Raw genomic sequence first — 56,221 nt, 5'->3', positions numbered from 1 at the left:
GAGGTCCGCCGGGACCAGGTCGAGGTAGCGGTCGGTGAGCGAGGCGTCGGCACGTACCACCTCCACCCGGTCCAGGCCGGCCGCCCGCGCCGCCGCCTCGGCGATGGCCGCGTTCCGCTCGTCCAGCTCCACCAGGCGCGCCCGGACGTCGTCCCGCCGGGGGTGGTCGGCGAGCACGCCCAGCAGGTCGCGCCCCTGGCCGGCGCACAGGCTGATCGCCCGCAGCGGTCCGGGCGGGCTGCCGTCCAGGGCCTCGCGGACCCGCGCCCGCACGGCCCTCAGCCGCAGCTCCAGCGGCGAGCCGGGGCGGTCGTAGTCGTCGTGCCACCCGTGCCAGTCCACGGCAGGTGACCCTACGGCGGCCTCGGACGCCGCGGCCACCGCTTTCTCACCGCCCGCCGTGGGGCACGTGCCGGTCGTACACGACGCTCCACGGGCGGGCCGCGGCCGGCGTCGGGACCGCCGGTTCCGGCGCCGGCTCCAGCGTCGCCGCGGCGACGGCCGCGAAGCGCTCCACGGCGGGGTGCGGCGACTGCGCCGGCCAGGCGGCGGAGGTGGTCAGGTGCAGCGGGTCGCCGGCGAGGGGCCGCCAGACCACGCGCACCTCGCGCCGCGCCGTGCTCTCCGGCTCGAACGCGACGCCGTGCCCGGCCAGCACCAGGCCCAGCAGGAACTCGGTGTTGCGGGCGTGGCGGATCCGCGCGGGCGTGAAGCCGTGCCGCCGGCAGACGTCCAGGACGTGGTCGTGCCGGCCCGGCGCGGTGGCGCGGGGCGGCAGGACGAGGTCGTGGCCCGCCAGGTCCGCCAGGGCCGGTTCGCCGCGCCGGGCCAGCGGCGACGTGCGCGGCAGGACCACGCCGAGCCGGGTCCGGCAGGTCGGGCCGAACCGCAGGTCGGGCGCGTCGACCGGGTGGTGGAGCAGGCCGACGTCGAGCCGGGCGTCGGCGAGCAGGCGCAGCTGCTCCCCCGTGGTCAGCTCCTGGAGGTCGACGTCGAGGCCGGGCAGCTCGTCGGCCAGGCGCCGCAGGAGGGCCTGGAGCACGACGGCCGGCGTCTCCGGCGGCACACCGGCCCGCAGGGCGCCCAGCGTGCCGTCGCGGACCATGCGCATGAGCGCCCGCACCCGCTGCTCGCCGGCGAGCAGGCCGCGCGCCTCGTCGAGCAGCAGCCGGCCGGCGTGGGTCAGCTCGACCCGGCGCCGGGAGCGGTCGAACAGCTCGACGCCCAGTTCCCGCTCCAGCCGCTGGATCGACTGGCTCAGCGGGGGCTGCGCGATGCCGAGCGCCTCGGCGGCGCGGCCGAAGTGCAGCTCTTCCGCGACCACCGCGAAGTACCGCAGGTGCCGGAAGAGGTCCATGCCGCGACGGTACGCGACCCGCGCCGGCTACCGTGGCGGCGTGCTCATGGCGGAGGTCTTCGACGAGGTCGGCGTGGACGCGCGGCTGCACGTGGTCGACGTGGACACCGGCCGCGAGGTCGGGCTGGGCGCGGACGAGCAGGTGGTGATCGCGTCCGTGTTCAAGGTCCTGCTGGTGCTGGAGTTCGCGCGGCAGGTGGTGGCCGGGCAGCTCGACCCCGCCGAACGGGTGCTGGTGCGCGCCGCGGACCGGCTGGGCGGCTGGGGCACGGCCGGGTGCGCGGACGACGTGGAGCTGTCGCTGCGCGACCTGGCGCACTTCGCCCTGTCGGTCAGCGACAACACGGCCGCCGACCTGCTGATGCGCCGGGTCGGCCCGGACGTGGTGCCGCTGCTGGCCGCGGAGCTGGGGCTGGGGCGCACCAGGGTGCTCGGCGGGCCGCGGCAGCTGCTGGAGTCGATGTTCGCCGACGTGGGCGCGCGGGACGCGGCCGAGTTCGCCCGGGTGTTCCCGACCCTGCCCGAGGAGCGGGTGCGGGCGCTGCGGGTCTTCGACCCCGACCACACCACCTCCAGCACCGCGCGGGAGGTCACCCGGCTGTTGAGCCTGGTCTGGCGCGACGAGGCCGGTCCGCCCGCCGCGTGCGCGATGGTGCGGGACCTGATGTCGCGGCAGGTGTTCCGGACCCGGCTGCCGTCCGGGTTCCCGCCCGACGTGCGGGTGACGGCCAAGACCGGCACCCTGCCGGGGCTGCACATCGAGGCGGGCGTGGCCGAGTACCCGGACGGCGGCCGGTACGCGATGGCGGTGTTCGCCCGCACCCGGCGGCTCGCCGCCCACCGGATCGACGTGGACCTCGCGATGGGCGCGGCGGCCCGCGCCGCGGTGGAGTCGCTGCGCGCGGGGTGAACCCCGCCTCGGCGGTGTGAACCACGACTCAGGCCCGCGCCCGGTCCGACCGCCGTGGGCAGGGCCGATACGCGGCCGGATATCGCGGCGGCGGCGCGGTGGTCTTGGACGCGCCGCGACGGGCGGTGCTTCGCTGCGCGCCATGACCGATCCCCGACTGGGCCGCCGCTGGTTCCTGGGCACCGCCGCCGGCGCGGCCGTGGCCACCGCCGCCGCGCTGCCGTCCGCCGCGTCCGCCGCACCCTCCGCACCCTCCGCACCCTCCGCGCCCGCCGCACCTCGCCGGCGCGGCCCCGGCGGGCCCGCCGCCACGTTCCGCTGGCTCGGCACCGCCGGCTGGCGCATCGACATGGGTGACGCGACCGTGCTGGTGGACCCGTACCTGAGCCGCTTCGAGACCGGCTTGTTCAAGCCGCCGTTCAGGCAGGACACGCCGCTGACCGTCGACGCCGGGCGCATCGCCGACCACCCCGGCACGCCGCGGGCGATCCTGGTCACCCACACCCACTGGGACCACTACGGCGACGTGCCGCACATCGCGGAGCGGTCCGGCGCGCGGGTGTTCGGCACGCTCACCGCCTACCACCTCGGGCTGGCCCACGGCCTGCCCACCTCCCAGCTCAGCCCCGTCAAGGGCGGCGAGGTGCTGGACCTCGGGGAGTGCGTGGTCGAGGTGGTGGCCGCGCTGCACAGCCGCAACAGCTCCTACTCGCTGGCCTTCCCCGGCGTCCGGACCGAGGTCCCGGCGAAGCCGGCGACGATCGCCGACCTGCCGGAGGGCGACACCCTCGCCTACCAGGTGACGCCGCGCGGCGGCCCGTCGGTGTTCTTCATGGGCGCCAGCGACTTCGTCGAGCGGAACCTCACCGGCCTGGCGCCCGACGTCGCCATGGTCGCGCTGCCGAGCGGCGACGCCACCCACGAGTACGTGCCGCGCCTGCTGTCCGCGCTGGACCGGCCCGCCACCGTGGTGCCGGTGCACTGGGACGCCTTCGAGACCCCGCTGACGAACCCGCCGCCGGTCGCGCCGAACGACCGGGACCGGCTGGACCGGTTCGTCGCCGAGGTCCGCCGCGTCGCGCCGCGCACCCGGGTCCTGGTGCCGGAGTACCTGACGCCTTACACGTTCGCGTAAGGCCCTGGGAGGATGGGGTCGTGCGCCGTTCCCTCCTCGCCGTCGTGGTGGCGCTCGTCGCCTGCGCCGGCGTCGGGATCGGGCTGCGCGGCGAGTACCTGGCCGCGAAGGACCGGCGCGACCTGCACGACCTGACCCGCTCCTCGCCGTGGCCGCGCGAGGAGCTGCTCGTGCCGGACGCCCTGCCCGCCGACCGGGCGACGGGGTGGCTGGACCGCACCGGGCTCGGCGCGGCGTTCGACCTCCCCGTGGGCGGCGGCCGGGTGGTGCCGGTGGTGTGGCAGCAGCACCACCCCCAACCGGACGGGCGGCTGGAGGACGGCGTCGACTGCGGGGCCGTGGTCGTCGTGACCTGCACGGAGCTGGGCGACGGCTACCTGTTCGCGGTCACCCACCAGACCCACAACAGCACGCCGTCCACGGCGCTCTACCGGTTCGCCGACGGCCGGGTGCTCAGCGTGACCGTGCAGGTGCCGGAGCACGTGGGGGCCGAGGAGCTGCGGCCGGCGCTGGCCCGCACCCACCGGCCCGCCGACGACGAGCTGCTCGACCTGCTGCGCCACTCCGGCTACCGGACGGACTGGAGCTGATCCACCGGCTCGTCGGCGAGGTACGGCGGCGCGGGCTCGTACTGCACGTAGCGGCGGACCCGGCGGGCGTGGTCGCGGCCGTGCAGGCGGCCCACCAGCCACAGGGCCATGTCGATCCCGGCGGACACGCCCTGGCTGGTGACCAGGTTGCCGTCCACGACGTAGCGGGCGTCGCGCACGACCGTGACGTCACCGAGGGCTTCGAGCCGGTCCTCGTACGAGAAGTGCGTGGCCACGCGGCGTCCGCGCGCGACGCCCGACGCGTGCAGGAGCGCGGCGCCGGTGCAGACGCTGGTCACCCAGGACGCCTCGGCGGCGGTCTTCGCGATCCAGCCGGTCACGACGGGGTTGTGGACCTGGGTCTCGCGGGCGCCGTTCCCGCCGGGCACCAGCAGGACGTCCAGCGGCGGGTGGTCGTCGAGGGTGTGGTCGGGCAGCACGCGCATCCCCTTGTTGCAGCGCACGGGATCGGTGCCCTCGGCGATCAGCACGGCGGTGTCGGCGCCGCCGCGCAGCATCGACGACGCGGTGAAGATCTCCCAGGGGCCGACGAAGTCGAGCTCCTCGACGCGGTCGAAGATCAGCAGTCCGTAAGTGGTCACGCGTACTCCCTCAGTGCTCGGAACCGTTCGCGGTAGTCGGACGGGGCGACGCCGACGTGCCGGTGGAACGCGCGGCGCAGCGTCTCGGCGGAGCCGAAGCCCAGGCGCCGGGCGATCGCCTCGACCGGGTCGTCGGCCTCGGCGAGCGCGCGGCGGGCGGCTTCGACGCGCACGCGCTCCACGTAGGCGGCGGGCGGCACGCCCAGCTCGGCGGTGAACCGGCGCTGGAGGTGCCTCGGGCTGAGCCCGGCGCGGGCGGCCAGGTCGGCGATGCCGTGCCGGGCGCCGGGTTCGGCGTTGACCGCGGCCACCGCCTCCCGGATCGGGTCGGTGGCGGGCCGCGCGCCCCACAGCGGCACGCTGAACTGCGACTGGCTGCCCGGCCGGCGCAGGAACAGCACCAGCTCCCGGGCGACCGCGTGCGCGACGTCGCGGCCGTGGTCGTCCTCCACCAGGGCCAGGGACAGGTCCATGCCCGCGGTGACGCCGGCGGACGTCCAGACCCGGCCGTCCCGGATGAAGATCGGGTCGCAGTCGACGGTCGCCTCGGGGTGCTCGCGCCGCAACTGGGCCTCGCGCGCCCAGTGCGTGGTGACCCGCCGCCCCCGCAGGAGCCCCGCGGCGGCCAGCAGGAACACCCCGCTGCACACGGAGGTGGCGCGGCGCGCCCCGGCGGCCGCGGCCGAGATCCACTCGACGAGCGCGGCGTCGTGCCGGGCCCGGTCCACGCCGCGCCCGCCCGCGACGACGAGCGTGTCCACGCCCTCCGGCGGGAGGTCGGCGATCGCGTGGTCGGCGTGCAGGGACAGGCCGCCGGAGGTCCGCACGGGGCCGGGCGCGGGTGCCACGACCTGGCAGTGGTAGCCGCCGCCGGTCAGGCCGCTAGCGTGCTCGAACACCTCGTGCGGCCCGACCAGGTCGAGCGGCTGGATGTCCTCGTAGATCACGAAAACGACGCGGCGCATGTGGTCAAGGCTGGTGGCGCGGGCTCGTGGCGTCAACGACGCGCACCCCACGGATCGCGCCATCACACGCCTGGTCACGCCCTCCGCGAGCCGCTGAGCTGCGCGGTCACCAGGAGGTGACCAGGTTTCGAAAAAGTGCGTTCTTCCACGTCAGCCCACACTCTCTTACGGTTCCCCAGTAACCACGAGAGAGCACAAGGAGACATGATGGCCATCACCCTGGTGAACCCCGACGGGCTGCCGGAGGTCGACGTCTACCGGCAGGTGTCGGTCGCGACCGGGTCGCGGCTGGTGTTCGTCGCGGGCCAGGTCGCCTGGGACGCCGACGGGGTCGCGGTCGGGGAGGGAGACCTCGCCGCCCAGGTCGAGCGGTGCTACCTCAACGTCGCCACCGCCCTGGCCGGCGTCGGGGCGACCTTCGCGGACGTGGCGAAGCTGAACGTCCACGTCGTGGACTGGACGCCCGACAAGATGCCCCTCCTCCTGGACGGGATCAGCCGGGCGGCGGCGAAGCTGGGGGTGACCCCGCTCCCGCCGGCCACGCTGCTGGGCGTGGCCGCGCTGGACGTGCCCGAGCACCTGGTGGAGGTCGAGGCCACCGCGGTCCTGGACTGAGACGTCAAGGCCCCGGCGACACCACGGCCCCGGCGCGGGAGGACCGCGCCGGGGCCGTGGGGTGCGGTTCGGTTTACCAGACCACCGGCTTGCCGCCGAAGGTGACGGCGAGGCGGCCGTCACCGGCGTAGGACCAGCCCAGCGCCCCGGTGTAGGAGGCGCAGCGGGAGCCGTTGGTCCCGGTCCAGAACTGGTTGGTGGCGTCGACGCTGCCGACGGTCTTGTCGTTCGTGCCGCTGCCGCTGCGGCAGGAGGTGTTGCCGCGGAAGACCGAGCTGCCGCCGTCGAAGTTGAAGTTGCGCTCGGCGTTGTCGATGCCGATGTTGTCCGACACGGTCATGGTGCCGAGGTTGCGGTTGTAGGTGAAGCCGTGCTTGCCGTTGTCGTAGGCGATGCTGCGGCGGATGACGTGGTTGACGCCGATGTCCTCGCCGCCGAGCTTGTAGCCGTTGCGGTCGCCGTTGCCGGCCTGGCCGCCGTTGCTGAGGGTGCCGTTCTCGTAGGCCAGGGAGTCCTCGATGGTCACCACGCCGATGGGACCGGTGTCGGTCTTGGTGTAGAGGTCCCAGCCGTCGTCGATGTTGTTGTGGGCGACGGCGTAGCGGAAGACGTTGCCGGGGCCGGAGGTGAGCTTGGCGGCGAAGCCGTCGGCGTCCTCGCCGTCGGAGTCGGCGTTGTCGTGCGACTCGGCGCTGAGGATGAGGTTGTTGGCCGGCCACTGGTCCTTGGGCGTGGTGGACAGCATCCGGGACAGCTGGAGGCCGGTGTCGCGGTTGAAGCGCGTCACGGTGCGCTCGAAGATGTTGTTGCTGCCGCCGATGAAGATGCCGTTGTCACCGGCGCGCTCGACGACGACGCCGCGCACGTGCCAGTGGTTGCCGTTCACGGCGAGGCCGCGGTTGGCCGGGTCCTCGGCCTGCGCCGAGAAGTTCAGCACCGGCGTCTCGCCCGGGTAGGCGAACAGCTCCGTGCGGTCGGAGGAGGTGCCGTTGTTGCCCTGCGGGATGGTCACGGTCTGCGAGAAGCGGTAGGTGCCGCCGCGCAGGTAGATCGTCCCGCCGGGGGCGACGCGGCCGATCGCGGAGGTGAGCGTCGTCGGGTCCGACTGCGTGCCGGACGCGCCGTCGCTGCCGTTCGGCGCGACGTAGAGGGCGGAACCCGGCGGCTGCTGCGTCGTGGTCGTGGTCGTCGTCGTGGTCGTGGTGGTCGTGGTGGTGGTCGTCGTCGTGGTGCCGGTGGACGTGGTGGTCGAGGTCGGCCCGCCGCCGGTCGGCGTCAGCGTCCACTGCTTGGTGGCGGCGTTGTCGCAGGAGTTGGTCTGCACGAGCGCGCCGGCCGCCGTCGAGTTGTCCTTGACGTTCGCGCACTTGCCGCCGTTGGCGTCGATGAGGCGGTAGTTGGCGCCGCTCGCGGTCAGGGTCCAGACCTGGCCCGCGCCGCCCGTGCACGCCTGCTGCTGGATCGCCTTGCCCGCGCTGGTCGACGCGCCCTGCACGCCGACGCACAGGCCGTTGGCGGCCGAGGTGATCCGGAACCCGCCGCTGACCGCGGTCAACGTCCACCGCTGGCCGTCCGCGCCGCCGCACGCCTGCTGCCGGAGCTGCGCGCCCGCGCTCGACCCCGGCGAGTCGAGGCACAGCCCGCTGCCCGCGTTCTTCACCGTGTAGGTCCCCGCGCCGACGGCGGCGCTCGCGGGCGGCGCGGCCGGCCAGGCGACGAGCGTGGTGGCCAGTGCCGCCGCGGCCGCCGCGGCGGTCAACCCGGCGCGTGTGCCGCGCGTCCGTGGGGCCCGGGTGCCGGCGGGCCACTTCATCGTGCTCATGCCAACTCCACTTCCGAAGGATTTGCGGCAGTACGGCCGTTCATTTCCGGCGCGTTTCCAGCCGGATGTTAAGAGGGGTCGCGACACGCGGTCAACGACGGATTCCGACAACACCCCTCGCAGTTCGATTCGAATTCATCGAACGCGCAGGTGGGAACCTGTTCCTTGTTCGCCTGGGCAGCGCACCGCGAATCACGGTTGTGAACGGGTCACGGTTGTGAACAATTCCGCGCCTCAGGAAGCCGCCCGGCGATTTGCCGCCATTTGCCGGCCGAGCACGCCGTGCCGCGGCGCGAAAAGGTGCGCCAACCCGAACACCGCGCCCTGCACCAGGACCACCGTGGCGCCCGGGGCGGTGTCCAGGTGGTAGCTCAGGTACAGCCCGAGCACGGCCGCGCCGACCGACAGCGCCGGCGCGAGCACGAGCATCCGGCCGAACCGGTCGGTGAGCAGGCGGGCGGTCGCGCCGGGGATGATCAGCATCGCCACCACCAGCACCACGCCGACCACCTGGAGCGCCACCACGCAGGTCAGCGCGAGCAGGCCGAGCAGGGCCGCGCCGAGCAGGCGCGGGTCGAGCCCGATGGCGTGGGCGTGCGCCGGGTCGAAGGCGTAGAGGGTGAAGTCGCGGCGCTTGAGCAGCAGCGCGACGAGCACGACCGCGCCGAGCACGGCGATCTGGGCGAGGTCGGCGCGGGCCACGCCGAGCAGGTTGCCGAACACGACGTGGTTCAGGTCGGTCTGGCTGGGCGTCACCGAGACGAGCACCAGCCCGAGGGCGAACAGCGTGGTGAACACGATGCCGATCGCCGCGTCCTCCTTGACCCGGCCGGAGTCGCGGACCACGCCGATGAGCGCGACCGCGAGGAACCCGAACACCACCGCGCCCAGCGCGAACGGCACGCCGAGGACGTAGGCCAGCACCACGCCCGGCAGCACGGCGTGCGACACCGCGTCACCCATCAGGGACCAGCCGATGAGCACCAGCCAGCACGACAGCACCGCGCACACGGCGGCGGCGGTCACCGTGGCTGCGAGCCCCCGGACCATGAACCCGTAGGCCAGGGGTTCCACGAACAGCTCGTAGGCGGTCACACCGGCTCCTCGCGGGCGGTCGCGTCGAGCCCGAACGCGCGCACGAGGTTGTCCGGCCGCAGCACCTCGTCGGACCGGCCGTGCACCAGGACCCGGCGCATCAGCAGCACCGCCTCGTCGGCGAGGTCGGGCAGCGCGCGCAGGTCGTGCGTCGAGACCAGCACCGCCGCGCCGTCGGCGGCCAGTTCCCGAAGCAGGCGGGTGATCGTGCCCTCCGACCGCTTGTCCACGCCCGCGAACGGCTCGTCCAGCAGCAGCACGCGGGCCTCCTGCGCGATGCCGCGGGCGACGAACGCCCGCTTGCGCTGCCCGCCCGACAGCGCGCCGATCCGCCGGTCCGCGAGGTCGGCGAGGCCGACCCGGTCCAGCGCCCGGTCCACCGCCTCGTGGTCGGCGCGGCGCGGGCGGCGGGTGAAGCCGAGCCCGCCGTGCCGCCCGGTCATGACCACGTCCCGCACCGACACCGGGAACGCCCAGTCCACCGCCTCGTCCTGCGGCACGTAGGCCAGCGCGCCGGAGCGCCGCGCCCGCAGCGGCGTGCCGCCCCGGACGCGCACCGCGCCGCGCTCCGGCCGCACCAGGCCGGTGATCGCCTTGAACAGCGTGGACTTGCCCGACCCGTTCACGCCCACCAGCCCGCACACCCGGCCGGTCGCCAGCGACAGGCTGACGCGGTCGAGGGCGAGCACGTCGCCGTAGCGGACGGTCACGTCCTCCACCTCGACCGCGTTCACCCGGCGCCCCTGGTCAACGCGGCGGCGATGGTCCGCGCGTCGTGGCGGACCAGGTCCAGGTAGGTCGGCACCGGACCGTCCGGTGTGGACAGCGAGTCGACGTAGAGCACGCCGCCGAAGGCCGCCCCGGTGGCCTCGGCGACCTGCCGCATCGGCGCGTCGGGCACGGTGGACTCGCAGAACACCGCGGGCACCTCGTTGGCGCGCACGAACTCGATCACCCCGGCGACCTGCCGCGGCGTCGCCTGCTGCTCGGCGTTGACCGCCCACAGGTAGCGCTCGGTCAGGCCGGCGTCGCGGGCCAGGTAGGAGAACGCGCCCTCGCACGTCACCAGCGCCCGCGCGCCCGCGGGCAGGACCGCGAGCGCCGCCACCAGCTCGTCGTGCACGCGCCGCAGCTCGTCCCGGTAGCGCCCGCCGTTGGCCCGGAAGTCCGCGGCGTGCTCCGGCGCCAGCCCGGAGAACGCCTCGACCAGGTTGTCCACGTAGGTCCGGACGTTGAGCGGCGACATCCACGCGTGCGGGTTCGGCTCGCCGGCGTGGGCGTCCTCGGCGATCGGGACGGGTTCCACGCCCTCGGCCGCCACCACGTGCGGCGCGTCGACCTCGGCGACGAAGCGGGCGAACCACGCCTCCAGGCCCAGCCCGTTGTCGACGACCAGGTCCGCCGCGGCGGCCGCCTTGACGTCGTCGGGGGTCGGCTCGTAGCCGTGGACCTCCGCGCCGGGCTTGGTGATCGACTCGACCCGCAGGTGCCCGCCCGCGACGACGGCGGCGATGTCGGCCAGCACGGTGAACGTGGTCAGCACCACCGGCCGGTCGTCCGACGCCGTGACGCCGGCCGCGCCGCAGCCGGCGGTCAGCAGCAGGGCGACCGCGCCGATGGCGTTGAGCGGCTTCGTCATGGGCGGACCGTAAGCCGGGGTCCGTTCGGCCGGCGCGGGCGTGCACCGAAGAGCGCAGCGCGACTACCTCGTCCGGCCCACCGCTGGCGGCGTGCCGCGAACGGTGCGCAGCCGATCGGCCGCCGGCTGGGCCGACCGGGGCGGCGGGGTGGGCCCCGTTCACCCCAGGTCGGCGATCTTGCCCTTCAGCACCGTCCGCTCCCGCTCGTTCCCGCACAGCTCCAGGGCCCGCTCCAGCTCGACCCGCGCCTCGTCGGGGCGCCGCAACCGCACCAGCAGCTCCCCCCGCACCCCCGGCAGCAGGTGCGAGCCGGCCAGCGCCCCGGCCGCCACCAGCTCGTCCACGATCGGCAGCGCCGCGGCCGGCCCGTGGGCCATGGACACCGCCACCGCCCGGTTGAGGTCGACCACCGGCGACGGCGCCAGCCTGCCCAGCGCCTCGTAGAGCAGCACGACGCGCTCCCAGTTCGTCGCCTCGACCGAGGGCGCCACCGCGTGGCACTCGGCGATGGCCGCCTGGAGGCCGTAGGCACCCAAGCCCCGCCCGGCCTTCTCCGCGTGGGCCAGCGCGGCCCGCCCCCGGCGGATCGCGGCGCGGTCCCAGCGGCGGCGGTCCTGGTGCTCCAGCAGCACGGGTTCGCCGTCCGGGCCGGTGCGGGCCGGGAAGCGGGCGGCGGTCAGCTCCAGCAGCGCCAGCAGGCCGTGGACCTCGGGCTCGTCCGGCACCAGGTGCGCCAGGACGCGGGCCAGGCGCTGCGCCTCGCCGGCGAGGTCGAACCTGATCAGGTCGTCGCCCGAGCTGGCCGAGGACCCCTCGGTGAAGATCAGGTAGATGACGCTGAGCACCGAACCGAGCCGCTCGGCGCGCTCGCCGGCGGCCGGCACGGCGAACGGCACCCGGGCCGCGCCGAGGGTCTTCTTGGCCCGGGTGATCCTGGCCTGCACGGTCGCGGTCGGGACGAGGAACGCCCTGGCGATCTCGTCGCTGGTCAGGCCGCCCACCACGCGCAGGGTCAGGGCGACCCTCGCCTCCCGCGACAGCACGGGGTGGCAGGCGGTGAACACCAGCGCGAGCACGTCGTCGTCGATCCGGTCCGGGTCCCACAGCACGTCGTCGACCTCCTCGGGCGGCGCGCCACCCGAGGAGGCGCCGCCCTCGCCCAGGTCGCGGGCGAGGACGGCGTACTTCTCGTCACGGGTGGCGCGCCTGCGGAACGCGTCGATCGCCCGCCGCCTGCCGACGGTGAGCAGCCACCCCGCCGGGTTGCGGGGCACGCCCTCGCGCGGCCACGTCACCAGCGCCTCGGCCAACGCCTCCTGGGCGAGGTCCTCGGCCAGCGCGAAATCGCCGGTGTAGCGCGCGAGCGCGCCGACGATCCGCGCCGACTCGATCCGCCAGACGGCGGCGACGGCCTTGCGACCGGTGGGGTCCGACATGCCCGCCGACCCGCTCAGAGCTGACCGGTGGCTTCCCGCCACGCCCGCTCCCTCTTGATCCACTCGTTGTCCTGCGGGAACTCGTCGATCGTGGGCACCCGGCGGACCTCGGTCTTGAAGCCCGGACCGGCGGCGGGCATCCGCTTGGCCCACTCGACGGCCTCCTCCTGCGAGGCCACGTTGAGGATGTAGAAGCCGCCGAACAGCTCCTTGGTCTCGCCGTACGGGCCGTCGGTGACCACGGGCGGCTCGGACGAGTAGTCCACGACCACGCCCTCGGCGGCGTCGGAGAGACCCTCGGCGGCGACCAGCACGCCGGCCCGGATCAGCTCGTCGTTGAACCTGCCCATGGTCTCCAGCATGGTGTCGAAGTCGACCTCCCCCATCCGCGCGTAGGCCTCGTCGGTGGCGCGCATGATGAGCATGTACTTCATGGTGTTCGTCTCCCTGGCTGTTCGGGCCGCTCCGGTGGACCCTCTCATCCCCTGGTCGAACGGGCGGGGCACTCGATCGACACGGTCGCCAAAATTTTTTCGACGGGTTCCCCGGTGCGACGCCGGCCGGGCCGGGCGGTTCGGGCGCGATCTTCGCCGCGCGCCCACGTCGCCGCGAACGAGCAGGTCAGCGCCGAAGTGCGGAAGAGCGCTCCGCCGGGTGCCGGAACGAACCTCGACCGCTACACAAAGTTTCGTTGAAGTTTCGCTCAGTGACCGATAGGCTCACAATCGATCTGGGAGCGTTCCCACATCACCCATCACCGCTCAACGGAGAGTGGAGGCTCACCCATGCGCATGCGCAGCACCTCCGGGGCCGTTACCAGACGGCGAGGCGCCATCGCGGTGGTCGTCGGCTTGCTGGCCACCATGTTCGTCTGGACCCCGACGGCTTCGGCGCACGGCACCATCGTCGGACCCGCGACCCGCGCTTACCAGTGTTGGAACAGCTGGGGCAGCCAGCACATGAACCCTGCCATGCAGCAGCAGGACCCCATGTGTTGGCAGGCCTGGCAGGCCAACACCGACACCATGTGGAACTGGATGAGCGCGCTGCGGGACGGCCTGCGCGCGAACTTCCAGGGAGCGACCCCCAACGGGCAGCTCTGCAGCAACGGGCTCGCGCGCAACAACGCCCTCAACACCCCCGGCAAGTGGCGGACCACCAGCGTCGGCAGCAACTTCCAGATGCACCTGTACGACCAGGCCAGCCACGGTGCCGACTACTTCCGCGTGTACGTCAGCAAGCAGGGGTTCGACCCGACCACGCAGTCCCTGGGCTGGGGCGACCTCGACCTCGTCACGACCACCGGCAGGTTCGCCCCGGCGAAGGACATCAAGTTCAACGTCCAGACCAACGGCTCCTACCGCGGTCACCACATCGTGTTCACGATCTGGCAGGCCTCGCACGCCGACCAGGCGTACATGTGGTGCAGTGACGTGAACTTCGGCTAGTCCTCCCGACCACCCCGGCCCCCCGGCCGGACCCGGGAACCGCCCTGCCCGGTGCCAGCGGTATTGGCACCGGGCAGGGCTTTTCCGCGCGTACTTGTCGGTGCGGCCGGCTACCGTCCGCGGCATGGCTCCCGGACCCTCCGCCACCTCGCCGCCCACGCCCGCGAACTCCGGGCCGGCGTCCACATGCCCCGCATCGGCTGCGGCCTGGCCGGTGGCCGGTGGGACCTCGTCGAACCGCTCGTCACCGGCGAACTCACCGACCACGGCATCCCCGTCACCGTCTACGACGTGCCGGGCGGTCCGGTGTGGACGGACGAGCCGGTGGCCGGACCGGGTCGTCGCGGTGGTCAGCTCACGTAGCGGCGCACGGTGTCCGGGTGGATGACGAGCCGGACCCAGTCCGCGGCCAGCATCCCGGCCAGCTCCTCGGCGCGGGCCGGGTCGTCGAGGTCCCAGTAGCGCGCGGCCAGGCGGGAGCACAGGTCGTGCGCGCCGTCGGTCTCCACGGTGGTGCGGCCGGCCGCCGAGAGCCAGCGCTCGCGCTCGCCCACCGGGGCGGCGACGACGATCGAGGCGCGGGGGTCGCGGCGCAGGCGCCGCACCTTGGCGGAGTCCGGGGCCGTGAAGACCTGGATCGTGCCCTCGTCGGTGGCCTCGAACCACACCGGGCGGGGTTGGGGCGGCAGCGGTCCCGCGGCGACGGAGAGGAAGCCGTGCAGGGGGCGGCGGAGGAACTCCAGGTCCTCGGCGGTCAGCGAACCGGTGTCGGTGCTCATGGCACCGATTGAACACCGGTCGGCCCCCGGAAGGCGTCCGGCGACCCCCCGGCGACCCCGTAGGGTGCTCACCGCACAGGACGGGTGAGGACGGAGGAGCCGGTGACGGACGAGGGGCGCCTGGTCGCCGGTCGCTACCGGGTCCGCGCGCGGCTCGGCGCGGGCGCGATGGGCGTGGTGTGGCGGGCGTTCGACGAGCGCCTGGGTCGCGAGGTCGCGCTCAAGCAACTGGTGGTGCCCGAGGGCGTCGACGCGGTCGAGGCCGCTGCCCGCGCGGCCCGGGAGGGGCGCATCGCGGCGCGGCTGCACCACCCGAACGCGATCACCGTCCACGACGTCGTCGAGGAGGGCGGCCGGCCCGTCCTGGTCATGGAGTACCTGCCGTCGCGGTCGTTGGCCGAGGTGGGCGTGCTGGGGCCCGAGGCGGCGGCGCGGGTGGGCGCCCAGGTCGCCTCCGCGCTGGCCGCCGCGCACGCGGCCGGGATCGTGCACCGCGACGTCAAGCCCGGGAACGTGCTCATCGCGGCCGACGGGACGGCCAAGATCAGCGACTTCGGGATCGCGCGGGCCGTCGGTGACGTCGCGGTGACCCGGACCGGGCTGCTCGCGGGCACGCCCGCGTTCCTGTCGCCCGAGGTCGCCCGCGGCGGGGAGCCGGGGCCCGCGTCGGACGTGTTCTCCCTGGGCGCGACGCTGTACGCGGCGGTCGAGGGCAGGCCGCCGTTCGGGGACGGGCTCAACGCCATCGCGCTGCTGCACACCGTGGCCTCGGGGCGGTTCGCGCCGCCCGCGCACGCCGGGCCGCTCACCGGGCTGCTGATGGACGTGCTGCGCACCGACCCGGACGCCCGGCCGACCATGGCGCAGGTGGCCGAGCGGCTGCGGGTCTGGCCGCCGCCCCAGACGGCACCGGCCCAGACTGCACCGGCCCAGATGCCACCGACCCGGACGGCGCTGCCCCAAGCCCTTCCGCCCCGGACACCACCGCACCAGACCCCACCGCACCAGACGCCACCGCACCAGGCCCCAGTGCCCCAGGCCCCGCTGCCCCAGACGCGGCTGGACCTCGCGCTCGCCCCGTCCGCCCCGCCCGCGCCACCGGGTCGGCGCGGGCGGGCGCTGCCGATCGCGCTGGTCGCGCTGACCGTCGTCGGCGCGGTGGTCGCGGTCGTGGTGGCGACCAGCGGTGACGACGGCGACCGGGTGGCCACCCCGACCAGTGGCACCCCGACCAGTGGCACCCCGACCAGTGTCACCACGACGGGCAGCACCACGGCGGGCAGCGCGCCCGCGACCACCACGACGGTTCCGGCGGCCGAGCTGGAGCAGGCCGTCGCCGACTACTACTCGCTGCTGCCCGAGCACCTCGACGAGGCGTGGGGGATGCTCGGGCCGGGGGCGCGGGCGCAGGGCAGGTCCGGGTTCGAGAAGGCGTGGCGCGACGTGGAGGACCTGACCGTCGTCGCGACGCCCGTGCTGAGCGGGCCGGGCGCCGTCACCCTCGCCATCGGCTACACCAAGGGCCACCACCGGGTCACCGAGACCCGCCGGCACCGGGTCGTCGTGCGCGACGGCACGCCGCTCATCGAGTCCGACGAGGTCCTGCGGTCCGAGCGGGAGGACCGGAAGAAGCGCGGCCGGGACGAGGACGACGAGAAGGGCGAGGACAAGGGCGACGGCTGAGGTCAGCCGGGCGGCCCCACGGTGATCTCCCCGTCCGCCGCGCGGGAGACGCACGAGATCAGCGACGCGCGCCGCTCGTCGTCGGTCAGCGCGAAGTCCCGGTGCTCGGCCTCGCCGTCCAGCAGCGCCAACCGGCAGGTGCCGCACGTGCCCGCCTCGCAGGACGAGTCGACGGCGACGCCCGACCGGCGCAGGGCGGACAGCAGCGAGCGGTCCGCGGGCACCTCGACCCGCTGCCCGGTGGGCGCCCAGACCGCGGTGAACGGCGCGGCGTACCCGTCGAGGGGCGCGGCGAACTCCTCGACGTGGACCCGGCTCGGCCGCCAGTGCGCGGTCATCGCCTGCACGGCGCGGATCAGCGGCAGCGGGCCGCAGCAGTAGACGCGGGTCTCGTCGTCGGGCACGGCCAGGTGGGGCCACAGGTCCAGTCGGCCGTGCTCGGCGCTGTGGTGGACGGTGTCGTCGCCGAACTCGTCGAGGAACGGCGTCCCGGCCGCCGTGCGGGTCAGGTACACGACCCGGACGTCCGGGTGCCCCTCGGCGCGCAGCCGCGCCACCATGGACCGGATCGGGGTGATGCCGATGCCGCCCGCGACGAACAGGTAGCGCTTGGCGGGGTGCAGGGGGAAGCGGTTGCGCGGCGCGCCGACGGTCAGCTCCGCGCCGACCCCGGCCTCGTCGTGCAGGCTCGCCGAACCGCCGCGGCCGGCGGGTTCCCGCAGCACGCAGATCACGTACTCGTCCGGGGCCTCGCCGCCCGGCTCGACCAGGCTGTAGCTGCGCTTGTGGCCGGCCGGGGTGGTGACGGTGACGTGGGCGCCCGGCTCGTAGCCGGGCAGGGGCCCGCCGTCGGGGCGGCGCAGCGCGAAGCGGCGGACCGAGGGCGTGAGGTCGGTGCGGTCGGCGACGACCAGGCGCAGGTCAGCCAACGGGACCACCTCCGGCGAACCCGCCGGCGGCACCATCGAGGTCAGCGCCGGCGAGGTCAGCCCCGTCGAGGTCAGCGCCGACGAGGTCAGCGCCGTCGAGGTCAGCGCCGACGAGGTCAGCGCCGTCGAACCCGCTGCCGATCTCCAGGACGCCGTCGGAGAGCACCTCGGCGTACACGCCCATCATCTCGTGCCCGAAGTGCTGCTTGAGCAGCCTCAGCACGGGCAGGTCGCGCCGCCCGCTGTCCGGGTCCACCTCGGTGGCCGCGCAGCGCACGGTCCGGCGCGTGCCGCGCAGGCGCACGCCGCCGAGGGTGAACTCCCGGTCGACCAGGTCCAGCTCGGACCACGCGGGCAGCCCGTCGAGCAGCACGTTGGCGCGGAACCGCCGCGGGTCGATCGCGGCCACGCCGGCGCGCTCGGCCAGGTCGCGCACCGAGGCGAGGTTGAGCAGCGAGATCCAGTTCATCGGCTCGTCGCCGCGCCGCGAGACGTCGGTGAAGCGCCTGCCCTCGTCCCGCGCGGGCACCGGCAGCACGCCGTCGGGCAGGTCGAGCACGCGCGCGAAGAACCGCAGCACCTCGTCCCGGTCCCGCTCCAGGTGCGCCGACAGCACCTCGTGCCCGGCCACCCGGACGGTGAGCACGTCGGAGGCCACGTCGAGGTGCGTCTCCAGGCCGGCCAGCCGGTGCTCGCCGACGAGCGTGTAGAACTCGCCCTTGGGCAGGCCCACGCGGCGACCGGGCTCGTACCGGCCGTCCGGTCGGGCCAGCGCGAACTCCCGGTCGTGCGGCACGCCGCCGCCCGACCGCAGCGCCGCGCTCGTCAGCGGCTGCGGGCTCAGCCCCTTGATCGGGTGGACGTAGAGCCCGACCACCCGGCCACCTCCGGTCACCGGACCTCCTCCTCCGTCGTCGAACCAGAACTCCACGGCACTGTGCCACGGGGACGGGCGCCCACCGCTCAGCGGCTCCCGCTCAGCTCGCCGCTGAGGGCGCGGTGGAGGGTCGCGCTCCGCTCGTCCAGGCCGGTGATCTCCACGGTCTTGCCCCGCCGGCGGTACCTCTCCTCGACCGCGTCCAGCGCGGCCACGGACGAGGCGTCCCAGACGCGGGCCGCGGACAGGTCCACCACCACCCGGTCCGGGTCGCCCGCGTAGTCGAACCGCGCGACCAGGTCGTCGGCGGAGGCGAAGAACAGCTCGCCGGTCACCGAGTAGACCACCGCACCGCCGTCGGGGTCGGCGACCGCCGTGACGTCGGCGACGCGCGCGACCCGCCGGGCGAACACGACCACCGCGGTGACCGCCCCGACCACCACGCCGACCGCGAGGTTGTGGGTGGCGACCACGCACACGACGGTGAGCACCATGACGGTGATCTCGCCGGCGGGCATCCGCTTGAGCGTCCTGGGCGCGACGGAGTGCCAGTCGAAGGTCGCCACGGACACCATGACCATCACCGCGACCAGGGCGGCCATCGGGATGTCGGACACCACCGGGCCGAACACCACGCACAGCACCATCAGGAACGCGCCCGCCAGGAACGTCGACAGCCTGGTGCGCGCGCCCGACACCTTCACGTTGATCATGGTCTGGCCGATCATGGCGCAACCGCCCATGCCGCCGAAGAAGCCGGTGACCACGTTGGCCACGCCCTGGCCGATCGACTCGCGCGTCTTGCTCGACGGGGTGTCGGTGATCTCGTCGACCAGCTTGGCGGTCATCAGCGACTCGATCAGCCCGACCAGGGCCACGGCCAGGGCGTAGGGCGCGATGGTCGCGAACGTGGCCGCGGTCAGCGGCACGTCCGGCAGGCCGGGCACGGGCAGCGACGAGGGCAGCTCGCCCCGGTCGCCCACGGTCGGCACCGCGATGCCAGCGCCGACCGTGATGGCCGTCAGCGCGACGATGGACACCAGCGGCGCGGGGACGGCGGTGGTCAGCCGCGGGAGCAGCACCAGCAGCGCCAGGCCGCCCAGCAGCAGCGGGTAGACCGCCCACGGCACGCCGCGCAACTCGGGCAGCTGCGCCAGGAAGATCAGGATCGCCAGCGAGTTGACGAACCCGACCATCACCGAGCGCGGGATGAACCGCATCAGCTTCGCCACGCCCAGCGCGCCGAGCGCGATCTGGAACACCCCGGCCAGCACGACGGTCGCCAGCAGGTGGTCCATGCCGTGGTCGCGGTAGACCGGTGCGATGACCAGCGCGACCGCCCCGGTGGCGGCGGAGATCATCGCCGGGCGCCCGCCCACGACCGAGATCACCACCGCCATGGTGAAGGAGGCGAACAGCCCGACCGCCGGGTCGACGCCCGCGATGATCGAGAACGAGATGGCCTCGGGGATCAGGGCGAGGGCGACCACCAGGCCGGCCAGCACCTCGGTGCGCAGGGTCTTCGGGGACATGCGGGGACCGCGCCGCGGCGCGGTCGGTGACGCGTGGGGCAAGGGGTGACCTGTCGTGCTCGGGCGCGCCGAGGTGATCGGCGACGTGCGGGGAGGGGTGGCTCGTCCGGGCCGGGAACGGCGGCGGGCCGGCCGGGGTCAGCCTACCGGCGGGCGGGTTCGCGTCGCGCGGGCCGGTCACGGGTACCCGGTCGGGCGGTGGTCGCCGATCGCGAGGGGGCGGAGTTGAGGTCGTGGTGGCAGCGGCAGGCCCGGTGGAAGCGCGTGGTCGTGCTGATGGTCGCGGCGTACGCGGTCGCCGTGCCGCTGAACCTGCTGATCCGCTGGGCGCTGAAGGGGTGGGAGTGGCACCCGGACCTGGTGATCAGCGCGCTGATCACGGGCGCGTCCTGGCCGATCGCCCTGCCGATCATCGTGGCGATCCAGCGGCGGGCGGCCGACCGCGAAGCGGGTTCGGGCGACCGGCGCGAGCCGGGCGCGACCGATCGGGACGACGCCCGCCGGTAGGCTGACCGGGTGAGCCTGTTCAGCGTGGCCGAGGCCCGGGAGGAGCTGGCGGGGCTCCGGCCGGTGCTGGCGGAGATCGTCGGGCTGCGCGCGGACGCCGCCGAGCTGGCCGCGTCGCTCCAGGAGGGCGGCCGGCCGACGGACCTGGGCGGGCTGCCCGAGTTCAAGGCCGCGCAGGCCCGGCTGGACGACCTGCTGGCCGCCGTGCAGGCGACGGGGGCCGAGCTGAAGGGGTTCGCCCCGCTGCTGGTGGACTTCCCGGCCGAGCTGGACGGCGTGCCCGTGCTGCTGTGCTGGCTGGAGGGCGACGACGGCCTGGACTGGTACCACCGGGCCGACCTGGGCTTCGCGGGACGCCGCCGCCTGCCCTGACCTCGGCGCCCGCGCCGGTCACCGCGCCGCCGCGCGGAGGGCCCGGACGGACCAGTCGAGCGCCGGTGCCGGGTCCTCCGGCGGCTGCCAGCCGTTGACCACCGCGAGCAGTTCCAGGTACCGCTGCCGGGAGGGGTCGCCGGCCGCTTCCAGCCGGGCGAGCAGCCGGTCGCGGGTCCCGGCGTCGTCGGGGCGGCCGGACTCGGCCGCGCAGTGGGCCGTCAGCGCCGCGACGGTCGGCGCCGCCTCGGGCGACGCCGGGGCCGTGCCCGCGGCCAGGGCCGGGCGGACGAGGTCGCGGACGGCCGCCACCACGTCGCGGCGCGGCACCCCCGCGACGCGCTCGACCACGTGCTCCTCCACCGTGCGCCGCAGGCGGGCGCGGAAGCCCGGGTCCCGGGACAGCTCGGCCAGCTCCACCCACGCCCGGACCTGCCCGGCCGTGGGGTTCCCGGGTGGTTCGGGCGTCAGGGAGCGCCTGATCCCGGCGACGCGCGGGTCGGCGTCCAGGCCGCCGAAGACGGCGTCGAGGAAGTCGCCGACCAGCCGCCGGCGGCCGTCCTCGGACAGGGTGGCGAGTTCGTGCACCAGGCTCATCTCCTCGGTAGTCGTGCCGCGCTCGGCCACCGCGGTCAGCACGGCTCGGCGCAGGCGCAGGGCGTCGATGCGCGCGGTCAGCGCCTCGGCGTGCACCGCCGCCACCTCGGCGAGCGAGCGCTCCCGGTCCACGACCTGCCGGATCGTGCCCAGGTCCAGGCCCAGGTCGCGCAGCGCGCGCACGAGGCCGAGGCGCGCCACGGCGGCGTCGTCGTAGAGGCGGTGGCCGGTCGGGCCGCGGTCGGTCGGCGCGACGACCCCCCGGTCCGAGTAGAACCGGACGGTCTTGACCGTGAGCCCGGTCAGCCGGGCCGCGTCGCCGATCGAGTGGGGCATGCCGCCGAGTCTGCCGCCTCCCCCGACGGGAGGTTCAAGCCCGGAGTCCCGCCTCCCAGCGCTCCCGGCGCTCCTCCGCGCTCTGCTCCCACCACGGCGTGCCGCGCTCGCCCAGCGCCACCTTCGCGGCGTGCACGCGCCCCCGCGCCCGCGCCTCGGCCTCCGCGTCACCCGCGCGCAGGGCGGCCCCGACGTCGCGGCGGGCCGCCATCAGGAGCCGCCGCAGCCGCGCCGCCACGTCCTCGGGGATGTCCGGGTCGGTGGCGCGCCAACGCCTGCCGTTGACCACCACGTGCCGGCCGTCCGGTGTCCGCTCCACCCCGTCAGCATCGCCCGGACCGGCCCCGCCCGCAGGCCGGGCCGCCGCCGACCACCGCTCAGCCCTTCGGCGGCGCGGTGCTCTGGCGCACGACCAGCTCGGTGGCCAGGTCGATCCGCTCGTTCGGCGGGCGCTCGCCGCGCGCCAGGGTGAAGACCATCTGCGCGGCCGTGGTGGCCATCTCCCGCAGCGGCTGGCGGACGGTGGTCAGCGGCGGGCCGATCCACTCGGTGACCTGGACGTCGTCGTAGCCGACGATCGACAGGTCCTCCGGGATGGACAGGCCCAGCTCGCGGGCCGCGCGCATCACGCCGAGCGCCTGGAAGTCCGACCCGGCGAAGATCGCCGTGGGCCGGTCGGGCCGGTCGAGCAGGGACAGGCCGTGGGAGTAGCCGCCGTTGACGTAGAAATCGCCGTAGCGCACGAAATCCGGTTCCACGGCGACGCCTTCGGACTCCAGCGCGCTGCGGAAACCGTCGATGCGGGCGCGGCTGCACAGCATGGTGGTGGGCCCGGAGATCACCGCGATGCGCTGGTGGCCCAGGGAGAGCAGGTGGCGGGTGGCGGCCAGGCCGCCCGCCCAGTTCGCCGAGCCCACGGTGGGCACGCCCGGCGGCTGCTCGCCCGCGGTGTCGACCACGACGAACGGGATGTTGCGGGTGGCCAGCTGGTGGCGCTGCCCGTCGTCCAGCTCGGCCAGCACCAGGATGACGCCGAGCGGGCGGCGGGTGAGCAGGTCGTCGAACCACTCCTGGCGCGGCCGGTGCGCGCCGCCCAGCTCGGACAGCACGACGGCCGCCCGCTCGGCGGCCGCGGCCAGCTCGACGCCCCGGATGATCTCGGTCGACCAGGCCGAGTGCATCTCGTGGAACACCAGGTCGATCAACGCGGGCCGGGACGACTGGCGGGCTCGCCGCCGCTGGTAGCGGTGGCGCTCGATGACGCTCTCGACGCGGGCCCTGGTGTCGGCGGCGACGTCCGGCCGCCCGTTGAGCACCTTGGACACCGTCGGGATGGACACGCCGGCCTCGGCGGCGATGGAGGAGATCGACGGCGTCCGGCCGTCGGTCGCACCGGCGGCGCCGGGCTCGATGGACGCGCTCATGCAGGCCCCTGTTCGCGACGTAACCCGAGCAGCAGCGGCGCCGGGGCTAAAGTTTCGATCTCAAAGCGTAAACGTTCTTACCAAGGTTGAACAGCGGCTGTTCACAAATACGAACTTGTTGACGCCCCAACGAGTAGCCCCTACGTTCTCCCCACCGGGTCGTATATGTCGGCATTCAAAGCGATACTTTCGGCCTTCACGAAGACGTGAACTGCGGAGGAACCTGGTCGATGGGGAACAGGACGACGGACGCCGCGCCTCCCGAAGCGCAGGCCTGGCGCGACACGCGCCTCCCGGCGGCAGAACGGGTCGAGGCGCTCGTCGCCGCCATGACGCTCCGCGAGAAGTTGGCCCAGCTGGTGGGCCTCTGGGTGGGCGCGGACCCCGAGGGCGGCGAGGTCGCGCCCCACCAGTCGGACATGACCGGCACTCCCCCGGTCTGGTCGGACGTCATCGCGCACGGCCTGGGTCAGCTCACCCGCCCGTTCGGCACCCGGCCGGTCGACCCGGTGGCCGGCGCCCGCTCGCTCGCGCTGTCCCAGCGGCAGGTCGTGGCCGCGAACCGCTTCGGCATCCCGGCGTTGGTGCACGAGGAGTGCCTGACCGGGTTCGCCGCCTGGCGGGCCACCGCGCACCCCGCGCCGCTGTCCTGGGGCGCGAGCTTCGACCCCGAACTGGTCGCCGGGATGTCCCGCCTGATCGGCGCGTCGATGCGGGCCGCAGGTGTGCACCAGGGCCTGGCCCCGGTCCTGGACGTCACCCGCGACTACCGGTGGGGCCGCACCGAGGAGACCATCGGCGAGGACCCCTACCTGGTCGGTACCGTCGGCACCGCCTACGTGCGCGGGCTGGAGGAGTCGGGCGTCGTCGCCACGCTCAAGCACTTCGCGGGCTACTCGGCCTCCCGCGCCGGCCGCAACCTGGCCCCGGTCGCCCTCGGCCCGCGCGAGTTCGCGGACGTGGTGCTGCCGCCGTTCGAGATGGCCGTGCGCGACGGCGGTGTCCGGTCGGTCATGCACTCCTACAGCGAGGTCGACGGCGTGCCGTCGGCGGCCGATCGCGGCCTGCTCACCGGGCTGCTGCGCGACACGTGGGGCTTCACCGGCACGCTGGTCGCCGACTACTTCGCGGTCAAGTTCCTGGAGTCCCTGCACGGCGTGGCGGCCGACGAGGAGCAGGCCGCGGCGCTGGCGCTCGCCGCGGGCGTGGACGTGGAGCTGCCGACCGTGCGCTGCTACGGGGACCCGCTGCTGGCCGCCGTGGAGCGCGGCGACGTGCCCGAGGAGCTGGTCGACCGCGCGCTGCGCCGCGTGCTGGCGCAGAAGGTGGAGCTGGGCCTGCTCGACCCCGACTGGTCGCCGCTGCCCCCGGACGTCGACGACCTGCGGCTGGACACCCCGGAGGCCCGGGACGTGGCGCTGCGGCTGGCGCGGGAATCCGTGGTGCTGCTGGACAACGACGGCGTGCTGCCCCTCGCACCGGGGCTGGAGGTCGCCGTGGTCGGCCCGCTGGCCGACGACCCGATGGCGATGCTGGGCTGCTACTCCTTCCCCGCGCACATCGGCGTGCACCACCCGGACGTGCCGCTGGGCCTGGAGATCCCGACCGTGCTCGACGCCCTGCGCGAGGCTTACGGCGAGGTCGCGCATGTGCGGGGTTGCGAAGTCCGCAGCGGCGAGGTGGACCCGGCGGCCGTCGAGGCGGCGGCGGCCGCGGACGTGTGCGTGGTCGTCGTCGGCGACCTGGCGGGCCTGTTCGGGCGCGGCACCTCCGGCGAGGGCTGCGACGCCACCGACCTGACCCTGCCCGGACCGCAGGGCGACCTGGTGCGCGCGGTGCTCGCCACGGGCACGCCCGTGGTGCTGCTGCTGATCACCGGGCGCCCCTACGCGGTCGGCGACCTCGTCGCCGGCTCGGCCGCCGCGGTCCAGTGCTTCTTCCCCGGCCAGCTCGGCGGCCGGGCCATCGCCGACGTGCTGACCGGCGCGGTGTCCCCCTCCGGGCGGCTGCCGGTGAGCATCCCGGCCGACCCCTCCGGCCAGCCGGGCACCTACCTGTCGGCAAGGCTCGGCCTGCGCAGCGACGTGTCCAACGTCGACCCGACCCCGGCGTTCCCGTTCGGCCACGGCCTGGGCTACGACGAGTTCACCTGGTCGGAGCCGCGCGTCGACCGCGCCGACTGGCCCACCGACGGCGCGGTGGAGCTGGAGCTGGAGGTGCGCAACCCCGGTGCGCGCGCGGGCGCGGACGTCGTGCAGCTGTACCTGCACGACCCGGTCGCCCAGGTCACGCGCCCGGTGGTGCGGCTCGTCGGCTACGCGCGGGTGCCGCTCGACCCCGGCGCGACGGCCGCGGTGCGCTTCCGCGTGCCCGCCGACGTCACCTCGTTCACCGGCCTCGGCGGTCGGCGCGTGGTCGAGCCCGGCGAGGTCCGGCTGCGCGTGTCCCGGTCGAGCGCCGTCGTCCACCACGAGGTCGTCCTCGACCTCGTGGGCCCGTCCCGGGAGGTCGACCACACCCGGGACTGGCTGACCACCGCGACCGTGAAGGAGGTGGAGGGCTCATGACCACCCAGGTCCGCGAACCGGCGCCCGCGGCGGGCGCCCCGGTCGCGAAGCCCCCGGAGGCCCGCGGGCCGCGCAGGCGGGAGACCTGGCGGCGGGCCGTCCGCCGCGACTGGCAGCTCTACACGCTCGTCGTCGTGCCGCTGCTGTTCTTCCTGGTGTTCCGGTACCTGCCGATGCTCGGCAACGTCATCGCGTTCCGCCGGTTCGTGCCGGGCGGCGACATCTACGGCGAGACGTGGGTGGGCCTGCGCTACGTCAAGATGTTCCTCAACGACCCGACGTTCTGGCAGGTCTTCGGGAACACGATGATCATCGGGGCGCTGACCCTGCTGTTCTGCTTCCCGCTGCCGATCGTGCTGGCGCTGCTGCTCAACGAGGTCCGCACCCGCTACTTCAAGCGGTTCGTGCAGACGGTGTCGTACCTGCCGCACTTCCTGTCGATCGTGATCGTCGCGGGCATGGTGCTCCAGCTCGTCTCCGTCGAGGGCACGGTCAACCAGGTGGTCAAGGCGTTCGGCGGCGACCCGGTGGCGTTCGCCCAGGACGCCGACTGGTTCCGCACCATCTACGTCTCCTCCGAGGTGTGGCAGACCGTCGGCTGGGGCACGATCCTCTACCTGGCCGCGCTGACCACCATCGACAACCAGCTCTACGAGGCGGCGCGCATCGACGGCGCGGGCCGCTGGAAGCAGACGTGGCACATCACGCTGCCCGGCATCCGCCCCACGATGGTCACCCTGCTGATCCTCAACATCGGCACGTTCATGGCGGTGGGCTTCGAGAAGGTCCTGCTGCTCTACAACCCGCTGACCTACCCGACCGCGGACGTCATCTCGACGTACCTGTACCGGGTCGGCCTGGTGTCGAACAACTTCAGCTACGCCGCCGCGATCGGTCTGTTCGAGGCGGTCATCGGCCTGGCGCTGATCCTGTCCGCCAACGCGATCTCGCGCCGAGCAGTGGGGACGAGCCTGTGGTGACCACCGACCCGACGCGCCTCGCCGAGCGGATGGCCAAGCCGGCCGCGGCGCGCCGCACCTCCCTCGACGACACTCGCGGCTACCGCGTCTTCCGCCGCGTCAACACCGCGGTGCTGCTGCTGGTGGTGGTGGTGACGCTGTACCCGTTCGTCAACATCGTGGCGCAGTCGTTCAGCGACGAGCGGTACATCCTGGCGGGCCAGGTCAACTTCTGGCCGCGCGGCTTCAACGTGGACACCTACGAGGTCGTCATGGGCGACCCCGCGTTCTGGAACAGCTACCTCAACACCGTGGTCTACACGGTGGTCGCGACCGCGATCTCGCTGGTGCTGACCACCACGTACGCGTACGTGCTGTCCAAGCACCACCTCAAGGGCCGGTCCCTGCTGATCGGCGTCGCCGTGTTCACCATGTTCTTCAACGGCGGCCTGATCCCGAACTACGTGCTCATCAACGAGCTGGGCATGAAGAACACGATCTGGGCGATCGTGCTGCCCAACGCGATCAGCGTGTTCAACCTGCTGGTGATGAAGGCGTTCTTCGAGAGCCTGCCCAAGGAGCTGGAGGAGGCCGCCGCCATCGACGGCCTGAACACCTACGGCATCCTGCTCAAGATCGTGCTGCCGCTGTCCAAGGCGGTGATCGCCACCATGGTGCTGTTCTACGCGGTCGCCAACTGGAACTCGTGGTTCACCGCGTTCCTGTACTTCGACCGGGCCGACCTGTTCCCGGTCACCGTGTACCTGCGCAACATGATCTCCGGCGCGTCCACGGCCACGTCGGTCAGCGGCGGGCTCGGCACGGACATGACCCAGATCAACTCCAACATCAAGGCCGTCACGATGGTGCTCACGGTGCTGCCGATCGTGACCGTCTACCCCTTCATCCAGAAGTACTTCGTGTCGGGCGTGATGCTCGGCGCGGTGAAGCAGTGACCCGGCGGAGCACCGGAGCCCACAGGCGAGTCGCACGACCCAGTTCCCCCGAGGAGAGCAGCACGATGAGAACGATGTGGAAGCGCGCGCTTCTGACGCTGGCGGCCGGCAGTCTCGTGCTGGGGTCCGCGGCGTGCAGCGACGAGGAGACCCCCGCCGCCGTCAACCTGGACGGCAAGAAGGTCGCCGCGATGGCGGACTACGAGGTGGGGCAGCAGTTCAAGGCGTCCGAGGCCGTCGAGTTCAGCCTGCTGTACAACGACCACCCGAACTACCCGATCAAGGACGACTGGCTGTTCTGGAAGGAGCTGGAGGAGCGCACGAACGTCTCGATCAAGCCGACGGTCGTCCCCAACAGCGACTACGAGCAGAAGCGCAGCCTGGTGGTGGGCGCGGGCGACGCGCCGTTCATCATCTCCAAGACCTACCCGGGTCAGGAGCAGGCGTTCGTGGCCTCGGGCGCGATCCTGCCGGTGAGCGACTACCTCGACCTGATGCCGAACTTCAAGGACAAGGTCGAGAAGTGGAAGCTCCAGCCCGAGCTGAACACGCTGCGCCAGGAGGACGGCAAGTTCTACGTGCTGCCCGGCGTGCACGAGAACGTGTGGCCTGACTACACGCTGGCCTTCCGCACCGACGAGCTGCAGCGCCTGAACCTCCAGACCCCGAAGAGCTGGGACGAGGTCTACACCGTCCTCAAGGCGATCAAGGCCGCGCACCCGGACAGCTACCCGCTGTCCGACCGGTTCGAGGGCAAGGCGATCCTCAACTACGCCGCGGGCACCTTCGGCACCAGCGGCGGCTGGGGCTGGACCAACACCCAGTGGAACGCCGACGAGGGCAAGTTCGTCTTCACCGGCGCCTCCGCCGAGCAGAAGGCGATGGTCGAGTACTTCCGCAAGCTCGTCGCCGAGGGCCTGATGGACCCGGAGAGCTTCACGCAGAAGGACGAGCCCGCCTTCCAGAAGCTGGCCAACGGCAAGTCGTACGCGATCAGCACCAACGCCCAGACGCTGGTCAACGACTACCGCCCGGCGCTGAAGAACATCCCCGGCGCCACCATCGCCAAGATCACCCTGCCCGCGGGCCCCAAGGGCGACGTGGTCGCCGGCACGCGCCTGGAGAACGGCCTGATGATCTCGGCCAAGGCGCTGGAGAGCGACAAGTTCGTGGCGATGATGCAGTTCATCGACTGGCTCTGGTACTCCGACGAGGGCCAGGAGTTCGCCAAGTGGGGCGTGCCGGGCACGACCTACGACAAGGACGCCTCCGGCAAGCGCGCGCTGAAGTCCGACATCGCGTTCGGCGGCCTGAACACCGGCGCGCCGCAGCACCTCCAGAAGAACTTCGGCTTCCAGGGCGGCGTGTTCGCCTACGGCGGCAAGACCGAGCTGCTCCGGTCGATGTTCACGCCCGAGGAGATCACCTTCCAGGAGGCGATGAAGGCCAAGAAGCCCGTCCCGCTGCCCCCGCCGCACCCGTTCACCGCGGACGAGCGCGAGCAGGCCACCCTGTGGGAGACCCCGCTCAAGGACGCCGCCACCCAGGGCACCCTCCAGTTCATCCTCGGCGACCGCGACATCTCCGAGTGGGACGCCTACGTCAAGGAGCTGGAGGCCAAGGGCATGACCCAGTACATGGAGCTGGTCAACAGCGCCTACGAGCGGTTCAAGCAGAAGAACGGCTGATCACACCAGGACAGCCGTGAAGACCCGGGTCCGGCCGCGGTTGGGCGGCCGGACCCGGCCCGCGTGTGGAGGTTTCGAGTTGAGCCACGTCGTCGTCGTACCCGCCGAGCCGCTCGGCCGCCTGTCGGAGTCCTGGCGCCACTGCGTCGGCACCGGCAGGCTCAACCTCGCGCTGCGGGCGGACTACCAGGAATCGCTGGCGCTGGTGCAGCGGGAGATCGGGTTCCGGCACATCCGGGGCCACGGCCTGCTGTCCGACGACATGGGCGTGCTGCGCGTGTCGGAGGGCGTGACCCGGTACTCGTTCACCTACCTGGACCAGGTGTTCGACCGGTTCCTGGAGCTGGGCATCCGCCCCTTCGTCGAGCTGGGGTTCATGCCCACCGCGCTCGCCTCCGGCGACGACACCGTGTTCTGGTGGAAGGGCAACATCACCCCGCCGCGCGAGCAGGCCGCGTGGGCCGCGCTCGTGCGGGCGGTGGTGGCGCACCTGATCGACCGGTACGGCCTCGACGAGGTGCGCACCTGGCCGATCGAGGTGTGGAACGAGCCGAACCTGACGGCCTTCTGGAAGGACGCCGACCAGGAGGCGTACTTCCGGCTCTACGAGACCACCGCGCGGGCGCTCAAGGACCTGGACGCGGGCCTCCAGGTCGGCGGGCCCGCGATCTCGCCCGGCTCGGACGAGTGGTGGGCGCCGTTCGCGGAGTTCGTCGCCTCCCGGGACGTGCCGGTCGACTTCGTCTCGCGGCACGCCTACACCTCGGGCCCGGCCCAGCACGTCCCGTTCGGCACCTACCAGACGCTGCTGTCGCCCCGGGCGCTGCTGGAGCAGTTCGACGCGCCGCGCAGGCACCTCGCGGGCACGGCGCTGGCCGGGCTGCCCGTGCACATCACCGAGTTCAACACCTCCTACCGGCCGGACAACCCGATCCACGACACCGCCTACAACGCCGCCTACCTGGCGCCGGTGGTGGCGGGCGGCACGGACCTGGTGGACTCCTACTCGTACTGGACGTTCTGCGACGTCTTCGAGGAGGTGGACGTGCCCACCTCGCTGTTCCACGGCGGGTTCGGCCTGCTGACCCACCGGCAGGTCCCCAAGCCGACCTACCACCTGTACGCGTTCATGGCCCGCATGGGCGCGCACGTGCTGGCGCGCGGCGAGGACCACCTGGTGTGCCTCGACGACGACGGCCGGGTGACCGTGCTGGCCTGGCAGCCGGTGGGCGGCACCGAGGGCGACGCGGCGCCCGAGCGGCACATCGTGCGGCTGTCGGTCCCCGCGCCCGGCGAGCGGGTCTTCACCCGCCGGGAGCGGGTCAACGAGCACGACGGCAACGCGTTCGCCGCCTGGCGCGAGCTGGGCAGGCCCCGGTCGCCCGGCGAGCGGGAGCTGGCGGTGCTGCGGGACTGCGCGCGGCCGGCCGTGGAGCACCGGGCGCACGCGGTCGCGGACGGGCGGGTGGCGCTGGACCTGGCGCTGGGCAGGCACGAGGTGACCTTCGTCGAGGTGCTGCCGGTGCGGCCCGAGGAGCACCCGGGCCTGGACGACCGCAGGCTGCTCGGCGGCTCGGACGACCGGCTCGTGGCGGAGTGGTCGTGACCGGGTCGCGGGAGCGGGTCGTGACCGGGCCGCGCGGGTGTTTCGCGACCGGGCCGCGGGAGCGGTCGTGACCGGGCCGCGGCAGGACCCGGCGGACGAGGTCGGCGCCGGCGTCCTGTCGCGCATCGCGTCGGTCGTCTACTGGTTCCTGGTGATCGAGGTGCTGGTGGTGCTCACCACCGCGCCCGCGCTCGTGCTCGTCGTGTTCCTCGCCGGCGGCGGCGGCAACGCGCCGCTGATCGGCCTGTGCTTCCTCCCGGTCGGCCCCTCGCTGTCGGCGGCGGTGTTCGCGTGGCGGGTGTTCCTGGCCGACCGCGACCTCTCCCCCGCGAGCCACTTCCGGCGCGGCTACCGGCTCAACTGGCTGGACGTGCTGCGCTGGTGGGCGCCCGCGGTGGCGGTGCTGACCGTGATCGGCTTCAGCGTGGCGAACCTGGGGCTGGCGGGCGTGCCCGCCGCGTACGGGGTGCTGCTCGTGCTGACCGCCGTCGGCGTGCTGGTGTGGGCCTCCAACGCCCTGGTGCTGTCCTCCGCGCTGTCGCTGCGCACGCGGGACACCGCGCGGCTGGCGTCCTACTACCTCGCGGCCCGCCCGGCGAGCGCGCTGGGCGCGCTGTCCCTGGTCGTCGCCGCCGGCGGGCTGGTCGCGCTGACCTCGGACTGGGTGCTCGTGCTGCTCGCGTCGCCCTTCACCCTGCTCCTGCTGCGCAACGCCGAACCGGTGCTGCGCGACGCCACGGAAAGGTTCACCGCGTGATCGGCTACGGCGGCGACTACAACCCCGAGCAGTGGCCCCGGGAGGTGTGGGACCGCGATTACGAGGCGTTCCGGCTCGCGCGGATCAACACGGTGACGCTCGGCGTGTTCGCGTGGGCGCACCTCCAACCGGCCGAGGACGCCTACGACTTCTCGACCCTGGACGCGATCGTCGGGCGCGCGACCGCCGAGGGCGCGCGGATCGTGCTCGCCACGCCCAGCGGCGCGATGCCGCCGTGGCTCGCGCACGCCTACCCCGACGCCTGCCGGGTCGACTTCGAGGGCCGCCGGCACGTCTACGGGCAGCGGCACAACGCGTGCCCGTCGTCACCGGACTTCCGCCGGCTGTCGGTGGCGCTGGCCGGGAAGCTCGCCGAGCGGTACGGGGCCGACCCGGCGATCGTGGCCTGGCACGTGGGCAACGAGTACGGCGGCGCGTGCTACTGCCCGCTGTGCGCCGCCGCGTTCCGGAACTGGCTGCGCGAGCGCCACGGCGACCTCGACGGCCTCAACCGGGCGTGGAACACCGCGTTCTGGTCGCACACCTTCACCGACTGGGAGCAGGTCCAGCCGCCCACCGCGCTGTCGGAGCACTGGCGCGGGCCGAACCACACCGCGTTCCAGGGCATCACGCTGGACTACCGGCGGTTCCTGTCCGACGCGCTGCTCGGCGGGTTCGTCGCGGAGAAGGCGGCGATCCGCGAGCACGTCCCGGACACGCCCGTGACCACCAACTTCATGGGGCTCTACCAGCCCGTCGACTACCACCGGTGGGCGCCGCACCTGGACTTCGCCTCCTGGGACAACTACCCGCCGGAGGACCCGTCGGCGTCGCGCACGGCCGCGCGGATGGCCTTGGCCCACGGGCTGACGCGGGGGCTGTGCGGCGGCCGGCCGTTCTGGGTCATGGAGCAGACCCCGTCGGTGACGGCTTCGCGCGACGTGAACCCGGTCAAGCGGCCCGGCGTGCTGCGGCTGTGGTCGTGGCAGTCCGTCGCGCACGGGGCCGACGCGGTGCTGTACTTCCAGCTGCGCCAGTCGCGCGGCGCGTGCGAGAAGTACCACGGCGCGGTCCTCGACCACGCCGGGCGCACGGGGACGCGGCTGTTCCGCGAGGTGGCGGCGCTGGGCGAGGAGTTCGCCCGGGTCGGGGCGCCGCTGACCGGCGCGCGGGTCCGGGCGCGGGTCGCGCTGCTGGTCGACTGGGACAGCTGGTGGGCGGTCGAGATGTCCGACGGCCCCAACCGGAACGTGCGCTACCTGGACGTGCTGACCTCCTACCACCGGGCGCTGTGGCAGGCGAACGCGCCGCTGGACGTGGTGCCGGTGACCGCGGACCTGTCCGGCTACGACGTGGTCGTGGCGCCCCTGCTGCACGTGGTGAAGGGTGATTTCGCCGAGCGCGTGTCGGCGTTCGTGGCGGCCGGCGGCACGTTCGTGACCACCGCCCTGTCGGGCCGCGTGGACGAGGACGACAACGCCTTCCCCGACGACGGCCCGTTCGCCTCGTTGCTGGGCCTGTGGGTCGAGGAGACCGACGCCCGGCAGCCGGACGTGGTGAACCCGGTGACGCTGTTCGGGACCGAGCACGAGGCCCGGCACGTGTTCGAGGTGGTCGTGGTCGAGGACGCGGAGGTGCTGGGCGCCTACGGGGCCGACTTCTACGCCGGCGCGCCGGCCGTGACCCGGGCGGCGCGCGGGCGGGGCGGCGCCTGGTACGCGGCGACCCTGCTGGACGACGCGGGCGTGGCCGCGGTGGTGCGGGCGGCGCTGGACGAGCACGGCCTGGCCGGGCCGCTGGCCGACGTGCCCGACGTGGAGGTGGCCGAACGGGTGGCCGAGGACGGCACGCGGTGGACCTACGTGCTCAACCACGGGCCGCGACGGGTCGTGCCCTGCCCGGTGACGGGACTGGACGTGCTGTCCGGCCGCGAGCTGGCGGCCGGTGACGACCTGGTGCTGGAGCCGACCGACGTGCTGGTGGTGCGGGGGTAGGGGGCGCGGAGTCCCCCCACCCCCGGGCCTCCCCTCAGAGGAGGTCCTGCTCGGCGAGCCCGCGGGAGACCCGGTCGGCGAACTCGACCGGGTCGCGCAGCTCGGCCACCTCGTCGTCGACGTCCACGACGTGGACCTCCTGCCCGGGCCCCGCGAGCAGGCCCGCCCGGAACCAGCCCTGGTCGGTGGGCTCGGTGGTCCGCACGTCCGGTGACCTGAGGTCGCCCCGCGCGGCGGCGACGAGCTTCCCCCCGCCGGTCACGACGGTCATCCTCATACCAACCCACCCCCCATGAGCTTGTGCCAGTCGCCGCTGGTCGCGCCGACGTTGGTGATCGTGACGTAGTACTGCACGTACCCGCCGGCGAACCGCGCCTTGCCCTGGTCCGACGCGTTGTGGCGGGACCCCGTGGTGCCGTAGATCTGCGCCGCGGCGAACTGCACCCCGAAGTCGGACCCTCCCCTGTCGTACCACCAGTACGCCGACTGGCCGGGAGCGAGGTACGTCCACTCCCCGATGTCGCTGAACGCCATCAGCCTGCCTCCCCTCGGTGTTCCTGCCGAAGCGATTCCGCAGGCCATTCGACCACGGCCGGCTGCTGCGCACGGCGGTCCGGAGGTCCGCCCAAAGGGCGGAACGCGCTGCCCCGGAGGGCGGCACCGGCTGCCCGCCCGGTCGGTCCCGCCCGGTCAGTGGATCGTGCGCCCGTGCGCGTCCGGCACGCCCGACTTGCGGAAGAAGTAGGTGTTCACCTGGTCCCGCCACTCGGTGGCGCACCGCAGCTGCTCCGCCAGCAGCTCCTCCACCCGCTCGAACACCGCGTCCGGCACGCGCCCCTTCAGCCCCGCCCACACCGAGACCATCCGCTCGACCTCCTCCACCCCCTGGAAATGGGTGTCGTAGATGTGCTGGACCACGGTCTTCCCCGAGTGCAGCACGTGGCCGTACGGGACGTGGTGGAAGAACAGCAGCAGTTCGTCCGGGCAGGTCTCCGGCGACTCGTAGACGTCCCGCCACGGCGCCGGGTACTGGCCGGTGAAGCCGGTGCCGGTGGCGCGCGTCCGGTCCACGCCCACGCCGTCGCGGTCGGCGAAGTGGTAGGTGCCCCACGGGGAGTACTCGTAGCCGTCCACGCCGGGGCCGTAGTGGTTGCCCGGGTTGACCATGAAGCCGACGCCCAGGGGTGCCGTGTAGCGCTCGTAGGTGCGCCACGAGTCGTCCATCAGCTCGTGCAGCGGTTCGCGCGCGGCCGGGTCCTCGAACGTCAGGCCGATCCACTCGTCCAGCACCGCCTCGGGCGCGAGCCGGTCGTCCCAGGCCAGGCGGCCGAAGCCGAACAGGTTGGCCTGCGCCAGCGGGTGGCCGGTCCAGAACCGGTCCCGCCCGACGTTGGACACGGCGACGACGCCGTCCGCGATGTCGCCGACGGTCTCGCCGTTGAGGGGGAAGCGGAGGATCTCGCTCCACTGCGGGACGAGGTGGCAGACGTGCTTCTGCTGCCCGGTGTACTCCTGGGTGACCTGGAGCTCCACCGCCAGCCGGGTGCCGGGCATCGCGGCGATCACCGGCGAGACGGGCTCGCGGGCCTGGAAGTCCACCGGCCCGTACTTGACCTGGAGCACCACGTTGGGGTCGAACGCGCCGTCGAGCGGGGCGAAGTGGTCGTGCGCGGCGCGGGCGCGGTCGGTGGAGCGGTCGCGCCAGTCCTGGCGGTGGTTGTAGACGAAGGCGCGCCAGAACACCGTGCCGCCGAACGGCGCGAGGGCACGGGCCAGCAGGTTGGCGCCGTCGGCGTGGTCGCGGCCGTAGGCGAAGGGGCCGGGCTGCCCCTCGGAGTCGGCCTTGACGACGTACCCGCCGAAGTCGGGGATCGCGGCGTAGACGGCGGCGGTGGCGCGGTCCCACCACTCGCGCACGGCGGGGTTGAGCGGGTCGGCCGTGGGCAGGCCGCCGAGGGTGATGGGCGAGGCGAAGCCGACCGACAGGTGGACGCGGATGCCGTGCGGCCGGAACGCGTCGGCGAGCCGCACCGCGTCCGGCAGCAGGTCGGTGAGCAGGCGGGCCTCGGTGCGGTGCACGTTGACGTTGTTCAGGCCGACCCGGTTGACGCCGATGGAGCCGAGCAGGCGGGCGTAGGCCTCGACCCGGCCCAGGTCCTCGCGCACGCGGCCGTCGGCGTAGAAGATCGAGTCGCCCGCGTAGCCGCGCTCGACCTGGCCCATGACCGGGTGGACGTCCATGTTGTCCCAGTGGTCGAGCATCCGGATAGGCTGCCGGGGCGCGTGGCGCTCGGGCGCGAAGTCGGCGGCGAACGCGGCCTCGCCCAGCCGCACCACGTGGTGGAACCCGTAGAGCAGGCCCGCGCCGCCGGTGGCCCGGACCGAGGTGGCGCCCTCCCGCGCCACGGTGAACGCCTCGGAGCCGTCGTCGCCCTCGCAGACCAGGTCCAGGTCGGCCGGGCCGTCGCCGACCAGCGCGCCGCCGTGCGCGGCGACCGCGGCGGCGACCTCGCCGCGCACGGTGTCGACGAGGGTCCCGGCGCCGGTCACCCGGACGCGCCGGGAGCCGACGGGGCGGAACGCGGAGACGGGCAGCCAGGCGGGGTGAGGAGGCGTCACGCCACCGAACCTAGTTGCCGGCAAGGAGGAAATCACCGCCCGGAGTCCACAGGGGACGGCGAAAGAATTTCGTCGCGAACGGGAACGGGAACGGGAAGGGGAACAGGAATGCGGACGGGAACGCGGACGGGAATGGCAACGGCCCGCGGCCCCGCCACCCACGGCCCCGTCACCCACGGCCCCGCCACCCACGGCCCCGCCACCCCGCCGGCGGAGCGCCTACCATGGCTCGGTGTGAGCAACGTCGAGGCCGAACCGGCCGAGCTGGTCTGCGGGAACGCGCCCCGGGTGGCCGTGGTCGAGGTCCTGGAGCCTCGCGACGTGCCGTTGGGCGGCCCCCGGGCGATGACCGTGCGCCGCACCCTGCCGCAGAGGTCGCGGTCGCTGATCGGCGCGTGGTGCTTCGCCGACCACTACGGGCCCGACGACGTCTCGCTCAGCGGCGGCATGGACGTCGCGCCGCACCCGCACACCGGGCTCCAGACCGCGAGCTGGCTGTTCAGCGGCGAGATCGAGCACCGCGACAGCCTGGGCGTGCACGCCCTGGTGCGGCCGGGCGAGCTGAACCTGATGACCGCCGGGCACGGCATCTGCCACTCGGAGGTGTCCACGCCCGCCACGACCGTGCTGCACGGCGTGCAGCTGTGGATCGCGCTGCCCGACGCCGACCGCGACGCGCCCCGCGACTTCCAGCACCACGTGCCCGAGCCGGTGGACCTGGGCGGCGCGACCGCGCGCGTGTTCCTGGGCACGGTGGCCGGGCACACGTCCCCGGTCCGCACCTTCACCCCGCTGCTGGGCGCCGAGGTCGTGCTGGACCCGGGCGCCCGGCTCGACCTGGAGGTGGACCCGGCCTTCGAGCACGGCGCGCTGGTCGACCTGGGCGAGGTCGAGCTGGAGGGCGCGCCGCTGGCCCGGGGCGCGCTCGGCTACGTGGGCCCGGGCGGCTCCCGGCTGCGCCTGGCCAACCCCGGCGACGTGCCCGCGCGCGTGGTCCTGCTCGGCGGCGAGCCGTTCGGCGAGCAGCTCGTCATGTGGTGGAACTTCGTCGGCCGCAGCCACGACGAGGTGGCGCGGTACCGCGAGCAGTGGCAGGCCGGGTCGGAGCGGTTCGGCCGCGTCGAGGGCTACCCCGGCGACCGGCTGCCCGCGCCCCCGCTGCCGGGGGGCAGGCTCCGGCCGCGCGGCAACCCGTGAGGCGTCAGCGCGGCCCGTACATGATCACGGCGACGCCGACGAGGCAGATCGCCGCGCCCGCGTAGTCCCAGCGGTCCGGGCGGAAGCCGTCCACGACGATCCCCCACGCCAGCGAGCCGGCCACGAACACCCCGCCGTAGGCGGCCAGGATGCGGCCGAAGTTCGCGTCCGGCTGCAACGTCGCGACGAACCCGTACAGGCCGAGCGCCACCACGCCCGCGCCGACCCACAGCAGGCCCCGGTGCTCGCGCACGCCCTGCCAGACCAGCCACGCCCCGCCGATCTCGGCGAGCGCGGCCAGCGCGAACAACAGCAGCGAGCGGACGACCGTCATGATCGCGACGATAGCCGCGCGCCCGTCACGACCCCGGGTGAAGGTCCTTGACAAGCCGGCTCTCGTTATGAACGCTTGTTCATGAACAGGTGTTCATAGAGAGGGAGCGAGCGTGCGCGACATCGTCAACACCCACCAGGCCGAGGCCTGGAACGGCTACGAGGGCACCCACTGGGCCGACCACCACGAGCGCTACGACGCGGTGAACAGCGGTTACAACGACGTGCTGCTCACCGCCGCCGGCATCGGCCCCGCCGACCGCGTCCTCGACGTCGGCTGCGGCAACGGTCAGCTCACCCGGCTCGCGGCACGGCGCGGCGGCGGGGCGCTCGGCATCGACCTCTCGGGCCCGATGCTCGCCCGCGCACGCGCCCTCGCCGCCGAGGAGGGCGTCCGCGACGTCGCGTTCGAGCAGGGCGACGCGCAGGTCTTCCCGTTCCCGCCGGGCGCGTTCGACGTCGCGGTGAGCCGGTTCGGGGTCATGTTCTTCGCCGACCCGGTCCGCGCCTTCGGCAACGTCCGCGGCGCGCTCCGCCCGGACGGGCGGCTGGCGTTCCTGTCGATGCGGGGCCTGGGCGACCTCGCCGCCGTGCTCGCGCCGCTCGGCGGCGGGGGACCCCAGCCCGGTCCGGCGGGCCCGCTGTCGCTGTCCGACCCGGACGTCGTGCGGGACGTGCTCGGCGGGGCCGGGTTCCGGGACGTCGCGACCGAGCCGGTCGAGGCCGCCGGCACGTGGGGGCGCGACGTCGCGGACGCGACGGGCTTCCTGCTCGAGTGGGGACCGGTCCGGTTCGCGCTGCGCGACGCCGACCCGGCCGCCGAGGAGCGCGTCCGGCGGGCGGTGGCCGACGCCCTGGTCCCGCACGCCGGGCCGGACGGGGTGCGGCTGCGCGGCGAGGCGTGGCTCGTGACCGCACGGGCCTGAACCGGCCCTTACGATGCAGCGCGATGGCACCGAGACGAGCAGCGGCACTGCGCGACGGCGACGTGAGCCTGCGTGACCACCTCATCGCGACGGCGACCCGGCTGGTGGCCGAGCGCGGCACCGCCGGGCTCACCGTCCGCGACATCGCCCGCGCGGCGGACGTGGCGGTCGGCGTGCTCTACAACCACTTCACCGACAAGGAGGAGTTGCTCGCGCTGGCGCTGCACGAGCACGTCCGGTCCACCGGGCACCGCCTCGGCCCGCCGGCCACCGGCGGGACGCTCGCCGAGGACCTGCGCGCGTTCGTCGTGCACGCCCTGGAAGTGCACGCGGCGATCCTGCCCGCGTTCGCCGGACTGGTGGGGCAGCCCGAGGTGTTCGCCAGGTTCGACGCGCTGCCCGACCCGATGGCGGACGGTCGCGGCCTGCACGCGGCGCTGGCCGACCACCTGCGCGCGGAGCGCGAGCGCGGCCGGGTGGCGGCGGGCACCGACGTCGACGCCGTCGCCACGCTGGTGGTCGGCGCGTGCCACGAACTCGTGCTGCCCCGCCTCTACCGGAACCCGGGCGCGACCGTGGAGGTGCCGCCGGGGTACGTGGACGCGCTGGTGTCGACCGTGCTCAACGGCATCGCGCCCCGGTAGCGCCCGCCGACGGCCGGCGCGCCGCCCGCGCTCAGTGGTGCGCCGCCAGCGCCCGGCCGATGTAGTGCGCGGACAGGGTCGCGAAGATGTATGCCTGCAGCACCTGGATCAGCGCCTCCAGCATCGTGATGCCGATCGCCAGGGCGAAGCTGACCACCGACACCGGCTTGAGCAGCGGCCCGGCCTCCAGCAGCAGGAACTCGCCGCTCAGCGTGAACACCATGACCAGCATGTGCCCGGCGAACATCGCCGCGAACACCCGGATCGCCAGGTTCACCGGGTCGAAGAAGAACTTGAGGATCACCTCGGTCGGGATCAGCAGCAGCCACAGCACCGGCTTCGGCACGTCCGGGATGACGAACTGGTTGCGCAGGTAGCCCACGAGCCCGTGCCGCCTGATCCCCACGTAGTGGTAGAGCGGGAACACCAGCAGCAGCGCCACCGCGGCCGGGAAGCCGATGTGCGCCATGGTCGGGAACTGCACCAGCGGCACGATGCCGAAGATGTTGTTGACCAGCACGAAGCAGAAGATCGACACGATGAACGGGACGAACGGGCGGAAGTCGTTCGCCCCGATCTGCTCCCGGGCGACGGTGTTGCGGCCGAAGTCGTAGACCGACTCGGCGGCGAACTGCCACCTGCTCGGCACCAGCTTCAGGTTGCGGCTGGTGACCAGGAAGAACGTGCTGATGATCACCACCGACAGCACGACCAGCACCATCGGTTTGGTCACGTCGCCGAAGATCGGCGGCGGGAACATGTCCACCGCGCCGGGCGGGCGGAAGGAATCGTCGGCCATGGGCGTCCCCCTCGTCCAAGGTCTTGACGAGAACTTAACGGACGGCCCGCGGCCTGTCGTCACACTAAAGTTGACGATTCCGGCTACCCGGCGGTCATCTCAGCGCTTCCTCCAGCGTGTCGTGCAGCTCCAGCACGTCGACCAGCCCGACCGAGGCCAGGGTCCGCCGCACCAGGCGCGGCGTGACGACCTTCAGCACACCGCCGCCGGCGAGGGTGCGCTCGTGCGCCACCAGCAGCGCCTCGATGCCGATCGAGGCGAAGAACCGCACGTCCGTCAGGTCCACGACCACGCCGCCCCGGCCGTCGCCCACGGCGTCGAGCAGCGGTCCGCGCAGCTTGTCCACGGTGGCGATGTCCAGCTCACCGCGCGCGGTGACCACGGTGGGGCCCGCGTCGACGCGGCTGGTCGACGTGTCGAAGTCCAGGGAAGGCATGAGGATCCGTTCTTCAGCGGGTTCATTCGCGCAGGTGCGCTGCTGGTTCAACGACACCGCCTCGTACCAGAAGATCACACCCCGACCGCGGCCCAGCGGGCACCTCCCCCTCAGCGGTGATCTGTGCGGTGGGGCCTACGAGGTTAACCTGGGTGCCCCGCACTTCACGAGGAGCCACCGCATGACGCGACCGGGCGAGCCGGGATCGACCGACCTGGCGCCCCTGGTGGACGACCTGCCCGTGGTCGTGTGGGAGGCCGACGCGCGGACCCGTCGGCTCACGTACGTATCGCGGCACGCCGAGCGGCTGCTCGGGCTGCCGGTGAGCCGGTGCCTGGAGTCGTGGGACTCGGTCGTGCACCCCGACGACCGGGACGCGGTGGCGCTGGGGCGCCTGCCCCGCCCGGACGGCCCCGACGAGTTCGAGCTGGCCTACCGGGTGGTCACCGCGGGCGGCGACGTGCGGTGGGTGCGCGACGTGATCCGGGTGGCGCGGGACGCGGGCGGCTCGGTCGCGCGGCTGCGCGGCGTGCTGGTCGACGTGACCGGGACCAGGCTGCGCGAGGAGCGCGAGCGGTTCCTGGGCGAGCTGGACCGGGAGCTCCAGCGGCTGGTGGACGCCGAGGAGGTCATGTCCGCGGCCATGAGGCTGCTCGGCGAGCACCTGGGCGTGAACAGGTGCGCCTTCGCCGAGGCGGAGGCCGACGAGGACCACTTCCTGATGAGCGGCGACTACGCCGACGGCCTGCCGCCGCTGCCGGGCCGGTTCGCCATGTCCGACTTCGGCGCGGGCGCGGTGCGGGCCATGCGCGCCGGTGAGCCGTGGGTGGTGCACGACAGCCTCGCCGACCCCCGGCTGGGCCCCGACGACCTGCACGCCTACCGGGTCACGGGCATCCGCGCGGTGATCTGCCTCCCGCTGCTGCGGGCGGGCAGGTTCGTCGCGGCCATGGCCGTGCACCAGGCTACAGTCCGGCACTGGACCGCGGCGGACGTCGAGCTGGTCACCGTCGTGGTGAACAGGTGCTGGGAGTCCTTGCAGCGCGCGCACGCCGACCGCGCGCTGCGCGCCAGTGAGGAGAGGCACCGGTTGCTGGTGGAACGTGCCACGGACGGCATCTGGACCGTGGACCGCGACCTGCGGTTCGTGGACGTCAACCCGGCCGCGTGCGAGCTGCTCGGGTACGCGCGGGAGGACCTGCTGGGCCGGTCGCTGACCGACCTGGTCGCGCCGGACCTCGCCGGCCGGCTGGCGGACCTGGCGGGCTCGCCCGGCCGGGTGATCACCGACGTGTGGGAGTTCCGGCGCGCGGACGGCGACGCGGTGCCGCTGGAGCTGAGCGTCCAGAGCACGCCGACCGGGTTGCAGGCGATCGGGCGGGACGTCACCGAGCGGCGGCGCGCCGAGGCCGAGCGCGAGCTGCTGCTCCAGCGCGAGCGGGAGATCGCCGAGGCGCTCCAGCGCAGCCTGCTGCCGCGCGAGCTGCCGTCGCTGCCGCGCATCGCGGTGTCGGCCCGGTACCTGCCCGCGTCGGCGCACGGGCAGGTCGGCGGCGACTGGTACGAGGTGCTGCCGGTCGGGGGCACGACGGTGGCGCTGTCGGTGGGCGACGTGGTGGGCAAGGGCCCGACCGCGGCGGCCGTGATGGGGCAGCTGCGCAGCGCCCTGGCCGGCTACCTGCTCGACCACCACTCCCCCGCCGCCGCGCTGGAGCGGCTGGACGCGTTCGCCCGCCGCACGCCCGGCGCGCTGGGCAGCACGTGCGCCTGCCTGACGTTCGACTGGGCCACGGGCCGGCTGTGCTGGTCCGCGGCCGGGCACCCGCCCGCGCTGCTGGTGTCGGCGGAGGGCGCGCGGTTCCTCGCCGCGCCCGGCGACACCGGCGGCGCGGTCCTGGGCACGCCCGACCGCGCGCCGTACCGGGACGACCACGTGGAGGTGCCGGTGGGCTCGTCGGTGGTGCTCTACACCGACGGGCTGGTCGAGCGGCGCACCGACCTGCTCGACGTCGGGCTGGCCCGGCTGGCCGAGGTGGCGGGCAAGGCGCACGGGTCGGGTCCGGACGAGCTGGCCGACGAGCTGGTCGACCGGCTGCTCGCGGACGGGCAGGACGACGACGTGGCGCTGGTGGTGCTGCGCCGGGTGCCCGAGCCGCTGGACCGGCGCGGCGTGCCCGCGGTGCCCGAGGCGCTGTCGGACATGCGCCGCGACGTCCGGGCGTGGGCGGCGCTGGCGGGCGTGTCGACCGACCTGCTGTGCGACGTGCAACTGGCGCTGGGCGAGGCGGCGGCGAACGCGGTGGACCACGCCTACCCCGACGGGCCCGGCGACTTCGACTACCTGCTGGACCGGGCCGCGGGCGGTGACGTGCGGGTGGTGGTGCGCGACCACGGCCGGTGGCGGCCCGAACCCGCGGACAAGGGCCACCGCGGGCGCGGCATCGAGATCATCCGGGAGCTGGCCGAGGACGTCGTGTTCGAGCGCGGCCCGAACGGCACCGAGGTCGGCTTCCTCGTCCCCGTCCAGCCGCGGCACCCGCACCCCGAGCCCCTGCCCGCCGCGCCGCCCGCCGACGACCGGGTGGTGCGGCTGACCGGCGACCTCGACGCGGCCGGCGTGGCCGCCACGCGCCCCGCCCTGCTGGCCCGCGTGCGCGGCGGCTCGGTCGACCTCGACCTGACCGCCCTGGACTACCTCAGCAGCTCGGGCATCGCCCTGCTGCTGGAGGCCGTGGCGGCGGCGCGGGGCGCGGGGCACCGCATGACGTGGACCCTGCGCCCCGGCTCCGCGCCGGCCCGCATCGTCGAGCTGTCCGGATTGGCCGACGCGCCCGGCCTGGACATCCGCCGGGCTCCCTGACCCGCGCGGGGGTTCAGGGGTCGGCCAGGTGTTCGCGGCGGAACGCGAACAGCGCGATGTCGTCCTTCTTGTCCTGGCCGTAGGCGGCCAGCAGGCGGTCGCACAGCGCGTCCATGTCGTCGTCGTGCGAGACCGCCGCCCGCAGCAGCTCCATCCCCTCGTCCAGGTCGGCCCCCGAGTGCTCGACCAGGCCGTCCGTGGTCAGCAGCACCAGGCCGCCGACCGGCAGCACCACCCGGGACGCGGGCGGGCGCGGCAGGCCGATGCCCAGCAGCGGGCCCCGGACGTCCAGGTAGCGGGCGCCGGAGGCGTCGGCGAGCAGCGGCGGGATGTGGCCGGCGTTGGCCACGACCGCCGTCTCCTCCGCCGGGTCGACCAGGATCAGGCACATCGTGGTCAGGCCCTGGGTCGAGTGGAACTTGTGCAGCATCGCGTCGATGCGCCGCAGGATCTCCGCCGGGTCGCTCTCGTCCACCGCGTAGGCCCGCAGCGCGTGCCGCACCTCGCCCATGATCGTGGCGGCGTGCAGCGAGTGCCCGGTGACGTCGCCGATCGCGATCAGCAGCCGGTCGTCCAGCTCGGTGACCTCGTAGAAGTCGCCGCCGATCTCGGCGTGCGCGGACGCGGGCGCGTAGCGGGCCGCCATCGGCAGCGCGGGCAGCGACGGCAGCCGGCGCGGCAGCAGGCTGCGTTGCAGCGTCAGCGCGAGGTTGTGCTCCTCGGTGAAGGCGCGCAGGCCCTCGGCGGTCAGCGCGGTCGCCTGGGCGAGCTGCCGCAGCAGGTTGCGGTCCTCGTCGGTGGCCACCGCCTCGGGCGCGACCGCGACGCGGATCGGCGGGCGGCGGGGGTTGCCGCGCGCCACCACGACCAGCGCGGGCACGCCGCGCTCCCACGGCGGGTCCGGCCGGGTCCCGGTGTCGGGCGGCAGCCCGTCGAGCAGGCTCGCGGCCTCGCGGCGCAGCGCGGCGGGCGCACCGGGTTCGGCGCGGCCGATCAGCAGCTCGCCGTCCGGGTTGGTGGCCAGCGCGGTGGCCGGTGCGCCGAGGACGGTCGCGGTGCCCTCGGCCGCGGCGGCGACCAGGTCGTCGAACGTGCCCGCGGCGTTGATGCGCAGGGTCGTCTCGGTCAGCTTCGCCAGCCGGTCGGCCAGGCGCTCGGCCAGCGCGCGGGCCCGGTAGTAGCGCAGCGCCGCCTCCACGGTGGCCAGCAGCTCACCGGGTTCCAGCGGTTCGGTCAGGTAGGCGTCGGCGCCCCGGTTGAGGCCGGTGATCCGGTCCTCGGCCTGGCGGAACGCCGCCGAGACGTGCACCACCGGCACGGCGGCGGTGCGCGGGTCGCCCTTGATCCGCTCGGCCACCTCGAACCCGGTCATGTCCGGCAGGTCCACGTCCAGGACGACCAGGTCGAACTCCTCCCCGGCCAGCAGGTCCAGGGCCTGCCCGCCGGTGGCCGCCTCGGCGACCTCGTGCCCGCCGCGGCGCAGCCAGCTGACCCGCACGTACCGGCTGGCCACGGTGTCGTCGACGACGAGGACGCGGGCCGGCACGACGGGCGGTGTCACCGGTCCGCCCCGGTGGGGGGAGCTGCGGTGGGCGGAGCGGCGGCGCGGGCGGCGGCACGGGCGGCGCGCACGGCCTCCCTGACCTGGCCGGGCGCGAGGGCCGCCACCGGCAGCGCCGCCGCGGCGTGGGCGGCGGCCGTGCGCTCCAGCCCGCTGTCCACGTCGTGGCTCACCAGCAGCACCGGCACCGACCGCGACTCCTCGGCGCCGCGCAGCACCGACAGGATCTCGGTGCCGCTGACCTGCGGCACGTCCGCGGTCACCACCACCAGGTCCGGCCGCTCGCGACGGGCGGCGGCCAGCGCCTCGCGGCCGTCGGAGACCTCCAGGACCCGCGCGGCCAACCCGTCCAGCGCGGTCACCAACCGGGCCCGCACCGCGTCGTCGGGCACCACGACCAGCGCGAGCGCCGCCTCGGAGTCGTCGGCCTGCCGCAGCGGCAGCCGCACGACGACCTCGGTGCCCTCGCCGGGCGTGCTGCGCAGCTCCAGGTCGCCGCCGAGGATGCCGGCGAGCCGCCGGGCGTAGGGCAGGCCGAGGCCGGTGCCGCTCGCGCCGACCTGGAGCGGGCCCGGGACCTGGTAGAAGTCCTCGAAGATCCGGCCCTGCTCCGCGGCCGGGATGCCGATGCCGGTGTCGGTGACGGCGAAGCGCACGGTGTCGCCGTCCGGGCGCACGGCCAGCCGCACGCGCCCGCGCTCGGTGAACTTCAGCGCGTTGGACAGCAGGTTGCGCAGGATGCGGCCGAGCATGACCTCGTCGGTGGCCAGCTCGGGCATCGGCGGCGGGTGGTCCACCACCAGCTCGACGTCGGCCGAGCGGACCAGCGGCTGCACCGAGCCGTGCAGGCGGGCCAGCAGCAGCGGCAGGTCCACCGGCGCGAGCCGGGGCCGCAGGCTGCCGGACTCGGCCTTGGCGGTGTCCAGCAGCTCGTTGATCAGGGCCAGCAGGGTCGAGCCCGCCTCCTCGATCAGCCCGACCTGCCGGCGCTGCTCGTCGGTCAGCGGGTCGCCCTCGGGGTCGGCCAGCAGCCGGGCCAGGCCGAGCACGGAGTTGACCGGCGAGCGCAGCTCGTGGCTGATGCCGGACCAGAACCTGGTGCGCGCCTCGGCCGCCTCGCGCAGCTGGGTGGTCTTCTCCTCCAGCTCCGCGTACAGCGCCACGACGCCCTGGTTGGTCTGCTCCAGCTCGTCGGACAGCTCCTTGTGCAGGGCGATGATGCCGCGGTTGGTGTCCTCCAGCTCCTCGTTGAGGCGCACCAGCTCGCGCTGCTTGACCTCCAGGTCCTCCAGGGTCTGCACCAGGTCCTGGTTCTGGGCGCGCAGCTCGTCGAGCGAGTCGGCGACGTCCTGCACGCTCAGCAGCCGCCGCAGCCGCTCGACCTCGTCGGGCCGCAGCGGCTCGTGGCCCGCGGGCAGCGCCTTGACCAGGGTCGTCGCCCAGCCCTCGGCCAGCACCTGGTCCATCAGCCTGCGCGCGGTGTCCCAGCCGGGCCCGCCGGTCTCCCCGGTCTCGACCCTGATCAGCAGCGCGGGCTCGGGCGGGCGGCGCAGCAGGAACACCAGGGTGGTGGGGGTGGTCAGCCGCACCAGCTCGCGGCCCACGTCGCTCAGCGAGGTGGCGACGCGGATCTGGTTCTGCCCGTCGAGCCCCAGGGCCGCCGCCGCGTCGCGGCCCTGCCGCCGCAGCGGGAACACGTCGGCCTCGCGGTGCACCGTCACCCGCAGCAGCACCTCGTCCCCCTGTCCGGTCACGGCGCCACCGCCACGAGCACGCCCGCGTCGTCCCTCCGCACGCCTGCGTCGCGCAGCAGCGTGGCCGCGACGACCAGCGGCGGTCGGGTGACCAGGTCGTCCTGCGGCGACCAGCGCTCGGTCAGGCCGTCGGAGTGCAGCACGACCGCCGCGCCCTCGGGCAGCTCGTAGTCGAACGCGCGAACGGTGCGCGCCTGGTACCCCGCCACGCCGGGCACCGAAACCATGCCGTGCTTGCGCTCGCCGGTGACCACGGCGGCGGCGATGTTGCCCAGCCCGGCGAAGCGGACCGCCCCGGCGGTCCGGTCGACGTCGGCCACGCCCACCGCGCCGCCCCGGGTGCCGCGCAGCGCCTCGTGCAGCCGCGCCACGACCTCCTCCGGCGGGCCGGGCGGCAGGGAGCAGAACACCCGGACCGCCTCGCGGGACGCCGACGCGGCCAGCGGTCCGTGCCCGGAGCCGTCGCACATCATCAGCGTCACCCGGCCCGCCGAGCGGCGCACCGCGTAGGAGTCGCCGCACTGCTCCTCGCCGCCGATCGGCCGGGTGAGGCCGGCCGTGGCGCCGTCGTCGGGGAACCCGTCGCCGCCGCGGGCGTGGAACCGGGCCACCAGCACGGTGCCCCGGCCCCGGTCGGAGGACAGCGCGAACCGGTCGGCGGACCTGGCCACCGCGCCCAGGCCCAGCCCCAGCGTGCCGGTGGTGGACTGGCCGTCGGTCATGGCCAGCCCGATGTCGGCGATGCCGGGGCCGCGGTCCACGGCCAGCACCTCGACCGCGGCGTGCTCGGCGGCCCGCACCGAGCGCACCACCACCTGGCCGCCGCCCGCGTGCTTGTGCAGGTTGGTGCCGATCTCGGTGACCGCGAGCGCGATCTCCGCGACCCTGGTGGCGGGGAACGCCAGCCGCTCGGCGAGGTTCGTGGCGGTGCGGCGGACCCGGCCGACCTCGGCGGCCTCGTCCACGTTCAGCCACGCCACGTCCTCGGCGACCGGCAGGCAGGTGCTCACCTCTTCCACTTCACCACCGTCACCGTCGTGCCGCGACCGACCTCGGTGTCCAGGTCGAACTCGTCGACCAGCCGCCGGGAGCCGCTCAGGCCCAGCCCGAGGCCGCTGCCGCTGCTCCAGCCGTCGGCCAGGGCGAGCGCCAGGTCGGGGATGCCGGGCCCGTCGTCGCGGAACGAGGCCCGCACGCCCTGGCGGGCGCCCCGGGTGACCACCTCGACGGTCGCCGAGCCGCCACCGCCGTGGATGAGGGTGTTGCGCGCCAGCTCGCTGGTGGCGGTGACCAGCTTCGTCTGGTCCACGAGGGACAGCTTCACGCGCTGGGCGTACCCGCGCACGAGCTGCCGCACGCGCACCACGTCGTCGTCACCGGCGATCGGCAGTTCCTCCGGCGCCTCGCCGGGGGCGGTCACAGCAGCCCTCTCCGCCGAGCACCGAGTTCCCGCAGGATCTTCATGCCCCGCTCCAGGTTCAGCGCGGTGCGCACCCCGCCGAGCGTCAGCCCCAGCTCGACCAGCGTGATCGCGACCGCGGGCCGCATCCCGACCACGACGGTGTCGGCGTCGAACAGCCGCGACAGGGACGCGATGGTGGCGAACATGCGGCCGATGAAGGAGTCGACGATCTCCACCGCGGAGATGTCGATCACCACGCCGTGCGCGCCGCTGGCCGAGATCCGCTCGGCCAGGTCCTCCTGGAGCGCCAGCACGCTCTGGTCGTGCAGGTCGATCTGGATCGACACCAGCAGGATGCCCTCGATCTCCAGGATCGGGACCCGCTCCATCAGCGGTTCACCTTCACGATGTCGGCACCCTCCTTGCGCAGGGCGTGGCGCAGCGCGTCGGCCAGCGACGCCTTGGTGGTGATGTCGCCGAACTCGATGCCCAGCTCCACGATGGTCTGCGCGATCTGCGGCCGGATGCCCGAGACGATGCAGTCCGCGCCCATCAGGCGGGCCGCCACGACGGTCTTGAGCAGGTGCTGCGCGACCTGGGTGTCGACCGCGAACACGCCGGTGATGTCGATGATGGCGTGCTCCGAGCCGGTCTCGACCAGCGTCTCCAGCAGCTTCTCCATCACCACCTGGGTGCGCGCCGAGTCCAGGGTGCCCACCAGCGGCACGGCCAGCACGCCCTCCCACAGCTTGACCACCGGCGTGGTCAGCTCCAGGAGCTGCTCCGACTGCTCCTTGATGATCTCCTCACGCGTGCGGGTGTAGCTCTCGAAGGTGAACAGGCCGAGCGAGTCGAGCAGCGTGGAGAAGTCCATGAGCTGCCGGTACAGGGCCGGGTCGTCGTCGTTCTCGGCCAGCTCGGACACCACGCGCTTGAGCGCGAAGACGCTCGACGCGGTCTCCGTCGGGCTGTAGCCGTCGCGCGCCCGGTTCCGCGACATCTCGTCCAGCAGCGACCGCACCTCGGCCAGCTCGTCATCGCGCAGTTCGCCGCCGTCGACCACCGGCAGCAACGCGGTGAAGAACTCCCTGAAATCGCGCTCCAACTCGGCGGGGGTCGCGCGTCCGCGCATCGTCCCCGCCACGGACGAGGCCCAGCGCCGGACCAGCTCGTCGGCGTTCTCGCGCAACAACCCGGTCAGGCGGTGGGTCCGCCCTGTTCCGTCAACCACCCATGCCTCCTGATGAGAGTTCTCAACGAGACAGTAGACGGGCCGGCGGGCGACACCGCCGGGCGACTCTCCGAGCCCGGCGGATCCGCCCCGGCGCGAGGGCCGCGCGCGCCTCCCGCGCCCTAGGGTCGGTGGGGTGGATCTCCTGGTGCCCCGGTACGGGGATGGATCGCTGTCGGACGTGGTGCCGTCGCTGCTGGCCGGGATGGGGGTGCCGGGCGCGGTCGACGTGCTGGGCGTCTCCGGTCCCCCGCGGGTGTGCGTGCTGCTGGTGGACGGGCTGGGGTGGCGGTTGCTGCGGGAGCACGGCGAGGACGCGCCGTTCCTGTCGTCGCTGGCCGGGCGCGCGATCACGGCCGGTTTCCCGGCGACCACGGCCAGCAGCCTCGCGGCGCTCGGCACCGGCGCGCCGACCGGCGAGCACGGCGTGGTCGGCTACTCGTTCGCCGAGGGCGGCGAGCTGCTGAACGCGCTGAGGTGGAGCCGGTACGACGCGGCCGGGCACGTGGACCTGCGGGAGCCGCTGGCGCCCGAAGCGGTGCAGCCGCGGCCCACCGCCTTCGAGGCGGCGGCCGGGGCCGGGGTGGCGGTGCGCCTGGTGCTGCCCCGCGAGCACCAGGGCAGCGGCCTGACCAGGGCGGTGCTGCGGGGCGGGCGGTTCGAGGCGGTGCTGGGGTTCGGCGACCTGGTCAGCCGGGTCGGCCAGGCGCTGCGGTCGGCGGACCGGGTGCTGTGCTACGCCTACCACGGCGACCTGGACGCCCTCGGGCACGTGTACGGGCCGGGCAGCGAGCCGTGGCGGTGGCAGCTCCGGTTCGTGGACCGGGTGGCCGAGGCGATCGCGGCCGGGTTGCCGGACGGCGGGGCGCTGGTGGTGACCGCGGACCACGGCATGGTCGCGGCCGGTGAGCGGGTCGACCTGGACGCGGTCGGCGGGTTGCGGGAGGGCGTGCGGGCGCTGGCCGGTGAGGCGCGGGTGCGGCACGTGTACACCTCCACCCCCGATGACGTGCGGGAACGCTGGTTGTCGGTGCTGGGTGAGAAGGTGTGGCTGGCGTCGCGGGCGGAGGCGGTCGCGGCGGGCTGGTTCGGGCCGCGGGTCGCGGGGCACGTGCTGCCGCGCATCGGCGACCTGGTCGTGGCGGCCAGGGACTCGCTGGTGCTGGTGCGCTCGGAGGTCGAGCGGTTCCAGACGGGGTTCGTCGGCCACCACGGGTCGTTGACCGCGGTCGAGCAGGAGGTGCCGTTGCTGGTGGCGGGTGGCTGAGGCCGGGCGCGCGGGTGGGCGGCGTGCGCGGGTGGGGTCGGCATAGCATCGCTTGTCGGCCCGCCGGGGTCGGGACGGAGGCGGTGAGTGGAGCGCGGGTCACCCGTGGTGGACACGTCGGTCGCCGGGGTCGTGGCCGCCCGGTGGGGTGTCCGGCCGGAGCCCGCGATCGCGCGGTACGCCGAGCCCGGGTGGCAGTTGTCACCCGTGCCGGTCGACCGGCCGTGCCCCCGATGCGACGGCGAGCTGCACGGCCTGTACCGGGCGCACCCGCACCGGGGCAAGCACCAGCTCCAGGCGGCCGTGGCCTGCCCGACGTGCCCGGCGACGTTCACGCTGCGCGAGCTGAAGCTGTCGCAGCGGTCCGTGCTGGGCGAGCTGCGGCCGGAAGCGGTGTCGCGGCGGATGGCCGAGGACGCCCAGCTCTCCGCCCTGGCCCAGCGGACCGCGCCGCCGGCGACCGCCGAGGACGCGGGGCCCGCTCCCGGGAAGCGGCGTGCCCGGAAGCCGGTGGTCGAGCCCGGCCCGGGTTCCCGGCCCGGCACCCACCGGGCCGCCCCCGCCCCGTCCTCGGCCCCGCCCTCCGAACCGGCCCCTGGGCCGGTCCCTGGGCCGGCCGCTGAACCGGCCCTGGCACCGATCCTCGCTCCGGCCCTCGAACCGACCTCCGCGCCAACCCCCGCGCCGGCTCCCGAACCGACCCCCGAGCCGGTGCGCACCGGGCGGCGCGTCTCGACCGTCGCGATGGCCGCGCGCATCCGGTCGATCCTCAACGGCTCCGAGGCCGCACCCACCACCCGCGAGACCGACCTCCCGACCCTCCCCCCGGCCGTCGGCTCCCGGCCGGTCTGGTGGTGCAAGACCGTCGACCCCGCCCTCGACGTCCCCGAGGTGCCGCCCGGCGTGGACGCCCGCGTCGTGCTGCCCGACCGGCCCGAGTTCGACGACCTGCGCGACCGCCTCGACCGGGCCGGGGTGCCCCACCGCTCGATCCGCCACTGGCTGGAGCAGGAGGAGGTCGCGGGCGACGCGGCGGCGGCCTGGTTGTCCGAGGTCGGCGGGGTGGTGCCGGAGCGCTGCGAGCCGGTGTCCGGCGAGGCCGCGCGCGCCGCCCGATTGGCGTTCGAGGTGCTGTGGGACCTGCACGAACCGCCCGGCGAGGTGCCCGAGCCGGTGCCGGTGGAGCGGTTCGTGCCCGCCGACTGGGCCCGGTTCCTGCCGTTCCCCGTGCTCAACCCCGCGCAGACCCAGGCGGCGCCCCACCTGGTGGACGGCGACTCCCACGTGCTGATCACCGCGCCGACCGGTGCGGGCAAGACCGCGATGGGCATGGTGGCCGTGCTCAAGGCCATCCTGGAGGAGGGCCGCAAGGCCGCCTGGCTGGTGCCGCAGCGCTCGCTGACCGACGAGCTGGACCGGGAGCTGGAGACGTGGCGCGCGCACGGCCTGCGCGTGGAGCGGCTGTCCGGCGAGTACGCGGTCGACGTGGAGGCGGTCAAGGCCGCCGACCTGTGGGTGGCCACCACCGAGAAGTTCGAGGCGATCTGCCGGGCGGCCTCGCTCCAGGCGGCGCTGGGCGAGGTCGGCTGCCTGGTCGTGGACGAGATCCACCTGCTGGGCAGCCCGGGGCGCGGGGCGCTGCTGGAGGCCCTGCTGGCCCGGGTGCGCGGCGCGGACTCGCCGGTGCGCATCATCGGCCTGTCGGCGACCGTGACCAACGCCGCCGAGGTCGCCGAGTGGCTGGAGGCCGAGCTGGTCACCACGACCTGGCGGCCCTCGCGGGTCACCTGGCAGCTGCCGACGATCCCGGCGGCCTCCGGGTTCGCCGCGAACAACCGGCAGCGCGAGCAGGTCGTGATCGACCTGACCCACCGGCACACCGCGGAGGGCGGCAGCGTGCTGGTGTTCTGCGGCTCCAAGCGCAACGTCCGGTCCACCGCCATGGCCATCGCGGCCGACCGCGGCGCGCCCGTGCACACCGTCGCCGCCGACGACGTGGACGGCCTGACGCGGGTGTGCGCGGACGTCGGCGTGCGGCTGCACTACGCGGACTACGAGCACAAGCACGCCGCCGAGCGGGCCTTCCGCGGGCGTGAGGCGGACGTGCTGGTGGCGACGTCCACCGTGGCGGCGGGCGTGAACCTGCCCGCGCGGGCCGTGGTCGTGCGGGACGTGTCGATCGGCGGCGAGCCGATGGACACCTCCACGGTCCTCCAGATGTTCGGCCGGGCCGGGCGGATCGGCGCGGGCGAGACCGAGGGCTGGTCCTACCTGGTGGTGGACGAGACGCAGCGCGCCGAGTGGCAGACCCGGCTGGTGGCGGGCTACTCGGTGTACTCGCGGATCCGCGAGTCGCTGCCCGACCACGTGCTGGCCGAGGTGCTGCAGGGCCGGATCCAGACCGCGGACGACGCGCGGGCGTGGTGGGTGGAGACCCTGGCGCACGCGCAGGGCGACGACGACGCGGAACCGGTGCAGGAGGCGGTGTCGTTCCTGGTCGACGAGGGTCACCTGGCCGAGGTGAACGGCCGCCTGGTGATCACCGAGCTGGGCAGGCTGACCGCGCGGATGATGGTGTCCACCCACACGGGCCACCGCCTGCGCCGCACGCTCGGCCTGCTGCCCGTGCCGCACGACCCGGACGAGGCGGAGACCGCGCTGAGCCTGGTGCTGTCGGTGGCGGTGCCGGACCTGGCGGGCATCCCGGTGCCCGAGCCGGTGCGGCCCGCGGTGGCCACGGTGATCAAGGCCGGCGGCCGGACGTCGCGGATCACCAGCACCACGTCGGTCAAGGGCCTCGGCTCGCAGGCGACCACCGCGCCGGGCGACCTGGCGTGGGCGGCGCTGCTGCTGGCCGCCCGCTCGCCGCACCTGTTCGACGCCTCCAGACCGGGCCGCCGGGTCGCGGGCGGCATCCCGCTGACCACCCTGCACCCCGTGTACGAGCAGGCGCCGCGGTTCCTGGCGTGGCTGGCCGCGCAGGGCGCGCTGGGCACGGTGCACCCGTGGATCGCCGTGGTGGCGGCGGACCTGGACCACCGCGTGCGCTGGCGCTCGCTGGTCCCGCCGCGCGGCGCGGGGCGGCTGCTGTGGATGTGCGAGGAGATGGCGACCCGCTCGCACCTGAAGACGCACGTGCCGGACCTGTGGCGCTCGGCGGTGGCGCGGGGCGTGCGGTCGCCGGACTGGCCGCCGGGCCGGTCGCCGGCGGGCTGCGTGCTGGACCATGCCGGGTACACCGCGCTGTTGCGCGAGCGCACCACCAACTACGTGCTGACCGCGCACGCGTCGGGCGCCGCCGCGACCGGCGGCACCGGCGGTGCGGTCGTGGCCTGGCGCGGCCGGGCGCGCACCGAGCCGACGACGTCCGCCTCGACCCTCGCCTACCCGGAGCCGGAGGACGGGGCGGACCCGGAGTCGCAGGCCACCGGGGTGGCGGTGTTCACGCGGCGGGGCGACTACCGGGCGACCGGCTGGCTGGACGCCTACACGGCGGTGAACCCGCCCGAGGAGGCCCCGCCGCCGAGCCGCCCGCGCCGGGGGCTGGGCGCGCGCCGCTGACCTCGGGCCGGAGCTGCCGGCCCCACCACCGCCCGCCGGCAGCGCCGGCCCGACCACCGCTGCCTGCCTGACCACCGCTGCCGGCCCACCGCGCCCGAGCCGCCCGACCAGGGGCGGCCGGCTGCGCCACGGTCCGGCAGGTCCTGCCGACCAGGGCGGGACCAGGGCAGAATGGTGCGCGTGACCTACCCGCCGGAGCCCTGGGTGCTGCACGGCGACGCGTACGCGTCGCTGTGGCTGGCCGACGCGGCGAGGTTGCCGCCCACGCCGGTCCGCCCGCTCACCGTGCGGGGCCGCGCCGTGGTGGGCACCGCGTTCGTGGACTACCGCCCGCCCGGCCTGACCTACCACGAGCTGGCGGTGGCGGTGCTGGTGCGCCGGGGGTGGCGGCTCGGCGTGTCCGTCACCCAGATCTGGGTCGACAGCCCGGTGTCGCGGGCGGGTGGCCGCGAGCTGTGGGGCATCCCCAAGGAGTTGGCGACGTTCGACTCGCCCACCTCCGCCCACGACGGCCGGGGCCCGATCGCCCGCCTGGCCACCTCGCCGGCGCGCCCCGGCCCGCGCCTGCCGCTGGCGGCCTCGACCTGGCAGGTCCTCGGCGCGGCCCTGGCCCGCACCCCGCTGCGCGCCACCGCCCGCGTCGCCCCGCTGCGCGCGGCCTGGCAGGTCAACCCGGCGGGGCCGCTGAACTGGCTCCCGGCCCGCCCCCTGCTCAGCGTCGCGCTGAAGGCCCTGCGGCTGCGCTTCGGCCCGCGCGCGGCCTGAGCACGCCCGACCCCGCGGGGCCGCGACGACCGGCGACCGCACCCCGGGGCGACCGGGCAGCGCCGGCGGCGGGCTCCGCGAAAGCCCCGTGACGGCGTCCACCACCGCGCTACGCTCCCGGCGACGTGGACCCTCCGCGAGGGAGAACACATGCGAAGGCTGTTACCCGTGCTGGTCGCCATCGCCCTGCCGGCGCTGTCCGCACCGCACGTCGAAGCCACCCCGGGACCCGACCTGGTCTGGACCGACTGCCCCCCGCCCCTGGTCGGCGTGCCGGAGGACCCCCGGATGCGCTGCGCCACCCTGGAGGTCCCGCTGGACCACCGGGACCCGCGCGGCCGCAAGATCGAGATCGCGGTCTCGAAGATCGCCACCGCGAAGCCGGGCCTGCGCCGGGGCGTGCTGCTGCACAACGGCGGCGGGCCGGGCCAGCCGAGCCTGCACCTGCCCGCCGCGTACGCGACGATCTACCCGCCCGAGGTGCTCGACCGCTACGACCTGATCGGCTTCGACCCGCGCGGGGTCGGGTACAGCTCGCCGGTGACCTGCGGGCGCACCCCCGACCAGTACCCGGTCGACCGCTACGTGCCCTTCCCCGCGCCGGACGGCTCGATCGACGGCAACGTGGAGTTCGCGCGGGAGCTGGCCCGCGACTGCCTGGCGCACGGCGGCCCGGCGCTCCGGCACGTCACCACGGCCAACACCGCGCGCGACGTGGACCTGCTCCGCGCCGCCCTGGGGGAGCGGAAGATCTCCTACAACAGCGGCTCGTACGGCAGCTACCTCGGCGCGGTCTACGCCACGTTGTTCCCCGACCGCACCGACCGGTTCGTCCTGGACTCCAACGTCGACCCCGGCCGGGCGTGGCACGAGCAGCTCGCGCTGTGGGACCACGGCCTGGAGCTGCGGTTCCGCGACATCGCGGCGTGGCTGGCCGAGCGCGACGCGACCTACCACCTCGGCGCCACCCCGGCGGAGGTCCGGCAGCGGTACTTCGACACCGTCGCCGAGCTGGACGCGAACCCGGTGCGCCACCCGGACCTCGACTTCCCCATCACCGGGAACGTGTTGCGCGCCATCGTCTTCACCTACAGCTACCACACCGTCCAGTTCCCGACCCTGGCCGAGCTGTGGGCGTTCGCGGACGGGGGCGGGGTCACCGCCGCCTCGTCCGCCGTGCCCGCCGTGCCGGCCGTTCCCGCCGACAACGTGCGCGCGTCCCAGCTGGCCGTGTTCTGCGGCGACGCGCGGGCCCCGCGTGACCTCGACCGCTACCGCCGGGAGGTCGCGGCGCACCGGGCGCTGTTCCCGCTGATGGGCGGCATGGGCACGAACGTCCGGCCGTGCGCCTTCTGGCCCGACCCGGTCGAGCGCCCGGTCCGGGTGACCGACCGGGGTCCCGCCAACGTCCTGCTGGTGCAGACCCTGCGCGACCCGGCGACCCCCTACGCCGGCGCGCTCGGGATGAGGCGGGCGCTGGGCCAGCGGGCCCGGCTGGTGACGGTGGACACCGGCAACCACGGCGCGTACGACCCGTCCACGCCGTCGTGCGCGGTCCGCGAGGCGCACCGGTTCCTGGTCGACGGCGTCCTGCCCGCGCGGGACCTGTTCTGCGCGCCGGACCCGGCGCCGCCGGCGGAGGGGACGTCGCTCAGCCCGCTGGTGGCCATCGCGCCGACGGGGTGACC

At 74.3% G+C, this 56,221-nt stretch carries 53 protein-coding genes (1 of these 53 cut by a window edge); 24 read left to right on the top strand and 29 right to left on the bottom strand.

Annotation, left to right across the window (positions count from 1 at the left end; translation table 11 throughout):
- Nucleotides 1-342, bottom strand: partial view of a hypothetical protein gene (locus ACFV4N_RS07420; protein WP_499671650.1) — the 5' portion only. It extends 312 nt beyond the left edge of the window; the window shows 342 of its 654 coding nt (coding positions 1-342); the start codon lies at nt 340-342; its stop codon lies off the left edge, out of view.
- Nucleotides 343-388: 46 nt separating this feature from the next.
- Complete coding sequence (locus tag ACFV4N_RS07415) at nt 389-1,357, bottom strand: LysR family transcriptional regulator (protein WP_499671649.1); 969 nt, start codon at nt 1,355-1,357, stop codon at nt 389-391.
- Between ACFV4N_RS07415 and ACFV4N_RS07410 the strand changes: the two genes are divergently transcribed.
- The 3 genes from ACFV4N_RS07410 to ACFV4N_RS07400 all read left to right on the top strand — a co-directional run bounded on the left by ACFV4N_RS07410 (nt 1,356) and on the right by ACFV4N_RS07400 (nt 3,992).
- A complete protein-coding gene (locus tag ACFV4N_RS07410; protein ID WP_499671648.1) occupies nt 1,356-2,267 on the top strand; it encodes a serine hydrolase in 912 nt (303 codons plus the stop codon). The two genes, ACFV4N_RS07415 and ACFV4N_RS07410, sit on opposite strands and share 2 nt — an antisense overlap.
- Nucleotides 2,268-2,409: 142 nt before the next feature.
- The gene (locus ACFV4N_RS07405) at nt 2,410-3,402 is read left to right on the top strand and encodes an MBL fold metallo-hydrolase (RefSeq protein ID WP_499671647.1); all 993 of its coding nucleotides are present in this window, start codon (nt 2,410-2,412) and stop codon (nt 3,400-3,402) included.
- Between the two features lie 20 nt (nt 3,403-3,422).
- Nucleotides 3,423-3,992 (top strand): hypothetical protein, encoded by a 570-nt coding sequence (locus ACFV4N_RS07400; protein WP_499671646.1) that lies wholly within the window; start codon nt 3,423-3,425, stop codon nt 3,990-3,992.
- On the opposite strand, the gene ACFV4N_RS07395 is transcribed toward ACFV4N_RS07400, so the two are convergent.
- A complete protein-coding gene (locus tag ACFV4N_RS07395; protein WP_499671645.1) occupies nt 3,971-4,594 on the bottom strand; it encodes a DJ-1/PfpI family protein in 624 nt (207 codons plus the stop codon). The two genes, ACFV4N_RS07400 and ACFV4N_RS07395, sit on opposite strands and share 22 nt — an antisense overlap.
- A complete protein-coding gene (locus tag ACFV4N_RS07390) occupies nt 4,591-5,559 on the bottom strand; it encodes a GlxA family transcriptional regulator (protein WP_499671644.1) in 969 nt (322 codons plus the stop codon). The genes ACFV4N_RS07395 and ACFV4N_RS07390 overlap by 4 nt, the downstream gene beginning before the upstream one ends.
- Nucleotides 5,560-5,766: 207 nt before the next feature.
- Between ACFV4N_RS07390 and ACFV4N_RS07385 the strand changes: the two genes are divergently transcribed.
- Entirely contained in the window at nt 5,767-6,174 is a 408-nt protein-coding gene (locus tag ACFV4N_RS07385; RefSeq protein WP_499671643.1) for a RidA family protein, read from the top strand.
- Nucleotides 6,175-6,247: 73 nt separating this feature from the next.
- Here the strand turns inward: ACFV4N_RS07385 and ACFV4N_RS07380 are convergent, their stop codons facing one another.
- From ACFV4N_RS07380 to ACFV4N_RS07355, 6 genes are all read right to left on the bottom strand, one after another.
- Complete coding sequence (locus tag ACFV4N_RS07380) at nt 6,248-7,996, bottom strand: RICIN domain-containing protein (RefSeq protein WP_499671642.1); 1,749 nt, start codon at nt 7,994-7,996, stop codon at nt 6,248-6,250.
- A gap of 234 nt (nt 7,997-8,230) precedes the next feature.
- Nucleotides 8,231-9,091, bottom strand: a complete 861-nt coding sequence (locus ACFV4N_RS07375; protein ID WP_499671641.1) for a metal ABC transporter permease — start codon at nt 9,089-9,091, stop codon at nt 8,231-8,233.
- Nucleotides 9,088-9,825 (bottom strand): metal ABC transporter ATP-binding protein, encoded by a 738-nt coding sequence (locus ACFV4N_RS07370; RefSeq protein ID WP_499671640.1) that lies wholly within the window; start codon nt 9,823-9,825, stop codon nt 9,088-9,090. Before ACFV4N_RS07370 ends, ACFV4N_RS07375 begins: the two co-directional genes overlap by 4 nt.
- On the bottom strand, nt 9,822-10,730 hold the full coding sequence (locus ACFV4N_RS07365) for a metal ABC transporter solute-binding protein, Zn/Mn family (protein WP_499671639.1): 909 nt from the start codon (nt 10,728-10,730) through the stop codon (nt 9,822-9,824). Before ACFV4N_RS07365 ends, ACFV4N_RS07370 begins: the two co-directional genes overlap by 4 nt.
- 159 nt (nt 10,731-10,889) lie before the next feature.
- Nucleotides 10,890-12,167 carry an RNA polymerase sigma factor gene (locus ACFV4N_RS07360; protein ID WP_499671659.1) on the bottom strand — a complete coding sequence of 426 codons (1,278 nt, stop codon included), beginning with the start codon at nt 12,165-12,167 and terminating at the stop codon, nt 10,890-10,892.
- Between the two features lie 14 nt (nt 12,168-12,181).
- A complete protein-coding gene (locus ACFV4N_RS07355; RefSeq protein WP_499671638.1) occupies nt 12,182-12,601 on the bottom strand; it encodes a YciI family protein in 420 nt (139 codons plus the stop codon).
- 351 nt (nt 12,602-12,952) lie between these two features.
- Between ACFV4N_RS07355 and ACFV4N_RS07350 the strand changes: the two genes are divergently transcribed.
- A complete protein-coding gene (locus ACFV4N_RS07350; RefSeq protein ID WP_499671637.1) occupies nt 12,953-13,615 on the top strand; it encodes a lytic polysaccharide monooxygenase auxiliary activity family 9 protein in 663 nt (220 codons plus the stop codon).
- A 186-nt stretch (nt 13,616-13,801) separates the two neighbouring features.
- Nucleotides 13,802-13,978 (top strand): hypothetical protein, encoded by a 177-nt coding sequence (locus ACFV4N_RS07345; RefSeq protein WP_499671636.1) that lies wholly within the window; start codon nt 13,802-13,804, stop codon nt 13,976-13,978.
- Here ACFV4N_RS07345 and ACFV4N_RS07340 read toward each other — a convergent pair.
- Nucleotides 13,966-14,394 (bottom strand): pyridoxamine 5'-phosphate oxidase family protein, encoded by a 429-nt coding sequence (locus ACFV4N_RS07340; protein ID WP_499671635.1) that lies wholly within the window; start codon nt 14,392-14,394, stop codon nt 13,966-13,968. The genes ACFV4N_RS07345 and ACFV4N_RS07340 overlap by 13 nt on opposite strands.
- A gap of 102 nt (nt 14,395-14,496) precedes the next feature.
- On the opposite strand from ACFV4N_RS07340, the gene ACFV4N_RS07335 reads away from it, so the two are divergent.
- Nucleotides 14,497-16,077: a serine/threonine-protein kinase gene (locus tag ACFV4N_RS07335; RefSeq protein WP_499671634.1), complete on the top strand. Its 1,581-nt coding sequence runs from the start codon at nt 14,497-14,499 to the stop codon at nt 16,075-16,077.
- A 2-nt stretch (nt 16,078-16,079) separates the two neighbouring features.
- Here ACFV4N_RS07335 and ACFV4N_RS07330 read toward each other — a convergent pair whose 3' ends face one another.
- The 3 genes from ACFV4N_RS07330 to ACFV4N_RS07320 form a co-directional block, all read right to left on the bottom strand.
- Nucleotides 16,080-17,006 (bottom strand): PDR/VanB family oxidoreductase, encoded by a 927-nt coding sequence (locus tag ACFV4N_RS07330; RefSeq protein ID WP_499671633.1) that lies wholly within the window; start codon nt 17,004-17,006, stop codon nt 16,080-16,082.
- The gene (locus ACFV4N_RS07325; protein WP_499671632.1) at nt 16,999-17,901 is read right to left on the bottom strand and encodes an MOSC domain-containing protein; all 903 of its coding nucleotides are present in this window, start codon (nt 17,899-17,901) and stop codon (nt 16,999-17,001) included. The genes ACFV4N_RS07330 and ACFV4N_RS07325 overlap by 8 nt, the downstream gene beginning before the upstream one ends.
- A 68-nt stretch (nt 17,902-17,969) precedes the next feature.
- Nucleotides 17,970-19,415, bottom strand: coding sequence for a SulP family inorganic anion transporter (locus ACFV4N_RS07320; RefSeq protein WP_499671631.1), 1,446 nt, complete (start codon nt 19,413-19,415; stop codon nt 17,970-17,972).
- Nucleotides 19,416-19,613: 198 nt separating this feature from the next.
- Here ACFV4N_RS07320 and ACFV4N_RS07315 point away from each other — a divergent pair, with 198 nt between their 5' ends.
- Both ACFV4N_RS07315 and ACFV4N_RS07310 read left to right on the top strand, forming a co-directional pair.
- Nucleotides 19,614-19,922, top strand: coding sequence for a hypothetical protein (locus ACFV4N_RS07315; RefSeq protein ID WP_499671630.1), 309 nt, complete (start codon nt 19,614-19,616; stop codon nt 19,920-19,922).
- A gap of 9 nt (nt 19,923-19,931) precedes the next feature.
- Entirely contained in the window at nt 19,932-20,294 is a 363-nt protein-coding gene (locus ACFV4N_RS07310; protein WP_499671629.1) for a DUF2203 domain-containing protein, read from the top strand.
- A gap of 18 nt (nt 20,295-20,312) precedes the next feature.
- Here the strand turns inward: ACFV4N_RS07310 and ACFV4N_RS07305 are convergent, their stop codons facing one another.
- The 3 genes from ACFV4N_RS07305 to ACFV4N_RS07295 are packed head-to-tail and all read right to left on the bottom strand — an operon-like array spanning nt 20,313 to nt 22,651.
- Nucleotides 20,313-21,227 carry a MerR family transcriptional regulator gene (locus ACFV4N_RS07305; RefSeq protein ID WP_499671628.1) on the bottom strand — a complete coding sequence of 305 codons (915 nt, stop codon included), beginning with the start codon at nt 21,225-21,227 and terminating at the stop codon, nt 20,313-20,315.
- A gap of 34 nt (nt 21,228-21,261) precedes the next feature.
- On the bottom strand, nt 21,262-21,546 hold the full coding sequence (locus ACFV4N_RS07300) for a hypothetical protein (RefSeq protein WP_499671627.1): 285 nt from the start codon (nt 21,544-21,546) through the stop codon (nt 21,262-21,264).
- A 58-nt stretch (nt 21,547-21,604) separates the two neighbouring features.
- The gene (locus ACFV4N_RS07295; RefSeq protein ID WP_499671626.1) at nt 21,605-22,651 is read right to left on the bottom strand and encodes a LacI family DNA-binding transcriptional regulator; all 1,047 of its coding nucleotides are present in this window, start codon (nt 22,649-22,651) and stop codon (nt 21,605-21,607) included.
- Between the two features lie 230 nt (nt 22,652-22,881).
- Here ACFV4N_RS07295 and ACFV4N_RS07290 point away from each other — a divergent pair, with 230 nt between their 5' ends.
- The 7 genes from ACFV4N_RS07290 (at nt 22,882) to ACFV4N_RS07260 (ending at nt 33,178) form a co-directional block, all read left to right on the top strand.
- A complete protein-coding gene (locus ACFV4N_RS07290) occupies nt 22,882-25,218 on the top strand; it encodes a beta-xylosidase/alpha-l-arabinosidase (RefSeq protein ID WP_499671625.1) in 2,337 nt (778 codons plus the stop codon).
- Nucleotides 25,215-26,198, top strand: coding sequence for an ABC transporter permease (locus ACFV4N_RS07285; protein ID WP_499671624.1), 984 nt, complete (start codon nt 25,215-25,217; stop codon nt 26,196-26,198). The genes ACFV4N_RS07290 and ACFV4N_RS07285 overlap by 4 nt, the downstream gene beginning before the upstream one ends.
- A complete protein-coding gene (locus ACFV4N_RS07280) occupies nt 26,195-27,133 on the top strand; it encodes a carbohydrate ABC transporter permease (RefSeq protein WP_499671623.1) in 939 nt (312 codons plus the stop codon). Before ACFV4N_RS07285 ends, ACFV4N_RS07280 begins: the two co-directional genes overlap by 4 nt.
- 65 nt (nt 27,134-27,198) lie before the next feature.
- Nucleotides 27,199-28,821, top strand: a complete 1,623-nt coding sequence (locus ACFV4N_RS07275; RefSeq protein ID WP_499671622.1) for an ABC transporter substrate-binding protein — start codon at nt 27,199-27,201, stop codon at nt 28,819-28,821.
- Between the two features lie 79 nt (nt 28,822-28,900).
- Nucleotides 28,901-30,427, top strand: a complete 1,527-nt coding sequence (locus tag ACFV4N_RS07270) for a GH39 family glycosyl hydrolase (protein WP_499671621.1) — start codon at nt 28,901-28,903, stop codon at nt 30,425-30,427.
- A gap of 67 nt (nt 30,428-30,494) precedes the next feature.
- Nucleotides 30,495-31,184 (top strand): glycosyl transferase, encoded by a 690-nt coding sequence (locus ACFV4N_RS07265; RefSeq protein ID WP_499671620.1) that lies wholly within the window; start codon nt 30,495-30,497, stop codon nt 31,182-31,184.
- Nucleotides 31,181-33,178: a beta-galactosidase gene (locus ACFV4N_RS07260; RefSeq protein WP_499671619.1), complete on the top strand. Its 1,998-nt coding sequence runs from the start codon at nt 31,181-31,183 to the stop codon at nt 33,176-33,178. The genes ACFV4N_RS07265 and ACFV4N_RS07260 overlap by 4 nt, the downstream gene beginning before the upstream one ends.
- Nucleotides 33,179-33,212: 34 nt before the next feature.
- On the opposite strand, the gene ACFV4N_RS07255 is transcribed toward ACFV4N_RS07260, so the two are convergent.
- From ACFV4N_RS07255 to ACFV4N_RS07245, 3 genes are all read right to left on the bottom strand, one after another.
- Entirely contained in the window at nt 33,213-33,449 is a 237-nt protein-coding gene (locus ACFV4N_RS07255; RefSeq protein ID WP_499671618.1) for a hypothetical protein, read from the bottom strand.
- Nucleotides 33,450-33,451: 2 nt separating this feature from the next.
- Nucleotides 33,452-33,712 (bottom strand): hypothetical protein, encoded by a 261-nt coding sequence (locus tag ACFV4N_RS07250; RefSeq protein WP_499671617.1) that lies wholly within the window; start codon nt 33,710-33,712, stop codon nt 33,452-33,454.
- Between the two features lie 156 nt (nt 33,713-33,868).
- Entirely contained in the window at nt 33,869-35,797 is a 1,929-nt protein-coding gene (locus tag ACFV4N_RS07245; RefSeq protein WP_499671616.1) for an alpha-glucuronidase, read from the bottom strand.
- Between the two features lie 234 nt (nt 35,798-36,031).
- On the opposite strand from ACFV4N_RS07245, the gene ACFV4N_RS07240 reads away from it, so the two are divergent.
- Complete coding sequence (locus ACFV4N_RS07240) at nt 36,032-36,994, top strand: pirin family protein (RefSeq protein WP_499671615.1); 963 nt, start codon at nt 36,032-36,034, stop codon at nt 36,992-36,994.
- 4 nt (nt 36,995-36,998) lie between these two features.
- Here the strand turns inward: ACFV4N_RS07240 and ACFV4N_RS07235 are convergent, their stop codons facing one another.
- Nucleotides 36,999-37,328: a YnfA family protein gene (locus ACFV4N_RS07235; protein ID WP_499671614.1), complete on the bottom strand. Its 330-nt coding sequence runs from the start codon at nt 37,326-37,328 to the stop codon at nt 36,999-37,001.
- Nucleotides 37,329-37,440: 112 nt separating this feature from the next.
- Here ACFV4N_RS07235 and ACFV4N_RS07230 point away from each other — a divergent pair, with 112 nt between their 5' ends.
- Nucleotides 37,441-38,253, top strand: a complete 813-nt coding sequence (locus ACFV4N_RS07230) for a class I SAM-dependent methyltransferase (protein WP_499671613.1) — start codon at nt 37,441-37,443, stop codon at nt 38,251-38,253.
- A gap of 23 nt (nt 38,254-38,276) precedes the next feature.
- On the top strand, nt 38,277-38,897 hold the full coding sequence (locus tag ACFV4N_RS07225) for a TetR/AcrR family transcriptional regulator (protein WP_499671612.1): 621 nt from the start codon (nt 38,277-38,279) through the stop codon (nt 38,895-38,897).
- Between the two features lie 31 nt (nt 38,898-38,928).
- Here ACFV4N_RS07225 and atpB read toward each other — a convergent pair whose 3' ends face one another.
- Complete coding sequence (gene atpB / locus ACFV4N_RS07220; protein WP_499671611.1) at nt 38,929-39,696, bottom strand: F0F1 ATP synthase subunit A; 768 nt, start codon at nt 39,694-39,696, stop codon at nt 38,929-38,931.
- Nucleotides 39,697-39,790: 94 nt separating this feature from the next.
- The gene (locus ACFV4N_RS07215; RefSeq protein WP_499671610.1) at nt 39,791-40,210 is read right to left on the bottom strand and encodes an anti-sigma factor antagonist; all 420 of its coding nucleotides are present in this window, start codon (nt 40,208-40,210) and stop codon (nt 39,791-39,793) included.
- Nucleotides 40,211-40,313: 103 nt separating this feature from the next.
- Between ACFV4N_RS07215 and ACFV4N_RS07210 the strand changes: the two genes are divergently transcribed.
- The gene (locus ACFV4N_RS07210) at nt 40,314-42,992 is read left to right on the top strand and encodes a SpoIIE family protein phosphatase (RefSeq protein WP_499671609.1); all 2,679 of its coding nucleotides are present in this window, start codon (nt 40,314-40,316) and stop codon (nt 42,990-42,992) included.
- A gap of 13 nt (nt 42,993-43,005) precedes the next feature.
- Here the strand turns inward: ACFV4N_RS07210 and ACFV4N_RS07205 are convergent, their stop codons facing one another.
- The 6 genes from ACFV4N_RS07205 to ACFV4N_RS07180 are packed head-to-tail and all read right to left on the bottom strand — an operon-like array spanning nt 43,006 to nt 48,940.
- On the bottom strand, nt 43,006-44,553 hold the full coding sequence (locus tag ACFV4N_RS07205) for a SpoIIE family protein phosphatase (protein WP_499671608.1): 1,548 nt from the start codon (nt 44,551-44,553) through the stop codon (nt 43,006-43,008).
- Nucleotides 44,550-46,307 (bottom strand): ATP-binding response regulator, encoded by a 1,758-nt coding sequence (locus ACFV4N_RS07200; protein ID WP_499671607.1) that lies wholly within the window; start codon nt 46,305-46,307, stop codon nt 44,550-44,552. The genes ACFV4N_RS07205 and ACFV4N_RS07200 overlap by 4 nt, the downstream gene beginning before the upstream one ends.
- Entirely contained in the window at nt 46,304-47,326 is a 1,023-nt protein-coding gene (locus ACFV4N_RS07195) for an ATP-binding protein (protein WP_499671606.1), read from the bottom strand. Before ACFV4N_RS07195 ends, ACFV4N_RS07200 begins: the two co-directional genes overlap by 4 nt.
- Nucleotides 47,314-47,727 (bottom strand): ATP-binding protein, encoded by a 414-nt coding sequence (locus ACFV4N_RS07190; protein ID WP_499671605.1) that lies wholly within the window; start codon nt 47,725-47,727, stop codon nt 47,314-47,316. Before ACFV4N_RS07190 ends, ACFV4N_RS07195 begins: the two co-directional genes overlap by 13 nt.
- A complete protein-coding gene (locus tag ACFV4N_RS07185) occupies nt 47,724-48,098 on the bottom strand; it encodes an STAS domain-containing protein (RefSeq protein ID WP_499671604.1) in 375 nt (124 codons plus the stop codon). The genes ACFV4N_RS07190 and ACFV4N_RS07185 overlap by 4 nt, the downstream gene beginning before the upstream one ends.
- Nucleotides 48,098-48,940, bottom strand: a complete 843-nt coding sequence (locus tag ACFV4N_RS07180; protein WP_499671603.1) for an STAS domain-containing protein — start codon at nt 48,938-48,940, stop codon at nt 48,098-48,100. The genes ACFV4N_RS07185 and ACFV4N_RS07180 overlap by 1 nt, the downstream gene beginning before the upstream one ends.
- A 136-nt stretch (nt 48,941-49,076) precedes the next feature.
- Between ACFV4N_RS07180 and ACFV4N_RS07175 the strand changes: the two genes are divergently transcribed.
- The 4 genes from ACFV4N_RS07175 to ACFV4N_RS07160 all read left to right on the top strand — a co-directional run bounded on the left by ACFV4N_RS07175 (nt 49,077) and on the right by ACFV4N_RS07160 (nt 56,219).
- The gene (locus ACFV4N_RS07175; protein WP_499671602.1) at nt 49,077-50,207 is read left to right on the top strand and encodes an alkaline phosphatase family protein; all 1,131 of its coding nucleotides are present in this window, start codon (nt 49,077-49,079) and stop codon (nt 50,205-50,207) included.
- 105 nt (nt 50,208-50,312) lie between these two features.
- Nucleotides 50,313-53,768, top strand: coding sequence for a DEAD/DEAH box helicase (locus ACFV4N_RS07170; protein WP_499671601.1), 3,456 nt, complete (start codon nt 50,313-50,315; stop codon nt 53,766-53,768).
- 171 nt (nt 53,769-53,939) lie between these two features.
- Nucleotides 53,940-54,533: an acetoacetate decarboxylase family protein gene (locus ACFV4N_RS07165; RefSeq protein ID WP_499671600.1), complete on the top strand. Its 594-nt coding sequence runs from the start codon at nt 53,940-53,942 to the stop codon at nt 54,531-54,533.
- Nucleotides 54,534-54,683: 150 nt separating this feature from the next.
- Complete coding sequence (locus ACFV4N_RS07160; protein WP_499671599.1) at nt 54,684-56,219, top strand: alpha/beta hydrolase; 1,536 nt, start codon at nt 54,684-54,686, stop codon at nt 56,217-56,219.
- Nucleotides 56,220-56,221 lie beyond the last annotated feature (2 nt).

This window comes from Actinosynnema sp. NPDC059797, assembly GCF_042732085.1.
Lineage (GTDB): Bacteria > Actinomycetota > Actinomycetes > Mycobacteriales > Pseudonocardiaceae > Actinosynnema.
This window is presented reverse-complemented; position numbering and strand designations above follow the sequence as displayed.

Coding starts and splice junctions, on each gene's coding strand:
- atpB (WP_499671611.1), bottom strand. CDS start 39,696: ATGGCCGACGATTCCTTCCGCCCGCCCGGCGCGGTGGACATGTTCCCG.
- ACFV4N_RS07410 (WP_499671648.1), top strand. CDS start 1,356: ATGCCGCGACGGTACGCGACCCGCGCCGGCTACCGTGGCGGCGTGCTC.
- ACFV4N_RS07250 (WP_499671617.1), bottom strand. CDS start 33,712: ATGGCGTTCAGCGACATCGGGGAGTGGACGTACCTCGCTCCCGGCCAG.
- ACFV4N_RS07185 (WP_499671604.1), bottom strand. CDS start 48,098: ATGGAGCGGGTCCCGATCCTGGAGATCGAGGGCATCCTGCTGGTGTCG.
- ACFV4N_RS07385 (WP_499671643.1), top strand. CDS start 5,767: ATGGCCATCACCCTGGTGAACCCCGACGGGCTGCCGGAGGTCGACGTC.
- ACFV4N_RS07320 (WP_499671631.1), bottom strand. CDS start 19,415: ATGTCCCCGAAGACCCTGCGCACCGAGGTGCTGGCCGGCCTGGTGGTC.
- ACFV4N_RS07295 (WP_499671626.1), bottom strand. CDS start 22,651: ATGAGCGCGTCCATCGAGCCCGGCGCCGCCGGTGCGACCGACGGCCGG.
- ACFV4N_RS07365 (WP_499671639.1), bottom strand. CDS start 10,730: ATGACGAAGCCGCTCAACGCCATCGGCGCGGTCGCCCTGCTGCTGACC.
- ACFV4N_RS07350 (WP_499671637.1), top strand. CDS start 12,953: ATGCGCATGCGCAGCACCTCCGGGGCCGTTACCAGACGGCGAGGCGCC.
- ACFV4N_RS07380 (WP_499671642.1), bottom strand. CDS start 7,996: ATGAGCACGATGAAGTGGCCCGCCGGCACCCGGGCCCCACGGACGCGC.
- ACFV4N_RS07355 (WP_499671638.1), bottom strand. CDS start 12,601: ATGAAGTACATGCTCATCATGCGCGCCACCGACGAGGCCTACGCGCGG.
- ACFV4N_RS07235 (WP_499671614.1), bottom strand. CDS start 37,328: ATGACGGTCGTCCGCTCGCTGCTGTTGTTCGCGCTGGCCGCGCTCGCC.
- ACFV4N_RS07405 (WP_499671647.1), top strand. CDS start 2,410: ATGACCGATCCCCGACTGGGCCGCCGCTGGTTCCTGGGCACCGCCGCC.
- ACFV4N_RS07345 (WP_499671636.1), top strand. CDS start 13,802: ATGCCCCGCATCGGCTGCGGCCTGGCCGGTGGCCGGTGGGACCTCGTC.
- ACFV4N_RS07165 (WP_499671600.1), top strand. CDS start 53,940: ATGGTGCGCGTGACCTACCCGCCGGAGCCCTGGGTGCTGCACGGCGAC.
- ACFV4N_RS07340 (WP_499671635.1), bottom strand. CDS start 14,394: ATGAGCACCGACACCGGTTCGCTGACCGCCGAGGACCTGGAGTTCCTC.
- ACFV4N_RS07415 (WP_499671649.1), bottom strand. CDS start 1,357: ATGGACCTCTTCCGGCACCTGCGGTACTTCGCGGTGGTCGCGGAAGAG.
- ACFV4N_RS07305 (WP_499671628.1), bottom strand. CDS start 21,227: ATGCCCCACTCGATCGGCGACGCGGCCCGGCTGACCGGGCTCACGGTC.
- ACFV4N_RS07390 (WP_499671644.1), bottom strand. CDS start 5,559: ATGCGCCGCGTCGTTTTCGTGATCTACGAGGACATCCAGCCGCTCGAC.
- ACFV4N_RS07255 (WP_499671618.1), bottom strand. CDS start 33,449: ATGACCGTCGTGACCGGCGGGGGGAAGCTCGTCGCCGCCGCGCGGGGC.
- ACFV4N_RS07210 (WP_499671609.1), top strand. CDS start 40,314: ATGACGCGACCGGGCGAGCCGGGATCGACCGACCTGGCGCCCCTGGTG.
- ACFV4N_RS07290 (WP_499671625.1), top strand. CDS start 22,882: ATGGGGAACAGGACGACGGACGCCGCGCCTCCCGAAGCGCAGGCCTGG.
- ACFV4N_RS07160 (WP_499671599.1), top strand. CDS start 54,684: ATGCGAAGGCTGTTACCCGTGCTGGTCGCCATCGCCCTGCCGGCGCTG.
- ACFV4N_RS07225 (WP_499671612.1), top strand. CDS start 38,277: ATGGCACCGAGACGAGCAGCGGCACTGCGCGACGGCGACGTGAGCCTG.
- ACFV4N_RS07360 (WP_499671659.1), bottom strand. CDS start 12,167: ATGTCGGACCCCACCGGTCGCAAGGCCGTCGCCGCCGTCTGGCGGATC.
- ACFV4N_RS07285 (WP_499671624.1), top strand. CDS start 25,215: ATGACCACCCAGGTCCGCGAACCGGCGCCCGCGGCGGGCGCCCCGGTC.
- ACFV4N_RS07275 (WP_499671622.1), top strand. CDS start 27,199: ATGAGAACGATGTGGAAGCGCGCGCTTCTGACGCTGGCGGCCGGCAGT.